Origin of the sequence: Sphingomonas jeddahensis (assembly GCF_001981525.1) — a bacterium.
GTDB lineage: Bacteria > Pseudomonadota > Alphaproteobacteria > Sphingomonadales > Sphingomonadaceae > Sphingomonas > Sphingomonas jeddahensis.
Genome location: NZ_MPSB01000002.1, coordinates 57,672 through 113,547, shown reverse-complemented (window position 1 = coordinate 113,547; position 55,876 = coordinate 57,672). Strand labels below are relative to the sequence as shown.

Genomic DNA, 55,876 nt, shown 5'->3' with positions numbered 1-55,876 from the left:
TGGTCGCGGCCATAGCCGCTCATCGTGCGCGTGCCCTGGCCGCGATTGCCGGTCCATTCCACATCCAGCGTATAGTGGTGCGTTTCCATGCCGCCGTCCTTTGGTGGTTCGGGGTGACGCTCGCCTTTCCAGGAGGCCGCGTCTAGACATCAGGGCGATGATGAAGATGACCCGACGCGCGATCGTGGCTGGCCTCGCTGCCGCTCCCTTGCTTTCGACGCCGGCGCGGGCGGCGTCTGGCGGCAGCATCACGCGCCTCCATCCGGCGCTCGATGCGCTGATCGATCCGACGAGCGCGGTCGAGGTGATTGCCAGTGGCTATCGCTGGACCGAGGGGCCGGTGTGGGTTCGCGATGGCGCCTATCTGCTGTTCTCCGATGTGCCGGCGAACGTGGTGTATAGCTGGACGCGGGGCAATGGTGCGCGGCCATTCCTGTCGCCGTCGGGGCGGGCTGGGCCGATCCCTCCGGGCATTCGTGAGGCTGGCGCGAACGGCCTCGCCCTTGATGCCGATGGTGCCTTGATCGTCGCGGATTCGGGCAGCCGGGCCATTGCGCGGGTCGCTCTAGCCACGAAGCGCAAGACGATCCTTGCCGATCGGTTCGAGGGCAAGCGCTTCAACAGCTGCAACGACGTGGCGATCGGGCCGGGTGGCGCGATCTACTTCACCGATCCGCCTTATGGCCTGACGGATGGCGACCATTCATCGCTGAAGGAGCTGGATTTCAACGGCGTGTTCCGCCTGCTGCCGGGCGGCGCGGTGGAGTTGATCGACCGCAGCCTGTCGCGCCCGAACGGCGTTGCGCTGTCCCCAACGGGTGACCGGCTCTACGTCGCTTGTTCGGACGAGAAGCGCCCTGAGATCCGCGGCTACGATCTTGCGGCGGACGGCAGTGCGACCGGGCTGGGGCGGCAGCTGGTGGATTTCTCCGCCGAGTTCGCGCGCAAGCTGCCGGGCCTTCCCGACGGCCTGGAAGTGGCGCGCACCGGGCATCTGTTCGCGTCGGGTCCAGGCGGTCTCTACATCATCGCGCCTGACGGCACGAAACTGGGGATGATCGCCGTCGGTAAGGCGATCGCCAATTGCGCGTTCGGGGAAGATGGCAAGACCCTGTTCCTCACCGCTAGCAACATGGTAGCCCGCGTGCGGCTCAAGGTTTCCGGCTGGTAAGCGGCTCGATCAGGCATGGGGTAGCCATTCGCTGAGGATGGCATTGACCTTTTCGGGCGCCTCCTGCTGCACCCAGTGCGACACGCCCGGCAGGCGGCGGATCGTCAGATCGCTGACGTAGCGGTCCGTGCCGTCGAGCGTTTCAAGGCCGAGCGCCTTGTCCTCCTCACCCCAGACGATCAGCGTTGGCACATCGACCTTGCCGTCGCCGATACGCATGGTGGAACGGTGGCGGGCGGCGGCGCGGTACCAGTTGATCATCGCGGTGAGCGCGCCGGGCCGCTGCGCGGCCTTGGCGTACACATCAAGCACTTCGTCGGGGAAGCGGCTCTTGTCCACGGCCATGCCGCGGAACGAGTTGCGGATGCCGCGGGCGTCGCGGGCGCCCATCATCGCCTCGGGCAGAAACGGCAATTGGAAGAAGCCCATGTACCAGCTGCGTTTGCGCTGTGGCCCGTGCTTCAACGCTTCGGCGAAGCAGGCGGGGTGGGGGAGGTTCATCACCACCAGCCGCTCGATTTTGCGCTTCTTCCAGATCGCGAACAGCCAGGCGATCGCGCCGCCCCAATCGTGCGCCATGAGGGTTAGCTTCTTCGCGCCGCTCGCGTCGAACAGCGCGGCAGCATCCTCGACGATCTTGTCGGGTGTGTAGTTCGCCGCCCCCTTCGGTCGGGTCGAGGCGCCATAGCCGCGTTGGTTGGGCGCCCATACACGATAGCCCATCTGCGCCAGCAGCGGCATCTGGTAACGCCAGGAGAAATTGAGTTCTGGAAAGCCGTGAAGGCAGAGGACGAGGTGGTCACCGCTGCCGGCTTCGGCAACCTCGAAGATTTTTCCATTCGCCGCCACCTCGCGAATGGTGATGCCGCTGTCGGCAGGCGGGGACCAGCTTGGGGTCATGCAACGGCTCCTTCCGCCGCCGCAGCGGCGTAGCGATAAAGGTTCGGCTGGCCGGTCCAGGCGGTCTGCCCACCATCCGCCACGAACGCGGCGCCGGTGACATAGGATGCGGCGTCGGAGGCGAGAAAGGCGATCACCTCGGCCATTTCCTCGGGCGTACCGGCGCGGCCCATCGGGATCGTGTCGTGCCAGCCAGGCTCGAGGCCCGGGATAGTCTTGGCGCCGGCGGTGAGAGGCGTGGCGATCAGGCCGGGGCAGAGGCAGTTGGCGCGGATGCCCTCGCGGGCATGATCGACCGCAAGGCTGCGCGTGTAGTTGATCACGCCGGCCTTGGCGGCGTTATACGCCGTGAAGCCATAGTCGCCGCCTAGCCCCGAGATCGAAGCGGTGTTGACGATGGCGCTATTGCGCCCGGTCATGTGCGGGATCGCGGCACGGCAAGCATAGAAAACGGCGTTGAGATCGATCGCGATGACGCGCTCCCATGTCTCCGGCTCGAGATCGGGGGTGCGTCCAAAGCAACCGATGCCGGCGTTGTTCACGAGTATGTCGAGGTGGCCGTGCTCCTCGGCAGTGCGGGCGACGAACGCTTCTACGGCAGCACGATCGGCGACGTCGGCCGTAAGCGCTAAGCCACCACATTCCTCGGCGATCGCCTGCGCGGCGTCGCTCACCAGATCGACGACGACCACCTTCGCGCCTTCGCGCGCCATCAGCCGCGCGGTCGCCGCGCCGATGCCGGAGCCGCCGCCGGTGATCAATGCTACCCTGTTCTCAAATCGCATCGCTCTCTCCTTCAGGCACCGGTTGATTCGGCGCTCGCTTCAGGCCATCATAACTTTCGTTATGGCTGCCGGGAAAGAGCAGCCGGGGAGAGGGACATGGCGGTAAGCAAGCGCGCCTGCATCATTGGCGCCGGCTGTTCGGGCTTTACCACGGCCAAACGGCTGAAGGATGAAGGCATTAGCTTCGATTGCTTCGAGATGTCGGACGATATCGGCGGCAATTGGTATTACAAGAATCCGAACGGCAAATCGGCCTGCTACCAGTCGCTGCATATCGACACGTCCAAGTGGCGGCTGGCCTTCGAAGATTATGCGGTGCCGAAGGACTGGCCCGACTTCCCGAGCCATGCGCAATTGTGGCAATATTTCCGCGATTACGTCGATCATTTCGGGTTGCGCGAGCACATCACCTTCAACACCGCGGTGACCAAGGCCAAACGCAAGCCGGGGGGCGGGTGGAGCGTGACGCTCTCGACCGGCGAGACGCGGGACTATGAGATCCTGTTCGTGTGCAACGGCCACCATTGGGATCCGAAGATCCCGGAATACCCCGGCAGCTTCGACAACCCGCATTATCACGTGCACAGCTATCGTGACCCATATGACCCCGTTGATCTGCGCAGCAAGAATGTGGTGGTCGTCGGTATGGGCAATTCGGCGATGGACGTCGCCAGCGAGCTGTCACAGCGGCACTTAGCCCGGAATCTGTGGGTCGCGGCGCGGCGCGGCGTCTGGGTGCTGCCGAAGATGGCGGGCGGCAAGCCGATGGACAAATCGGCGATGCCGACGTGGATGCCGCGCAAGCTGGGGAAGGCACTGGCACGGCGCGCGATCAAGAAGCTGGTGGGGCGGATGGAGGATTACGGCCTGCCCAAGCCCGATCACGAGCCGCTCGACGCGCACCCAAGCGTATCGGGCGAGTTCCTGACCCGCGCGAGCTGCGGCGACATCAAGTTCAAGCCCAACATCAAGGCGCTGGAGGGCACGCGCGTCCGCTTCGAGGATGACAGCGTCGAGCAGGTCGATGCGATCATCTACGCCACGGGGTATAAGATCAGCTTCCCGTTCTTCGACGATCCCGCGCTGCTCCCTGACGCGCAGAACCGCTTCCCCTTGTTCAAGCGGATGGTGATCCCTGGGGTGCACGACCTGTTCTTCATGGGGCTGGCGCAGCCGCTGCCGACGTTGGTGAACTTCGCGGAGCAGCAGTCGAAGCTGGCGGCAGGCTTCCTGACCGGGCGCTATGTGCTGCCGTCGGTGGAGGAAATGCGCAAGATCACCGCTGAGGACGAGGCCACCGAGCTGGGGGATTACTACCAATCGCCTCGGCACACCATCCAGGTCGATTTCGCGCGCTACGTGGCGGATCTGCATAAGGAGATCGCCAAGGGGGAGCGGCGGGCAAAGGCGCAGACCGGGGAGGAGGCGGCATGACGGAGGTGGTGAGGGTGGCGGCATGACCGATACTCTCGTTCGTCCCGGGGCCACCCTGGACGCCGGCGATCGCGTCGCCTTGGTCGACAGCGTTCGTCGCTTGCTCGCCGATCGCTGCACCGAAGCGGACGTGCGGCGGATCATGGATAGCGAGAGCGGCCATGATCCAGACCTGTGGCGTGCGCTGTCGGCGCTTGGCGTCACCAGCCTTGTCTTGCCGGAGGCGGCCGGCGGGGCAGGACTGAGCGCCGTCGAGCTGGAGCTGGTGATGGAGGAAGCCGGGGCGGTATTGTTGCCGGCGCCGCTGATTTCCACTGCGATCGCCTCGGTGCTTGCGCCGCAGCTGGACGGGCTGGCGGATGGATCACGAATTGCTGCAATTGCCTTCACCGGCGCGCAGGACTGGACGGGGCACGGCGACGTGCGGATCGATGGCGATCGGCTGAGCGGCACGGCGCGCTTCGTGCCCGACGCGGCGATTGCCGACACGATCATGGTAGCCGGCGATGACGGGGTGTTCGCGGTTGATCGCGCCGACGTCACTGTAACGCCGTTGCCGGTGTTCGATTGCACGCGGCGCATGGCGGATGTGGCATTCCATGGGCCGGCCACGCGGATCGGCGATGGGGCGCAGGTCGACGCGGCACGCGACATCGGGCTGATCGCGCTGGCGGGTGAGCAAGCGGGCGGGGCGCGGCGGATGCTGGAGATGACCGTCGCTTATGCCACCGAACGGCACCAGTTCGGCCGTGCGATCGGCAGCTTCCAGGCGATCAAGCATATGGCGGCCGATCTGCTGCTGGAAAGCGAATCCGCCATCTCCGCCGCGCGCGATGCGGCTCGGCAGGTGGCAGAGGGCAGCGCGACCAAGGATGCGGCGGTGGCGCTGGCGGCGTTCGCCTGCGGCGACGCCTTCGTGCGCGTGGCGAAGGACGGCATCCAGATGCACGGGGGGATCGCCTTTACGTGGGAACACCCGGCGCACCTGTATTTGCGTCGCGCGCGGTCGGGCGCGCAGCTGTATGGCGACGGCGCGCATTGGCGCGAGCGCTACCTTCGGGCGCTGGAGGCGCAAGCATGACCGACGAACAGCTTCGGGACGAGGTCGAGGCGTGGCTCGCCGCCAATTGGACCGGCCTGCCCGCGCATCACGAAAGCTTCGGGCGCGATCCGCGCAGTGCGTGGCTTGCCAAGGTACGCGATGCGGGCTGGGCGGTGCCGCGCTGGGACGCCGAATGGCATGGGCGCGGGCTGTCCAATGATCAGGCGAAGATCATCGAACGTGCCTTTGCCGCGGCGGGCGCACCCGGCACGGGGCAGGATCGCTCGAACCTATGGGCCAATACCGCGCTCGCGCATGCCACCGACAGCTTCAAGCGAACGATCGTGCCGCAATTGCTCGCCGGCGAAGTGGGCATGTGCCTGCTTTATTCGGAGCCGGGCGCGGGATCGGATCTCGCCGCGGTGCGGACGCGCGCGGAGAAGGTCGAGGGCGGCTGGCGAGTTACCGGGCAGAAGGTGTGGACCTCGGGCGCGGCGGTGGCGGATTACGGCATGCTGATCGCGCGCACCGACTGGGACGTGCCCAAGCACCGCGGCATCAGTTTCTTCTTTCTGCCGATGAAGCAGGCGGGGGTCGAGGTCCGCCCGCTGCGCCAGATCACCGACGAGGCGCATTTCAACGAGGTGTTCATCACTGACGCCTTCGTGCCGGAGGAAAACCTGCTCGGGCCGCTGAACGGCGGTTGGGGCGTGTTGCAGACCGCGCTCGCCTATGAACGATCGGTGATGGGTGACGCCGCACGCGGGCCGCGATCGGGCGCCGGCGGGCCGAAGGGCGACTATTCGCTGCTCGGGCTGGCGCAGGAGGCGGGCCGGCTCGATGATCCGGTGGTCCGTCAGGATGTGGCGCAGGTGATCGCGTGGCGCGTGCTCAACAAGCTCAACACGCAGCGCGCCAAGGCGGAACTTGCGCAGGGCACATCGTCCTCGATCATGTCGCTCGGCAAGCTGGCGATGAGCCGAATCCTACACGAGGAGGCGCGGGTGCGTGGGCTCCTGCTTGGGCCGGAGAGTTTGCTGGAAGGGCCGGAGCATCCGCGTGCGGAGGACGCCAATTTTCTGGCGCTCAACGCCTATTTCACCTCAATCGGCGGGGGGACGGACCAGATCCAGCGCAACATCATCGGTGAGCGGGTGCTCGGCCTGCCGCGCGAGCCGGAGGTGGATCGCACGGTGCCGTTCCGTGAGGTGCGGGCGGGGTAGGAAGCGAAATCGCCCTCTCCCCTCCGGGGAGAGGGTTGGGAGAGGGTTGGGAGAGGGGCAGGTCGGAGGGGGTGGTGAAACTCACTGCCCTCTCCCCGACCCTCCCCGGAGGGGAGAGGGAGTTATGCGTTCTATCTTTATCACCGGGGGCGCGTCGGGCATCGGGCTGGCGGCGGCGCGACGGTTCAAGCGTGAGGGCTGGACGGTCGGCATCGGCGACATCGACGGGATCGGCATGGGGCGCGTGGCCGATGAGCTTGGCGTGTTCACCGCGCCGCTCGACGTGCGCGACCGCGCACAATGGGCGGCGGCGCTGGATGGCTTTGTGGCGAAGGCCGGCAAGCTCGACGTCCTGCTCAACAATGCCGGCATCGCGCGATACGGCATGTTCGAGGAAGTGACCCCGGACGAATCTGATCTTCAGGTCGACATCAACGTGAAAGGCGTGATCAACGGCGCCTATGCCGCCTTGCCCTACCTGAAGGAGAGCAGGGGCCGCCGTCTGGTCAATGTCGCCTCGGTCGCGGGAATCGTGGGTTCGCCGGGTCTCGCCACTTACTCCGCGACCAAACATGCGGTCCGCGGGCTGACGGAGGCGCTGGACGCGGAATGGACCCGCCACGGCATCGACGTGACGTGCGTGATGCCGTTCTTTGTCGAGACCCCGATCCTCGATGCAGGTTCGAAGGGCAGCAACCGCACGATCCGGGACGCGATCGGCAAGTCGCCCGTCTATACGGTGGAGGATGCGGCCGAGATGATCTGGCGCGCGGTGCACGGGCGCGAGCGGGAATATATCGTCGGCAAGGCGGGCCGGCAGGCCAGTTTCGCGCGGCGGTTCATGCCTGGCCGGCTGCGCAAGCGGATGAAGGCGGCGTTTGCGGGGTAACGCCGTTCGGGCTGAGCTTGTCGAAGCCTTGCCCCTCCTCTGAGGGAAAGGCAGCCCTTCGACAAGTTCAGGACGAACGGGTTGCCGGCGCGGGTGTCTTCGGCTTGTAGGCGCACAGGTCGATGACTGAGCAGCGCCAGCATTCGGGCTTGCGCGCCTTGCACACGTATCGGCCGTGCAGGATCAGCCAGTGATGCGCATGGAGGCGGAACGGCTGCGGCACCGCTTTCTCCAGCTTCAGCTCCACCGCCAGCGGCGTCTTGCCCCTCGTAAGGCCGGTGCGGTTGCCGACGCGGAAGATGTGGGTGTCCACCGCAAAGGTCTCCGCACCAAACGCCACGTTCATCACCACGTTCGCCGTCTTGCGGCCGACGCCCGCCAGTTGCTCCAGTGCACCGCGGTCCGCCGGCACCTCGCCGCCATGCTGGTCCACCAGCGCCTGGCTCAAGGCGATGACGTTCTTTGCCTTGGCATTGAAGAGCCCGATCGTCTTGATGTGCTCCTTCAGCCCGTCCTCGCCGAGCGCCAGCATCTGCGCCGGAGTTTCCACCTCCGCGAAGAGCCGGCGGGTCGCCTTGTTGACGCCGGCGTCGGTCGCCTGCGCCGACAGCACCACCGCGACCAGCAGCTGATAGGTGTTGCCCGATTCCAGCTCGGTTTCGGGATGCGGATTGGCTTCGGCTAACCGGCGGAAGAACTCAAACGTATCGGCCTTCTTCAAAGGCCCAGCACCTCCGCCATGCCGTAACGGCCCGCCGGCTTGCCCGCGAGCCACAATGCCGCCTTCACAGCGCCGCGCGCGAAGATCGACCGGTCCTCACCGCGATGGCCGAGCTCGATCCGCTCACCTTCGCCAGCGAACACCACCAAGTGATCGCCCACCACCGTGCCGCCGCGCAGCGAGGAAAAACCGATCGTGCCTTCGGTGCGCGCGCCGACCAGCCCGGCGCGGCCATCGACGCGTTCTTCGTTAAGCGTGGTGCCGCGACCCTTGGCAGCGGCGTCGCCGAGCAGCAGCGCGGTGCCGGACGGTGCATCTACCTTGTGGCGGTGATGCATCTCAACGATCTCAATGTCCCATTCCGGCCCGAGCCGCTGCGCTGCCTCCTGCACCAGGATGTTGAGTAGGGTGACGCCGAGCGACGTGTTGCCGGTCTGCAGCACCGCAATCGATTCCGCGGCGCGATCGATCAGCGCGTGGTGCGTGGGCGAAAGGCCAGTGGTGCCAATCACCATTGGTGTGCCCGCTGCAACGGCTGCAGCGAGGTGCGACTCAAGTGCCGCGGGCGTGGAGAAATCCACTAGCACTTCGGCGTCACGCGCAAGGGGAAACGGATCCTCGCCCGCATCGGCGCCGCCTGCGACGCTTGCACTCTCGTCGCCCGCGATCGTTGCGATGGCGCGGCCCATCCGCCCCGCGCTTCCGTAGATGCCGATCGCGGTCATGCGCGTCCTTCGATGTTCATGCGGTGTCTCGTTATCGTTGGCGACGTGTCGCGTCGAGTAGGCGGGGTGCGTTGCAGTCGCATGGCAAGCGGCAATCGTTTATGCCGCGTTGCATGAACGACGTTCGAACCATTGTGATCCTCACCGGCGCCGGCATTTCGGCGGAAAGTGGGCTGGCCACTTTTCGGGGGCCGGGCGGGCTTTGGGAGGGGCATCGCGTGGAGGACGTGTGCACGCCGGAGGCGCTGGCGCGCGATCCGGCGCTGGTGCACCGCTTCTACGATCTGCGGCGCGCAGCGTTGCGCGAGGTAGCGCCGAACGCGGCGCATCTGGCGCTAGCACGGCTTGATGCGGATTGGGCGGGCGAGCTGCTGATCGTGACGCAGAATGTCGATGATCTGCACGAACGCGCCGGGGCGAGCCGGCTGCTGCACATGCACGGCGAGCTGACCTCTGCTTTGTGCGCGGGATGCGAAGCGCGCGTGCGCTGGCCCGATCCGCTGCCACCGGGAGCTGCATGTGCGTCATGCGGCGCGCCGGCACTGCGGCCGGACATCGTGTTCTTCGGCGAGATGCCGTATGAAATGGAGCGGATCGAGCGCGCGCTGGCGGGCTGCGATCTGTTCGTTTCGATCGGGACGTCGGGGGCGGTCTATCCCGCCGCGGGGTTCGTGCAGCTGGCGAACCATTATGGCGCGCGGACGCTGGAGCTGAACCTGGAGCCCTCGGGCGGGAGCGGGTGGTTCGACGAAAGCCGAATGGGCGCGGCGAGCGTGCTGGTGCCGGCGTGGGTCGAGGAAATTCTTCGATAGGCCGTCATTCCCGCGCGGAGGCGGGAATCCAGAGGCGCAGGTCCTCGATGGAGCCGCAATGGCGACGGTTATGGATCCCTGCCTGCGCGGGGATGACGGTTGCAGGACGAAGCTGCTCAATCCACCCAGTCGAGGCCGATATCGCGGTAGACGCCACGGTCCTCGTCCCAGCCGGGCTTTACCTTGACGTGTAGATACAGGTGCACCGGGCGGTCGAGCAGAACTGCAAGCTCCGCGCGGGCGCGAGCGCCGATTTCCTTGATCCTCGCGCCGCCCTTGCCGAGCACGATTGCGCGCTGCGTCGGGCGTTCGACCAGGATCTGCTGGTGGATCTCGGCTGCGCCGTCCTCGCGATCGGTGAACTTCTCCGTCTCGACCGTGGCGGCATAGGGGAGCTCGGCGTGCAGCTGGAGGTACAGCTGCTCGCGCGTGACTTCGGCCGCGAGCATGCGTTCGCTCGCGTCGGAGACCTGATCCTCGGGAAAGTGCCACGGTCCTTCGGGCATGGCCGCGGCAAGGGTGCGTTTCAGCTCCGGCAGGCCATCGCCCGTCGCGGCGCTGATGAAGAAGGTGTGCGCGAAATTGACCGCGGCGTTGAGCTTCTCGGCGTGGATCAGCAGCTTGGGTTTGTCGGCGAGATCGACCTTGTTCAGCACCAGGAACTTGGGCTCCGGCCGGTCAGCGATGCGTTCGGCAATATCAGTCACCTTGGGACCGAGCCCACCCTTGGCATCGACCACCAAAGCAAGCACGTCGGCGCCCTCCGTCCCGCCCCAGGCCGCGGCGACCATCGCTCGGTCCAGCCGACGACGGGGATCGAAGATGCCCGGCGTATCGACGAGCAGCAACTGCGCGTCATCCTCCATCGCGACGCCGAGCAGGCGCGTGCGGGTGGTCTGCGCCTTGGGGCTGACGATCGCCACCTTCTGCCCAACGAGGGCGTTGACGAGGGTGGACTTGCCGGCGTTCGGGGCGCCGAGCACGGCGACGAGGCCGCAACGGGTCATTGGGATTCCTTTGGTTTGTAGGCGTTATACCGGGAGCACCGGGTTGCGTCGATAGAGGGTACATCCTCCCCGGCACGGGGAGCGGGACCGCCGGCGCAGCCGGTGGTGGAGGGGCGGTGCCACAAAACGTACCGTGCGCGGAGACGCCCCTCCACCAGCCCGCGGCTGGTCCCCCTCCCCGTGCCGGGGAGGATATCAGCCCTTCCGCCGCTTCTTCGGCTTGGGCACGTTCACCAGCGCAAGCAGCGCCTTCGCCGCGGCAGTTTCGGCCTCCTGCTTGCTCCCACCCTCGGCGGTGGCGTCCGCGAGCTTTGCAATCTCCGCTCTCACTTTGAAGCGCGGCGCGTGGCCGGGACCGGAGCGTTCGACCACTTCGTACACCGGCGCCTTGCGCTGGTTCGCGGCGGCCCATTCCTGGAGCGCGGACTTGGGGTGTTGCGGCGCGGCGGCGTCCGCGTGGAGGCGGGCCGCCCAGAGCCGGCGCACCACAGCACGGGCCGGCTCCAGCCCCGCGTCGCGATACAATGCGCCGAGCAGCGCCTCCATCACGTCGCCGAGAATGTTGTCGCTGTCGCTCGCGCCATCGTCGCGGGCCTGTTTGCCCAGGCGGAGGTGCGCGGGCACACCAATGTCGCGCGCCACTTCGGCACAGGTGACCCCAGCGACGAGTGCGTTGAAGCGCTTCGACAACGCGCCTTCCGGCTCCTCGGGGAAGGTTTCAAAGAGCCATTCGGCCATCGACAGGCCGAGCACGCGATCGCCGAGGAATTCCAGCCGCTCGTAATGTGTGTCGCCGCGGCTAGCGTGGGTGAGGGCGCGTTCCCAATCGGCGAGATCGGCTGGCCGATGATCAAACGTCCGCTCGATCCAGGCGGCGAGATCAGTCAAAGCCGCCGCCCAGCCGATCCCAGCGGGCCGCGGTGAACCACGTCCAGGGCAGCAGCCAATTGGCCGAGCCGTCGGTGGACCAGAAGATGATCATCGCCTTGCCCTGCACGCGATCCAACGGGATGAAGCCCATGCCCTGCACCTGGCCGGGCAGTGCTTCCTCCGTCGAGGGGAAGCGGCTGTCGGCGGAATCGTCGCGATTGTCGCCCATCAGGAACACGTTGCCAGCAGGCACCGTGTAAACGCCGGTATCGTCCGCATCGGGAATGTAGCGCTGGTCGAGCACTTCATAGCTGCGCCCGCCGGGCAGCGTTTCGCGGAAGCGCGGAATGCGGCACGTCGCGCCTTCGCCGTTCGTCTGGACGAACTCGGCGTCGCATTCGCGCGTGGTGAAATTGGGCGAGAGCGGCACCGCGAAGTCGGCGATGCGCTGCTTGGGGATTGCCTGGCCATTGAGGATCAACTGCCCCCGGCGCATCTGAATCGTATCGCCCGGCAAGCCGATCACGCGCTTGATGACGTCGTGATGGTCCTCGCCCTTGGAGCGGAACACCACCGTATCGCCGCGCTCCGGCACGCCGCCGAGCAGGCGCCCCGGCACCGGGGGGAAGCCGAACGGCATCGACCAGCGCGAATAGCCATAGTTCCACTTGGAAACGAACAGATAGTCGCCGATCAGCAGCCGCGGCAGCATCGATTCCGATGGGATCGAGAACGGCGCCAGGACGAAGCTGCGGAACAGCCACACAACGAAGGCGAGTTTCAGCAGGAAGCGGATCGTCTCGGACGTTTCCGATCTCGCCTTGGGAGCGGTGCTGGCGGGCTTGGCGGGAGAGGTGTCGGCCATGTCCGGCGCGTTGCCGAAGCCGGGCGGCGCGTCAAGCGGCGGAACGATCTATCTCTCGTCCCGTTCGCCCTGAGCTTGTCGAACGGCTGTCTTTCCGTCTTAACGCGCGAGGGCCAAGTGCAGGGCTTCGACAAGCTCAGCCCGAACGGTGGAGAAGCAGGAATGACGGATTGGTCGACGATTGAGGCGCTGCCGCAGATCAAGCTGGAGCAGCTGTTCGCCGACGATCTCGAGCGGTTGACCAAATTGTCGCTCGACGTCGCGGGTATCCACTTCGACTGGTCGAAGACGCATCTGACCCGCGACGCGATCACGGCGTTCGAGGCGCTAGCCAAAGAGATGGACTTAGCCGGCAAGCGCGAGGCGATGTTCGCAGGGGCGCATGTCAACGTAACCGAGGATCGCCCGGTCGAGCACACGGCGGAGCGCGGCGAGGGCAAGGCGGATAGCGTCGCGCGGGCGGCTGAATTCCATGCGCGGATGCGGATGCTGATCGATGCGATTGAGGCGGAGGCGTTCGGACCGGTGCGCCACGTGCTGCATGTCGGCATTGGCGGATCGGCGCTGGGCCCGAATCTGCTGGTCGATGCGCTGGGGCGCGACAATGAGCGCTACGACGTGGCGATCGTTTCCAACGTCGATGGCATGGCGCTCGATGACGTGTTCGAGCGGTTCGATCCAGCAACGACGTTGTTGGTGGTCGCGTCCAAGACCTTCACCACGACCGAGACGATGATGAATGCGGAAAGCACCATCGCCTGGATGCAGGAAAATGGCGTCGAGGATCCCTATGGCCGCGTCATCGCGCTGACCGCCGCTCCCGACAAGGCGGTGGAATGGGGCGTGGACGAGACGCGGATCCTGCCTTTTTCGGAAGGCGTAGGCGGGCGCTATTCCCTCTGGTCGTCGATCGGCTTTCCCGCCGCCATCAAGCTCGGCTGGGATCAGTTCGCCGAGCTGCTGGAAGGCGCGGCGGAGATGGACCGCCATTTCCGCCTGACCGCGCTGCATGAGAATGCGCCGGCGCTGGCGGCCTTTGCTGACCTCTATTACACGCAGGTGCGCGGCTGCGAGACGCGCGCGCCCTTCGCCTATGACGAGCGGCTGCGGTTGCTGCCGAGCTACCTTCAGCAGCTTGAGATGGAATCAAACGGCAAGGGCGTGACGGTGGACGGCCAGCCGGTCGGCCGCCCGACCGCGCCGATCACCTGGGGTGGCGTTGGCACCGACGCGCAGCATGCGGTCTTTCAGCTGCTCCACCAGGGCACGCATCTGGTGCCGGTCGAATTCCTGGCGGTGATCGAGGCTGGCGACACGCTGGCGGAGGAACATCACCGTCAGCTACTGCTCAACGCCTTTGCGCAAGGGGCCGCGCTGATGAAGGGGCGCGCCAACCCGGACGATCCGGCCCGCGCTTACCCCGGCGATCGGCCGTCCTCGACCATCCTGCTCGACGTGCTGGACGCGCGCACCCTGGGGGCGCTGATCGCCTTTTACGAACATCGCGTGTTTGTGAATGGCGTGCTGCTGGGCATCAACTCGTTTGACCAGTTCGGCGTGGAGCTGGGCAAGGAAATGGCCAAGGCCGCGGCAAAGGGGGGTGGGGACTTCGATCCCTCGACAACCGACCTCATCCGGCGCGCTGGTCTGGAGTGATGGCAGGTCTGGGGACAATGATCGGGATTTCAAACCTTTCGTCGAACACCTCGGGCTCATATCTGCGCTCGACGCCAGTGGAGTGAATTGATGCCCGATTTCGACTACGACCTTTTCACCATTGGCGCCGGTTCGGGCGGAACGCGGGCGTCACGCGTGGCGGCGGCGCATGGCGCACGCGTGGCGGTCTCGGAGGAATATCGCGTCGGCGGCACCTGCGTGATCCGCGGCTGCGTGCCCAAGAAGCTGCTCGTCTATGGCGCGCATTTTGCCGAGGACCTGAAGGACGCGCAGCGCTTCGGGTGGCGCGTGCCGGATGATCTCGAATTCGACTGGAAGTGCCTGCAAGAGAACGTCCTCAGCGAGGTCGATCGGATCAACAAGGCGTACACGACGACGCTAGAGTCGAACGGCGCGGAGATCATCCATCAGCGCGCGACGATCACCGGCGCGAACGAAGTGACGCTCGCCGACGGCACCAAGAAGACGGCGAAGACGATCCTAGTGGCGAGCGGCGCCCGCCCGCACGTGCCCGATTTCCCCGGCTGCGAACATGGCATTACCTCCAACGAGGTGTTTCACCTCGATGCGATCCCCAAGCGCGTGCTGATCGCGGGGGCGGGCTATATCGCCAATGAGTTCGCCGGCATCTTCCATCAACTCGGCGCGCACGTCATCATCATGAACCGCACCAAGGATATCCTGCGCGGTTACGACCTCCAGATCCGCGACCGGTTGTTGCAGATCAGCATGATGAAGGGCCTGGAATTCCGCTTCGACGCTACGTTCGAGAAGATCGAGAAGCGCGAGGACGGCAGCCTCGAGGTCCACATGGCCGGGCACGAAGTGGCGGTGGTGGATTGCGTGATGTACGCCACTGGGCGCGTGCCGAACACTGACGGGCTCGGGCTGGAGAATGCCGGCATCGAGGTCGACAATAAAGGGGCAATTCCGGTCGATCACGATAGTCGCACGACGTGCCCATCGATCTTCGCCGTGGGCGATGTGACCAACCGTATCCAGCTTACCCCTGTCGCGATCCGGGAAGGACAGGCGTTTGCCGACAATCAGTTCGGCAAGGGGGGCGCCAAGGTGGATTACGATTGTGTTCCCGCTGCCTGTTTCAGCCACCCGCCGATTGCCGGCGTGGGCATGACGGAAAGCGAGGCACGGCAGAAACTTGGGTCGATCCGCGTCTATTCGTCCGATTTCCGCCCGATGAAGAACGTGCTCGCCGGGCGCGACGAGCGTTCGCTCTACAAGATGATCTGCGATGCGGAGACCGACCGCGTGGTCGGCATCCACATGATCGGGCCAGATGTGGCGGAGATCATCCAGGCCGCCGCCGTGTGCGTGAAGGCGGGGCTGACCAAGGCACAGTTCGACGCAACAGTGGCGCTGCACCCGACGATGGCGGAGGAACTAGTGCTGATGCGATAGCGCCCAGCCGCATCAGACGCTGGCGCTGCGCTCAACGAAAGACGGCCAGCAAGCTTTCGTATTGGCTCAGCGGCGGGGCACCAATAACGGTTGCCCCTTGGCGCAGAAGGAAAGCGTGGCGAACGATCTCGGCCTGCTGCTCGATCCCGTATCGCTTTAGCGGCCAGCCCGGAACGAAGCTGTAGTGATAGCGGCAGAACGGATGCCGGGCGATCGGCAGGAACACGCCCTGCTGATGTTGCCAGACATGGCAAAGCTCATGCAGGAACAGGCCTTGCAGACCGCCATGTTCGCGGCTGAAATCCTCGCTCCAGTTGGTGTCGTGCGGATGAAAGTGGACGTGGCCGCGCGGCGCCATCACGACGTTGCGGGGCTGGAGCGGCCACCAGCGACGACGCCTTATCTCCACCCGATCGAGATCGATCGCATTGCGGTAGATTGATCGGGCGAGTTCCCGTTCGCCGCTGGTCAGGCCTCTGATCGTCATGGCGACTAGGTAAGTGGTTCAGGCCGCCAATCCAGCATGTCGGCCCTCAGGACGACACGTCCGTCTATGCAGTGACAGGGCGATACATCACCCAATCGCCCTCCTCCGCCTCAATCCGCCAGCGTCCGTTGTCCTCGAAAGCCTCGCGGTGCTTTGGATTGACATAAACGACGATCACCGTTTCGCCGGCGGCGGCGCGCTGTTCCAGGCGGTGCAGCACTTCACGCAGGATCTGCGGCCCGAAGCTGTTGTAGATATAAGCGAATAACGGGCCGGGCGGTGGCACGTAGCTGCCCGCGTCGCCCAACACCATGTCGCATCGTTGCGCGGCACCGCCAGCCGCCAGGAAGCGATCCGCGTTGGCGAGCGCCACCCGATGCAGTTCCGGCGCGAACTCGACCCCGATTGCCCTGGCGAAGCCGAGGGCGGTGGCGATCATCACCACTCGCCCCTTGCCCGATCCGTAGTCGATGAACGTGAAGTCGGCAGGATTGACCCCCGCCAGCCCAAGCGCTTGTTGCAGCGCAACCCCGTTGCTTGCCTGATATCCGAACCCCAGCAACGCGCGATCGCGGGCTACGTTCAGGGCGGAAAGGTTGACGGTGCCGCTCGTATCAGTCCCCCATTGCCGATCGAAGGCCTGATCGGCGCGCCGCTCGCGCGCGGCGGCTGGCCCGACGCGCCGCGCGGCGTGGCGGATGGTCTTGAACGTGAGCCCGACGATCTCGCGCGGACTGCGCCCTTCGAACCGCCGGACCAGCCCGTCAGAGAGGAAGGAGTAAAGCTTGGCCATGCGCCGCTTATGAGCAGCAAAGGTTACGTCCCGCTTAGCGCGTTCTGGCTGGCCTTGGCCGGATTCGACGGGCGCTTTGTATCAGTTCTTTGTGGGTGCGGGATCGCCGGCTGCGATCACCCGGGCATTCTGCTGGATCCGCGTGGCGTCGGCGAAGGTGAAAGTGAAGGTCAGCGTGCCGCCCGGCTTCACCACGGGATTGAGATTGAACAGCATGGCGTGCTTGCCACCGGGGGCGAAGCGTACCTGCTTCAGGGCGGGCACCGGCACTTGCCGGAGGGAATCCATCGCCATGCCGCCGCTGTGCGTCATGCGCGATTCATGCAATTCGGTGCGCGTGGCCACGTCGGTTGACACGCTCACCAGCGTGGCATCCGCCGGCCCGCCGTGGATGGTGAAATATCCCGCCGCCGGCCTGCCTTCCACGGCAGCGAGCCGCACCCAGGCATCGCTGATGTATAGCTGCTTCTCCTGCGCACAGCCCGATAGCACGGTAGCGGTGGCAAGAAGCGAAGCGGCAAAGCGAAACATGAGGCATCCTCCGGCAAGATGACGCGCATGCCGCTACGCCGCCACGTGTCTTGCGGCAAGACACCGGCCACCTATATCCGGCTCCATCAACGCGGTTTCGTTGCCGTAACGGGGCGAAGCCGCTCACGTCTTACGTTCAAGCAGGGGCTAGAAGAGCACTCATGGCTAAAGTTATCGGGATCGATCTGGGCACCACCAACAGCTGCGTTGCTGTGATGGAGGGCGGCAAGCCCAAGGTGATCGAGAATGCGGAAGGCGCGCGCACCACGCCGTCGATCGTCGCCTTCGCCAAGGATGGCGAGCGGCTGGTCGGTCAGCCGGCCAAGCGCCAGGCGGTGACCAACGGCGACAATACGATCTTCGCGGTGAAGCGCCTGATCGGTCGCCGCTTCGACGATCCGATCACCAAGAAAGATACCGAACTGGTCCCGTACCACATCGTGCGCGGCGGCAACGGCGACGCATGGGTGCAGGCCGGTGGCAAGGATTACAGCCCGTCGCAGATCAGCGCCTTCACCCTTCAGAAGATGAAGGAAACCGCGGAATCGTATCTCGGTGAGACTGTCACGCAGGCCGTGATTACGGTGCCGGCCTACTTCAACGACGCGCAGCGCCAGGCGACCAAGGACGCCGGCCAGATCGCCGGCCTCGAAGTGCTGCGCATCATCAACGAGCCGACCGCGGCTGCGCTGGCCTATGGCCTGGAGAAGCAGGACGGCAAGACGATCGCGGTCTATGACCTTGGCGGCGGCACGTTCGACGTTTCGATCCTGGAGATCGGCGACGGCGTGTTCGAGGTGAAGTCGACCAACGGCGACACCTTTCTGGGCGGCGAGGATTTCGACAACAAGCTGGTCGAATATCTCGCCGAGGGCTTCAAGAAGGACGAGGGCATCGACCTCGCCAAGGACAAGCTCGCGCTGCAGCGCCTGAAGGAAGCGGCCGAAAAGGCCAAGATTGAGCTGTCCTCGGCAGCGTCGACCGAGGTGAACCTGCCGTTCATCACCGCCGACCAGAACGGCCCGAAGCACCTCGTCAAGACGATCAGCCGCGCCGATCTGGAGCGCCTGGTCGACAGCCTGATCCAGCGCACGATCGAGCCGATGAAGAAGGCGCTCGCCGATGCCGGCGTGAAGGCCAGCGACATCAGCGAAGTAGTGCTGGTGGGCGGCATGACCCGCATGCCCAAGGTGCGCGAAGCGGTGAAGAACTTCTTCGGCAAGGAGCCCCACACCGGCGTGAATCCCGATGAGGTGGTCGCGATGGGCGCGGCGATCCAGGCCGGCGTGCTTCAGGGCGACGTCAAGGACGTGCTGCTGCTCGACGTGACGCCGCTGTCGCTGGGTATCGAGACGCTGGGTGGCGTGTTCACCCGCATGATCGATCGCAACACCACGATCCCGACCAAGAAGTCGCAGACCTATTCGACTGCCGATGACAATCAGCAGGCGGTGACGATCCGCGTCTTCCAGGGCGAGCGCGAGATGGCGGCGGACAACAAGCTGCTCGGCCAGTTCGATCTCGTGGGCATCCCCCCGGCGCCGCGCGGCGTGCCGCAGATCGAGGTGACGTTCGACATCGACGCCAACGGCATCGTCAACGTCTCGGCCAAGGACAAGGGCACCGGCAAGGAGCAGCAGATCCGCATCCAGGCCTCGGGCGGTCTTTCGGACAGTGACATCGAGAAGATGGTGCAGGAAGCCGAGCAGTTCGCCGAGGAGGATAAGAAGCGTCGTGCCGGCGCCGAGGCGAAGAACAACGCCGAATCGCTGATCCACACCACCGAGCGCCAGCTGGCCGACAATGGCGACAAGGTGGACGAGGCGCTGAAGGGCGAGATCCAGTCCGCGATCGATGCCGCCAAGGCAGCGGTCGAGGGTGGCGATCCCGACCAGATGAACGAGAAGAGCCAGGCACTCGCGCAGGTCGCGATGAAGCTCGGCCAGGCGATCTACGAAAAGCAGCAGCAGTCTGAAGCGTCGCCCGACGCCGACGGTGGTGCTGACGCGCCGAAGCAGGACGACGTGGTCGACGCCGAATTCTCGGAAGTCGACGACAACCAGAAGGCGTAAGGCACGCGCCCTCTCCCCGCTGGCGGGGAGAGGGCAGCCGAACGAAGTTAAGGCGGGAGAGGGGCAGTGCGGGACGGGTCGGTTCTGATTGCTGCCTCTCCCCCAACCCTCTCCCTCGAGAGGAGAGGGCTATGAGGTCCCGATGACCGAAGTCGATTTTTACGAGCTTCTGGAGGTCGAGCGCACCGCGGACGCGGGCACGATCAAGTCCGCATACCGCAAGCTCGCGATGAAATATCACCCGGACAAGAATGCCGGGTGCAAGGATTCAGAGGCGAAGTTCAAGGCGGTCAGTGAGGCTTACGATTGCCTCAAGGACCCGCAGAAGCGTGCCGCTTACGACCGCTTCGGCCATGCCGCCTTCCGCAACGGTGGCGGCGGTGGCGGGCACAGCCAGGACTTCTCCGGCTTTTCCGACATCTTCGAAAGCGTGTTCGGCGAGTTCATGGGCGGCCGTGCGGGTGGCCGCCAGCAGGTGCGCCGCGGCGCCGACCTTCGCTACGACATGGAGATCAGCCTCGAGGAGGCGTTCCACGGCAAGTCTGCGGAGATCACCGTCGACGTTACCGCCGCGTGCGAGAGCTGCGACGGATCGGGCGCGCGGCCCGGCAGCCGGCCGCATGCGTGCAATACGTGCAACGGCCACGGCAAGGTGCGTGCGCAGCAGGGCTTCTTCGTGGTCGAGCGTGCCTGTCCGGTATGCAACGGCTCTGGCCAGGTGATCGACGACCCGTGTCCGGACTGCCGCGGCGATGGCCGCGTCGAACGAACCAAGACGCTCAAGGTCGATATCCCGCCCGGCGTGGACGAGGGCACCCGCGTGCGGATGACGGGCGAGGGTGAGGCGGGCGCGCGCGGCGCACCGGCGGGGGACCTCTACATCTTCCTCCACGTCAAGCGGCACCAGCTGTTCGAGCGTGAAGGCACGACCTTGTTCGCCCGCGCGCCGATCAGTTTCACCACGGCGGCGCTCGGCGGATCGCTGACCATCCCGGGCCTGGACGGTCGCAATCACGAATTGCGCATCCCCGCCGGCATCCAGTCGGGCAAGCAGCTGCGGCAGCGCGGCGCCGGCATGCCGGTATTGCAGGGCAGGGGCTTCGGCGACCTCGTCGTGCAGATCGACGTCGAGACGCCGCGACGCCTCAGCACGCGTCAGCGCGCCTTGTTGGAGGAGTTCCGCGAAACGGAAACCGGCGACGAGTGCCCTGACAGCCAGGGCTTTTTCTCGCGATTGAAGAGCGCATTTGCGGGAGAATAGGTAAGTTTGAGCGTTGTGGGGGCTTAGGAGAAGATCAAATGCGCATCCTGTTCCCCCTCGCGCTCGCCACTGCGCTGCTCGCTGCTCCTGGCGCGGGGCGAGATCGTAATGCCGTTCCCGCCGCGGTGCCAGCCGGGAAGCCGCAGAGCTGCATCCCGATCCGTGGGATCCGCGAAAGCCTGGTCCGCAACGATCGCGTGATTGACTTCCGCATGAATGGCCGCCGCTACTATCGGGTCACCCTGGACCAGCCTTGCCCGCAACTCGGCCTGGAGCGTCGCTTTAGCTACGCCACTTCGCTGAGCCGATTATGCGCGCAGGACATCATCACGGTGCTCCAGTCGGCACCGCTTATGCGCGGTGCGAGTTGCGGCCTCGCGCCGTTCCAGCCGGTCACACTGGCGAAACGTTGAGGGGACTAGCGCTGCGCGTCCGGCGCTGCTAGGCGCTTTCTTCCAGGCACCCGTAGCTCAGCTGGATAGAGCGCTGCCCTCCGAAGGCAGAGGCCACAGGTTCGAATCCTGTCGGGTGCGCCAAAATTGGCCGTTCGAGAAAGCGCTGGGAACCTCGACGCAGACGCACAGCGCACTGAGGCAAGCACACGGTTCTCCCGTTCAATCCAGTCGCGCCACCGTCACCATTCGCACGAGGTCCGACAACGTCTTGGCCTGCATCTTCATCATCACGTTGGCCCGATAGACCTCGACCGTGCGCGCGCTGATGCCAAGATCATAAGCGATCGCCTTGTTCGCCTCGCCCTTGGCCAGCCCCCCCATGACCTCCCGCTCGCGCCCGCTCAGGCTGGCGATGCGATCGGCAATCATCTGCCGCTCCGCGTGCGCCGCTTCGCTGCCCGCCTGCCGCGCGAGCGCCTTGCGAATCGCGGCGAGCATGACCTCGTCGTCAAAGGGCTTTTCGATGAAGTCCGCTACGCCTGCGTGCATTGCCTGGATCGCAAGCGGGACATCGGCATGGCCAGTGATTACGATCACCGGCACCTCGGCCCCGCGCCGGTGCATCTCCTCGACAAGCTCGATACCGCTTCGTCCCGGCATGCGCACATCGGTGACGACGCATGCGCCGGCAAGCGGGGGCGACGCCGCAAGGAAGGCGTCGGCGGATACAAAGGAGCGGACGCGGATACCCGCGCAGTCCAGCAGGAACTCCAGCGAATGCCGCGCGGCGCCGTCGTCGTCGATCACATAGACAATCGGTTCACTCGCCATCGTAGAGTTCCTCCTGTCCCATCTGCTGCAGCGTGAAGCCGAACAATGCGCCGCCGCTGTCATTGGCGCCCGCCCAGATATGCCCGCCATGCGCCTCGATGATCGTCCGAGAGATCGACAGGCCGACGCCCATGCCTGTGCGCTTGGTGGTGATGAACGGCTGGAAGAGCCGCTCGGCGACTTCCGGCTCGATCCCCGGGCCGGTGTCCGCTACCGTAACCTGCGCCATGTTGTTGACGGCCGGCGTGATCGCGATCCTGAGTTCGCGACGCTCTCCGTCCATCCCGGTCATGGCATCGACGGCGTTGCGCACCAAGTTGAGCACGACTTGCTGGACCTGCACCTTGTCGGCGAGCACGAGATCGACGTCGGGGCTGAATTCGAATTGCACCCGGATGCCGTGCTCCTTCGCGCCGACCAGCGCCAGCGCGCTCGCCTCTTCCACCAGCTTAGGAAGGCTCTCGACCGACCGCTCCGTCTCGCCGCGCGCCACGAACTCGCGCAGGCGACGGATGATGTCGCCAGCGCGTAGCGCCTGTTCACCAGCCCGCTCGACGGCATCCGCGATGCGGTCCAGCGGAGTATCCGCGCGCGCGAGCAACATGCGGCTGCCCTTGAGGTAATTGGTGATCGCAGACAGCGGCTGGTTCAGTTCGTGCGCCAGTGCCGACGCCATCTCACCCAGCGCAGTGAGCCGCGACACATGGATCAGTTCGTTCTGCAATTCTTGCAGGCGCGCCTCGGCCTGCTGGCGTTCAGTGAGGTCGCGGATGAAACCCGTGAAATGACGCAGGCCGCCCACGTTCATCTCGCCGACCGCAAGCTCCAGCGGAAAGGTGGAACCGTCTCTTCGCTGGCCGACCACCACTCTTCCCTTGCCGATGATCCTTTTCTCGCCGGTGCGATAATAGCGCTGAAGATAGTCGTCATGGGCGCTGCGATACGGATCGGGCATCAGCATACTAACGTTGTGGCCGCGGATCTCATCCGTGTCCCAGCCGAACATGCGTTCGGCGGCGGGGCTGAAATCGCGGACCAGGCCCCGATCGTCGATCACCACGATCGCATCGGGCACCGTGTCCAGCAGCGAGCGCAGATGTGCCTCGCGACGTGCGAGTCCCTCGGTGACGCTTTCCGCCTCTGCACGTGCGCGCTGGAACCATTCGCCACCCAGCGCCACCGCGCATCCGATCACCACGAACGCTCCGGCGGCGATCAGGCTCGGCGCGGCGACCGGGCCGATCATGCGATCACACCACAGCCCCGCCGCTGCGCCGGCCAGACTGGCCGCCACCCCGGCGCGCAGGCCGGAAAGTGCGCTCGCGACGACGACGCCCGGAACGAAGAAGATGTACGTCGCCCGTTGTCCCAGCTCCGCGGCGAAGGCAATTCGCACGCCTGCGCCGAGCGCGATGGCAAGCAAGGCCAGCGCCAGGGTGGCGAGCAGCGGCGGCGACGGCAGCATCGTGTGCCGCGAGAGGTATCGCTTTGGACTCACGCTTCCGTCATGCCCTGTGCCACGCCGCCAACCCACCTCCGGTAAATCCCTTAGGGTAGGCACGGTAGGGACAACATCGAAATTTCAGGACCGGGCTGAGCGGCATAGACGCGGTGCAACGTCAAACGCTTGGTTTATCGGAGAACTGCCATGACCCCACCGTTCATCGACCTCGGTGTCCACCACCAGCCCAAGGGCGTCTCCGACCGGATCGCCTACGGGTTCACGAAGATGCTGCGCTGGACCGCCGACACCTTCTTCGCCGAGCGCTACGGCCACCGCGCCGTTGTCCTCGAGACCGTTGCGGCGGTGCCCGGGATGGTTGGCGCGACGATCAACCATCTCGCCTGCCTGCGCCGCATGTGCGACGACAAGGGCTGGATCAAAACGCTCATGGACGAGGCCGAGAATGAGCGCATGCATCTGATGACCTTCATCGAGATCGCCAAGCCCACCTGGTTCGAGCGCGCGGTGATCATCGGCGTGCAATGGGTGTTCTACCTGTTCTTCTTTGCCCTCTATCTCGTCAGCTCCAAGACCGCGCACCGGGTCGTCGGCTATTTCGAGGAAGAGGCGGTGATCAGCTACACTCACTATCTGGCTGAGATCGATGAGGGCCGCAGCGAGAACGTCCCGGCACCACAGATCGCCAAGAGCTATTGGAACCTGCCTGAAGACGCGATGCTGCGCGACGTGGTATTGGTGGTCCGCGCCGACGAAGCACATCACCGGGACGTGAACCACGGCTTCGCCAATGAGCTGGGCGGCCTGCCAAGCGGTGAAGTCGCCGCCTGCCCACCGCACGTCGCACTGGAGCCTATCTGGAAGAAGGCAGCCTGAACTCTCTTCGGGCGCGGAGAGCCAGCCGCGCCCCATTTTCTCAATGGAGCCCTTCCAATGCGCAGCATCTCAGCCGAAGTCATGGCTATCGTCAAAGCCACGGCCCCCGCCCTCGAGAAACATGGTTTGGCCATCACCACCGCCATGTATGACAGGCTGTTCCAGAACCCCGAAATCGAGGCAATGTTCGATCGCGCCGCGCAGGACAGCGGCGAGCAGCCGAAGCGGCTGGCGGGCGCCATCCTCGCTTACGCCAAGAATATCGACAAGCTCCAGAACCTGGGCTCAGCGGTTGATCGTATGGTGACGCGGCACGTGCAAACGGGAGTGAAGCAGGAGCACTATCCCCATGTCGCGGCGGCGCTGCTACCAGCAATCCGCGACGTACTGGGTGAGGAGGTCGCGACCGACGCTGTGCTCGCCGCATGGGGCGAAGCCTATTGGATGCTGGCCGACATCCTGATCGCCGCCGAAGCGCAAGCCTATCAGAGCGCAAAAGCGGCCTGATATCATGAAAAGCAACCAAATCACCGAAGCCGATATAATCAAGCTGGTTCCCGCCTTTTACGCCCGAGTTCGGCAGGACGCGGTGCTCGGGCCGATCTTCGACGGCGCGGTCGAGGATTGGCCGCATCATCTGGAGAAGCTACAGGCATTCTGGTCGTCCGTGATGCTGACCAGCGGTCGCTACAAAGGGCAGCCGATGGTGGCACATGTGCGGCACGAACGGCACATGACATCCGAGAACTTCGGCCGCTGGCTCGATCTGTGGAAGCAGACTAGCGAAGAAATCCTTTCGCCGGAATTGGCGGCGTCCGTCCAGGATAAGGCGGCTCGAATTGCGGAGAGCCTCCAGTTGGGCGTTCAATTCTACCGCGAGAGGCACACCGCATGATCGGGCGGCTCCCCGCCGATGTCCGCCCTTGTCGAACCGGCAATAGCGAACCGCGTAGAGCCGTTTGGCGCCGTCCTGTTCCACGTCGAAACCCACCGGCGGAAGGCCGGAGAGCGGACCGCTCGGCCGAACGGATCGAGCCCGCGCCACTGATCCAGCCGCACATCGCTTTTCGTGTCAGGTGCGCCAGCTTCGATGTGAATATACTCGGCGGCGGCCGTATGGGCGCGGCGGACGCTTTCTTTCCCGTAACCCGCCAATAGGTGCTGGTCTTCGAGAGAATGGCCGGAAGATGGGCGGACTGCTCGCTCTGCACTACGTGCACAGCGTTCTCGGGACAGCCCCGAACCGGAACTTGGCGCGGCGGCATGTCGCTGCGTAATCATGGGCTATGCCCATCGTGTGATTGGTTGGTCGCTCGGCCGCTTCGTGTTGTCGAACTGGTTTAAAGCATCTGTTCGCCACCCTGGGGGATTGTCGAGCGATGTTGAGAACCTGTGCCTAACGCTCGAAGCACGTTCGACAATGCGCTTGGCTAGCGTGCCAGGGCGATTGGCAGCGACAAAGGCAGGAACATGAAACTTCTCGTAGGCACTTAAGCAAAAAAATAGCGGCCCGAAGGCCGCTATTCCTTGTCATCCTGAGCGAGAACTCAGTTGCTGTCGGCGTCGTCATCCGAATCAGCGATGATCACGATGCCGGCGATAACCGCCGCAGCGGCCAGAACGGCAACGATCACGCCGCCGCCAGCAGCCTTGTCGGCCTTGGCGGTCGAAGTGCTAGCGCGAGCAGCCTTGGCAACCGACAGGCTCGAAGCCGAAGTCGGAGCGGCAACGGCGGGAGCCGCAGCCAGCGAAGCAGCGGCAACAGCCGCGAGGTAACCACGAACCTTCATTACGAACTCCCTTTTTTGTTCGTCACGCCCATCTGGCAGAGATTGCAGTCCAGCGCAACTCGGATAACAACCCTGGCGGGCAAAAGAGCGGGGTAGTCTGGCTTCGATGCAACACTCTACCGCGTTTTGCACTCAACTGGCGGGCAAGCTTCTATTATCATCAACAGTGTCGATGATCCAGCGCTCTCCCCCTTCCATGCCAAGTGCAGTCAATCTGCCGGTCCGATAAGCACCGGTATCTATTCCGATTCGGTTAACACGTTCATCGACCCGTTCGGAAATGGTGTGGCCATGAACGACAAACTTGCCGTGATTCGCCGTATGATCAAGGAACGGGTCACGGATCCACCGCAGATCGCGTGATTTTTGTTGCTCTAGGGGTAGCCCGGGGCGGATGCCGGCATGAACGAACAAATAGTCGCCTTCCACGATGTAATCTTGGAGTGAACGCAGAAAGGTGATCGGCTGTTCGGGTATGTCCCGTACCATCATCTCCGCCAGTTCGCCGATGGTAGCGCGTTCGATCTCGTCGGCATCCATGCCATAGCTCAGCAAGGTTTCATGACCGCCGGCGCGCAGCAGCAACCGGAGAAGATCGGTGTCGCCGTCATAGGAACCTAGAAAAATCTCTTCGTGGTTGCCGCAGAGGCATCGGACGTCGGGGCGATTTTTACAAAGATCGCGCACACGATCGACCACGCCCGCCGAATCGGGGCCGCGGTCGACCAGGTCGCCGAGGAAGATAAAACCGGTTTGGGCGGCGCCGCGCGCGGCGTCGTCGGCCGCTATTTGATCGAGCAGCTGATCCAACAGATCCAGGCGGCCGTGGATATCACCGATCGCGTAGATCCGCCGACCCAGCGGGAGCTGGGCCTGGATCGGTTGTGGGCGGCGGCGCGGAAGGAGGCGCGAAAGCATGAACAATATATCGCAGACGGAGACGCCGCGCTGTACCCAAACCTGCTCGCACCTGCAACAAGCGTGACCCGATCAGACCGCCATGCGCAACGGGCGGGGCGTGCGGAGGGCGGGCTGATCGGGCCAGATGCCGCGGGTGTCGAGCACATGCTTGTCGGCGCGCTCCTCCAGCGGGATCGAGCGGAACACGTCATGATCGACCAGGACGATCATCACCGGGCAGCGTTCGATAGCCGTATCCACGTCGATCAGCGTTGCCCCACTTGAGGCGAGGCGATCGGGGAGAATTGCCGCATAAGGCTCGACGATACGGATGCGGTTGCCGAAGCGATCCGCCAGCGCGGCCGCGACCTTGAGCGCGGGGCTTTCGCGAAAGTCGTCGATGTTCGCCTTGAAGGCGAGGCCGAGACACGCAACCGGCACCCCTGGGTTTGCCTCGATCAACGCCGTTGCGCGCGCGACGACACGATCGGTCTTGCCGTCATTCACTTCCCGCGCAGTGCGGATAAGCGGCGTATTGTCGGGATCGGCCGCCACCAGGAACCATGGATCGACCGCAATGCAATGGCCGCCGACGCCTGGGCCGGGCTGAAGAATGTTGACGCGCGGATGGCGATTAGCCAGCCGAATTACTTCCCATACGTCGACACCCATCGTCTCGGCCACGAGGCTGAGCTCGTTGGCGAAAGCGATGTTGACGTCGCGGAAGGCGTTCTCCGTCAGCTTTGTCATTTCGGCCGCGCGTGCGTTGGTGGTGACGCATGCCCCACGCACGAAGCGGCGGTAAAAGGTCAGTGCCTTGCGGGCGCAACGCGGCGTGATGCCGCCGATCACGCGATCGTTATCGATCAGCTCAACGAGAATGCGGCCGGGGAGCACGCGTTCAGGGCAGTAAGCGACGGCATAATCGCTGCCGTCGCCGAGACCCGGAGCACGCAGGTCCGGGCGAAGCCGGGCAAGCAAGTCGCGAACCTGCTCGGTGGTGCCGACCGGCGAGGTCGATTCGAGGATCACCGTATCGCCAGCCTTCAGCACGGCAGCGATGCTGGTCGCGGCCTTGAGCACATAGCCGATGTTCGGCGAGCGATCGTCCGCAAACGGAGTGGGGACCGCGATCACGAATACGTCTGCGGGCTCGATCTGGGTGGAGGCGCGCAGATGGCCGCGCGCCACCACGCCCGAGACGAGGCCGTCGAGATCGACTTCCTCGATATGCACCCGGCCGGAGTTCACCGTCTCGACCACCGCCGCATCGACATCGATGCCGAGAACCGTTGCGCCGGTGCGAGCAATCACCGCGGCGGTGGGCAGGCCGATATAACCAAGGCCGAGAACAACAACCTTCAGCTCATGATCCGATACCATCGGCTATGATCCCCGCGATCCGTTCGCTTGCATGACCGTCGCCGAACGGATTGTGGGCGCGGGCCATGGCTGCATAAGCGGCCTTGTCGTCGAGAAGGGTGAAGACTTCGGAAACGATGCGATCCTCGTCCGTGCCGATCAGCCTGGCGGTGCCGGCAGCGACACCTTCGGGGCGTTCCGTGGTGTCGCGCATCACCAGCACGGGCTTGCCGAGCGCCGGCGCTTCTTCCTGCACACCGCCGGAATCGGTGAGCGCGAGATCGCAAAGCCCGAGCGCACGGATAAAATGCGGGTAATCGAGCGGCTCGATACGCGCGACGTTGCGCCGGTGACCGAGGATTTCATCCATTACCGACACGACGTTGGGATTTGGATGCATCGGGAACAGCACGGCGACGTCGTCGCGCGCGCTGATGCGCGCAATGGCACGGGCGATCGCGGCCATGCCATCGCCGAAATTCTCCCGGCGGTGGGTGGTGACCAGCACGATGCGCTTGCCGGCGAATTGATCGGCAATGGCGTCCAGCCCCGCCGCCAGCGCCGGCTCGGCAGCGATCCGATCGCGCGTCCAATGAAGTGCGTCGATCACGGTGTTGCCGGTGACGTGCACGCCGGCGTGCACGTTCTCGCGCTTCAGCGCATCGGCAGCAGTCTGGGTGGGGGCGAAATGAAGGTCCGCAATCGGCGCAACGATGCGGCGATTCACTTCCTCCGGCCAGGGGTGGTAGATATCGCCGGATCGCAGTCCTGCCTCGACATGGGCAACCGGGATCTTGCGATAGTAAGCCGCCAACGCGCCGCTCATCGCGGTGGCGGTATCGCCTTGCACGATCACGCGATCGGGTCGTTCGCGGTCGAGCACGTCGCCAATCCCGGTCAACAGCCGCGCGGTGAGCCGATCGAGCGTCTGCCCGGGCTCCATCAGATCGAGGTCGATGTCGGGTGCGAGCCCCGCGATGGCGAGTACCTGATCGAGCAAGCCGCGATGCTGCGCCGTGACGCAGGTGCGGACCTCCAGATCGGCCTTTGTCTCCAATGCGCGCACCACGGGGAACAGCTTGATCGCTTCGGGTCGGGTGCCGAAAATGAGCAACGTCTTCATGATCCGCCCGATAGCAAGAGGCGATTAAAGCCGAACTAAACGCTTTTGCGGGAAATCACGCTTTGCCGCAGCAGGGCGCATCGGTAAGCCCGCTGTGAATACGGGAGAAATCATCGATGTCGTCGTTCAAGCCGTTGCGCAAAGCCGTGTTTCCCGTCGCGGGGCTCGGCACGCGCTTCCTTCCGGCGACCAAGGCGATGCCGAAGGAAATGCTGACGGTGGTCGACAAGCCGCTGATCCAATATGCCGTGGAAGAGGCGTTGGAAGCAGGGATCGAACAGATCATCTTCGTCACTGGCCGCGGCAAGAGCGCGCTGGAAGACCATTTCGACATTTCCTATGAGCTGGAAACGACGATGCAGGCGCGCGGCAAGAGCCTCGCCGCGATCGAGGGCATCCGGCAGAAGCCGGGTTCCCCGGTGTACGTTCGCCAGCAGGAGCCGCTTGGCCTTGGCCATGCGGTGTGGTGCGCGCGCGAGATCGTCGGCGACGAGCCGTTCGCGGTGCTGCTGCCCGACGAGTTGATGTGGGGCACGCCGGGTTTCCTGGCGCAGATGGTGGAAGCCTATCACAAGGTGGGCGGCAATCTGATCGGCGCGCTAGAAGTCGCGCCGGAGGAAACCGACAAATACGGGATTATCACGCCGGGCGAGGTCGATGGGCCGCTGACGGAGGTGCTGGAAGTGATCGAAAAGCCCGCGAAAGGCACCGCCAAGTCCAACCTGATGACCCCGGGCCGTTACATCCTGCAGCCGGAAGTAATGAAGATTCTCGATAATCCGGTGACTGGCGCTGGCGGTGAGATCCAGCTGACCGACGCCATGGCGCAGCTGATCGGCAAGCAGCCGTTCCACGGCTATACCTTCAACGGGCAGCGTTTCGATTGCGGTGGCAAGGCCGGCTATATTCAGGCCAACCTCGCGCTGGCGCTGGAACGCGAGGACCTGGGGCCGCCGGTGCGCGCCTTTGCGAAGCGCCTATTGGGCTGAGGCAGCGCGGCAGCCGGGGCAGGCGGGATCCTTGGCGACGCGGATCGTGCGGAAGCGAAGATCGAGCAGGTCGACGAGGGTCAGCCGACCTGCGGAATCCTCGCCGAACGGCGTGACCGCACGGATCGCCTCAAGCGCTGCCATGCTGCCCAGAATGCCGGTGACGGGGCCGAGAATGCCCTGTTCCGCGCAGGTCCCCTCGTCGCGATCGGGCGCGGCGCCGACAAGGCATCGATAGCAGGGCTTGTCCGATTCCCACCCGCGATACGTGGCAAGCTGGCCTTCGAACTGGCCCACCGCCGCCGATACGAGCGGAAGGCGCAGCGCCAAAGCGGCGTCCGCGACGATCAGCCGGGTCGCGAAATTATCGCAACCATCAAGCACTACGTCAGCGCCGGCGAGCAGCGTTGCTGCGTTGGCGACGGTGATCCGATCATCAAGGGCGACCACGTCCACATGCGGATTGCGGCGGCGCACGGCTTCCGCGGCGCGCTGCGCCTTGGATCCACCAACATCGGCCGTGTCGAACAGGATCTGGCGCTGAAGATTGGACGTGTCGACGCGATCGTCGTCGATGATGACAAGCCGGCCGACGCCGGCACCCGCAAGATATGCCGCGGCCGGCGACCCGATCCCGCCGGCGCCGATCATGGCGACAGTCGCGCGCTTGATCCGCCGCTGCCCGGCCCCGCCGATCTCCTTCAGGATGATCTGCCGGGCGTAGCGGGCGCGTTCCTCTTCACTCAGCGTTACTGCCATCGAAAAACGAGCTGTGTCCGAAACCAGCGATCCTCGCCCGAGGGGGCAACGTTGCTTCGTGCCATGCGCAGCATCACGCCCGAGGCATATTGCTCCACCGTCGGGCATCCGATCGCCTGCGGCCGAATGCGGCGCAACTGCCCGTTGGCGGCCACAAGCACCGCCAGCTCGACCCGCAAGTGGTTGGCGGTGGCGGCGCAGCGGCCCGATCGCACTTCATCGCGAACATAGGAGGAAAGCGCTTCGGTTCTTAGGGGGCGCCGCCGCAACTTAAGGTCAGGCAGCGCCGACCAATCCTCCGGCAGTGCCGGCATGAGTACGGCCGCATGGGACCCTGCCGCTGGCGCCGTGACCGGTTGATGCATGGCCGCATTCGGCACCGGCGAGATCGCCTGTACCGCCAGTGCCAGCATCAAGGTCAGCCCGTTCACCGCCCCGTTGACCCGAATCCACCAATGCCGCGGGCAGTATCGTCCAGTTGCGCGCACTCGTCCAGCATCGCCCGCAACACCGGGGCGGGCACCAATTGCGCGATGCGCTCGCCACGCCGCACCTCGAACGGCACGTCGCCGAGATTGGCCAGGATCACCTTCACCTCGCCGCGATAATCGCTGTCGATGGTCCCTGGCGTGTTCAAGCACGTGATGCCGTGTTTCAGGGCGAGGCCGGATCGCGGGCGAACCTGCACCTCGTGACCTTCAGGGATCGCCATCGCGAAACCGGTCGCCACCGCATGGCGCCCGCCGGGGGCGAGCGTTACGTCCTCGGCAGCGACGACATCCATGCCGGCGGCGCCAGCGGTCGCATAAGCGGGCAGCGGCAGGCCCTCGCCATGCGGCAGGCGAAGGATACGGATGGCAATCACGGCATGTTCTCCAGCGCCGAGGCGATGCGCGCGGCGAGCCGGGCGGCCACATCGTTCTTTGGCATATGATCCCAGGTCTCGACCTTGTCTGCCGAGACCAGATGGACGGTATTCGCATCGCCGCCCATCACGTCACCCGACACATCGTTGGCGACGATCCAGTCCGCGCCCTTGCGCGCGAGCTTGTCCGTGGCATGCGCGATGACGTTCTCGGTTTCGGCGGCGAAGCCGATGACCAGGCACGGGCGCCGCTTGCCGTGACCGAGCGTGGCGAGGATGTCGGGGTTTTCGACAAGGGGCAGGGCGGGGATGCCGCCTGCTGCCTTCTTCAATTTCTGTTCGGCGGTTCCCTCGACGCGCCAGTCCGCCACGGCGGCGACCATCACCGCGGCGTCGGCGGGCAGCGCCGCATCGACCGCGGCTGCCATCTCGCGCGCGGTCTCCACATCGACGCGGGTGACACCCGGCGGGGTCACCAATGTCACAGGGCCGGCGATCAGCGAGACGCGGGCGCCCAGCGCGGCGAGCGCGCCGGCAATGGCGAAGCCCTGTTTGCCGGAGGAGCGGTTGGCGATGTAGCGCACCGGGTCGATCGGCTCGTGCGTCGGGCCGGCGGTGACGAGGATGTGTTTGCCGCCTAGCGTCCCCCTCCCGCTTGCGGGAGGGGTTAGGGGTGGGGCTGTTGGCTGGACGATGGTGCCCGTGGATGGGCCCACCCCCGACCCCTCCCGCAAGCGGGAGGGGAGAAGGCTCTCGATCCTGGCCACGATCGCTACTGGCTCCGGTAGGCGGCCGGGGCCGTATTCGCCGCACGCCATGGCGCCCTCGTCCGGCTCCATCACCGTCACGCCGTCGGCGCGCAGCTGCGCGACGTTGCGCTGCGTTGCGGGGTGGAGCCACATGCGCACGTTCATCGCCGGGGCGGCCAGCACCGGCTTGTCGGTGGCGAGCAGGAGGGTGGTGGCGAGATCATTGGCGAGGCCGGCGGCCATGCGCGCCATCAGATCCGCGGTGGCGGGGGCGACCACGACCAGATCGGCTTGTCGACTGAGCTGGATATGCCCCATCTCGGCTTCATCCTTGAGATCCCACAAGGTGGTGTGGACCTCTTCCTCCGACAGGGCGGCCAGCGTCATGGCGGTGACGAAATGGCTGCCGCCCTCCGTCAACACGCAGCGGACGCCGTGGCCGGCCTTGCGCAGCTGGCGTACGATCTCGCACGCCTTGTAGGCGGCGATGCCGCCGCCGACGATGAGGAGGATGCGGCTCATGATGCGGTTCTTGTCACGGTGATGCGGCGCCTGTCGAGCGCGGCGCGGGTGAGATCGCGGATCGCGTCGGGCACGAATGCGAGGCCGACGAGCAGCAGGGGCGCGACGAGCAGGCCCCAGTAAAAGGTATCGGCGCGCCCGAACACGCCGATCAGCACGGCATAAGCGCACAAGGTAGCGAATGCGCGAAGCGCAAACCCGCCGCGGCATGCCGCCCAGCCGAACAGCGCCAGCGCCGTCAGCAGGGCCGCGAGCGCAGACGGCAGCAGGGTGAGCGCGGTGGCGAGCGTCATTGCCTTTACGAACAGGCCGAAGCCGAGCATCCCGGCCCAGCCGGGCGAGGCGGCATCGAACGGGCGAACCACGCCCGCTACGGCCGAGGCGTGAAGGGCGACCGCGACCGCCAGCACCAGTGTCGCGCCGAACCAGCCCGCCGCCTCCCGCCGTGATCCGTCAAACAGCGCGAGGACGAACATCACGCCGACGTACAATGCGGCGGTTTCGCGGATCAGCATCGCCATCAGCCCAAGCGCGACCGACTCGATCCAGCGCCCGGGGCGCCTCGCTGCGAGGCTGAAGGCGATCAGTAATCCGGCCCAAATCTCGTGAAAGAGCGCAAGATGCGACTGCGTGAAGGCGATCAATCCGCCGAGCAGCAGCAGCATCGCGATCATGTGCGGGATCGGCCGGGCAAATAGCGGCCGCAGGCGAACCAGCCAGGCGATCACGACGCCCGCGGCGAGCGCGTAGAGCAAGCCGGTGATCACCACGGGCGGCAGGATCGCCTGCACCATGGCGAGAGTCGGCAGGCGAAAGGTAACGAACGGCTGTAGCGGATAGTCACCGGATCGCAGCGCATCCGCCGCGACGAGATAGTAATTGCCGCCGTGCCGGATGCCATCGACGATGCTGCCGTAGAGGATGAGGTCGGTCTGCTCGCCCGGGTCGCTCGGCGACACGCCCAGCGCGTGCACGGCATCGGGAACGCCCAACGCCAGCAAGGACGTGAGCAGCAGGGCCGCAAGCGCCGCCAGCGCCACGACCGCACTCTGGCGCGGCCAACCGGCGAAGCGGGACGGTTGCGCCAGGAGAAGCGGCGCCGCCGACCTCACGAAGCCATGATCGCCATTGTTGCGGCTACACTGGCCGCGGCGCTCGCCAGCGCAACGGCGACATAGCGCCAGCCGCCGCCGATCCGCACCACTTCGATCTCGCGCAGCGGCGGGGCGGGAGGCGCGCCGCCTGGTGGCGGGAAGCGAGCCTCGATGCGGCGGACCAGCTCCGGCAGGCGATACAAGGTCTTCACGTCCGCGACGATCCGGTCGGCGATAGCCGCTTCGGGGCCGAGTTCCGTGCGGATCCATTCCTCGACGAACGGGCCGGCGGTGTCCCACAGGTTGATGTCGGGATCGAGCGCGGTAGCGACGCCCTCCACCATCACCATGGTCTTTTGCAGCAGCAGCAGGTGCGGCTGAGTCACCATGTCGAAATCGCGGGTGATCGAGAACAGCCCGTCGAGCATCATCCCGATCGACATTTCCTTCACCGGCAAGCCGCGCATCGGCTCACCAACGGCGCGCAGCGCGGTGGCGAATTCGGCGACATTGTGGTGCGGCGGGACGTAGCCAGCCTCGAAATGGATCTCGGCGACCCGGCGGTAATTGCCGGTGATCAGGCCGTAAAGGATCTCCGCCAGCCAAATGCGCGCGCGTCGATCGATACGGCCCATGATGCCGAAATCGATCGCCGCGATGCGATTGCCCGGCAAAGCGAAGAGGTTGCCCTGGTGGAGATCGGCGTGGAAAAAGCCCTCCGCGATCGCCTGGCGCAGGAAGGCGTGGATCAGCGTTTCGGCGAGTTGCGGCAGATCATAGCCGGCGTCGCGCAGCGCGGCGTGGTTCGACAGTTTGATGCCGTCGATCCATTCAAGCGTCAGCACCTTGCCCGAGGTGCGCGCCCAATCGATCGCGGGAACGTGGAAATTCGGCTCGGACGCCATGCCTTCCGCGAGTTCGCTGGCCGAGGCGGCCTCACGGCGGAAGTCGAGCTCGCGCGCAGTCCAGCGTTTGAAGGTCGCAATGACGAGGCGCGGTTGCAGGCGAGCAATCTCGCCGCCCATCGGTTCGACCTGGGCTGCCGCCCATTCGTAGGTGTCGATGGCGCGGGCGAAATCCTCCTCCACGCCGGGGCGCTGTACCTTTACCGCGACGGTGCGGCCGTCGATCGTCACGGCCCGGTGGACCTGGGCGATCGATGCGGCGCCCACCGGCGTTTCATCGATGCTGGCGAATAGCGTCTCGATCGGACGGCCCAGGCTCGCCTCGATCTGCGGGCGGACGACGTCGAACGGAAGCGCAGGCAGCGCATCCTGCAAGCGGAACAGGTCCAGCGCGGCTTCGTCGCCGACGATGTCGGGGCGGGTAGCGAGCGTCTGGCCGAACTTCACCGCCGCCGGGCCGATCGCCTCGAACGCATCGGCGTAGCGCGGCTGTGCCGGCACGCGCGCGCCGACGCGGGCGAGCCGCAACAGGCGACGCAGCTTGGCCGGCGTGTTCGGATCGCGCTCCAGCCCCTGCAATGCGCCGTGCCGGGCCAGCGTGCGACCCCATTTCAGGAGCCGCCACGTGTGAACGACGGGATGGGTCATTCTTCTCCCCTCCCGCTTGCGGGAGGGGTCGGGGGTGGGGCTATCGACAGGGCGTCGCGGCTGCGATGGGTCACGCCTTCGAGGTTGCCCATCACGTCGGCGTTGGAGAAGCGGAGGATCGTCAGGCCGCGTTCGCGCAGGAACGCATCGCGCTTGGCATCGTGGGTAACTTGCGTTGCGCGCGTGTCGCCGTCGAGTTCGATCGCCAGCATCGCGCTTCGGCTTAGGAAATCGCAGATGTACGGTCCGACAGGCATCTGCCGGCTGAACTTCGCGCCCAGCTTCGAGGCGGAGAGTTCCTGCCACAACCGGCGTTCTGCCGGTGTTGACTCGCGTCGGAGCTGTTGCGCGCGGGTCGTGGGGCGCCGGATCCCCTCGACCGTGCCCACCCCCGACCCCTCCCGCAAGCGGGAGGGGAGTGCGGCGTCGTTCATATCTTCCAGCCGCTGTGGATGGCGACGAGGCCGCCGAGGAGCGGTTCCACCTTGGTCTGGACGAAGCCGGCGTCGCGGATCATTGCCTCGAAGGCGGGCATGTCCGGGAAGCGGCGGATCGATTCGATCAGGTAGCGGTAGCTGTCCGCGTCCTGTGCCAGGAGCTGGCCGAGCTTCGGCACCATCTTGTGCGAATAAGCGTCGTACACTTCCTTGAACCCCGGCCAGGTGGTGGTCGAGAATTCGAGACAGAAAAAGCGGCCGCCGCGGCGCAGCACGCGATGTGCTTCGCGTAGCGCGGCAGGAATGTCCGTCACGTTCCGGATGCCGAACGCGATGGTATAGGCGTCGAAGAAGCGATCCGGGAATGTCAGCACCTCGGCATTCGCTTCGGTCCACACCAGCCCGTCGAGCCCGCGCTCCTGCGCCCGCTTCATGCCGACTTCGAGCATGGCGGGGTTGATGTCGGCCACCGTCACCGATGCGCCCGATTCCTGGAGGCGGAACGCGATGTCGCCGGTGCCGCCGGCCATGTCGAGAATCTGCTCGCCGGCGCGCGGCTTTACACGGCGCACGAAGCGATCCTTCCACAAACGGTGCATGCCGCCTGACATGGCATCGTTCATCAGATCGTAGCGGCTGGCGACATTGGTGAAGACGCCGCCGACGCGCGCGGTCTTCTCAGTCGCGGGAATGTCTTCGTAGCCGAAGGAGACGGTTTCGCTCATGCCGGTGGCTCTAGCGATGCGGGGGGCAGGGGGCTAGGTTGTATCGCCATTCCGCCCATACCGGCCTGCAAATGGCGCTCCCGCGCGCTTCCGGTGCTCACGTACTGAAGTACGCTGCGCGCCGGGTCGCGCAAAACCACCATTTTCGGCTCGGTCTGAACGAAATGGCGACACAACCTAGAGGGGGCGCATGCCCGAGCTACCCGAAGTCGAGACCACCGTTCGCGGCCTGCGCCCCGTCCTGGAAGGCGCGCGGATCGCTGCGATCGAGCCGCGGCGTGGGGATTTGCGGCGGCCGTTTCCGGCGGACCTGCGCCAGGCGATGACGGGGGCGACGATCACCAGCCTGGGGCGGCGCGCCAAACATGGCCTGCTCCATACCGATCGAGAGCAGACGATGATCTTTCACCTCGGCATGTCGGGGCGATGGCGAGTCGATCCTGGCGAGTTGCTGGCGCACGATCATCTTGTCATCGAGACGACCGCCGGGCGGCGGGTGACGCTCAATGATCCGCGGCGCTTCGGGTCGGTCGACCTATGGCGGACGGACGAGCTGGACGCCTTTCCGGCTTTTGCCGGGCTTGGGCCGGAGCCGCTTGGCCCGGATCTGACCGCTGGGTGGCTCAAGCAGGCGCTGACCGGCCGGCGGGCGTCGATCAAGATCATGCTGCTCGATCAGCGGATCGTCGCGGGGCTCGGCAATATCTACGTGTGCGAAGCGCTCTACATGGCGCGGATCTCGCCCAAGCGTGCAGGCGGCCGTATCGCGTTGGCGCGGCTGGAACGGTTGGTGGAGGCGATTCGGGCGGTGCTGCTGTCTGCGATCGAGGCTGGCGGATCGTCGTTGCGGGACTATGCCCGGCCCGACGGCGAGCTCGGCTATTTCTCCAAGCAATTCGCGGTTTACGGACGCGAAGGACAGCCGTGCAGCTGTGGTGGCACCGTGCAGCGCTATGCAGAAGGCGGGCGCTCCACCTTCTGGTGCCCGACCTGCCAGCGTGGTTGACCGACTCGCCCAATGACGTTAAGGGCCGCGTCTTCCAGGGCGATGGGTGTTCCCGCCGCCCTTTTTTCATCGACCGATATTCGAGGACTATAAATGGCGAACACGCCGCAAGCGAAGAAGCGCATCCGCCGCAACGAGCGCCGGGCCGAGATCAATGGTGCGCGCGTGAGCCGCATCCGTACCTTCGTGAAGAAGGTCGAGGCAGCGCTCGCAGCGGGTGACAAGACGGCGGCAACGGCAGCCCTCGCAGCGGTGCAGCCGGAGCTGGCACGCGGCGTGGCGCGTGGCGTGCTCCACCGCAACACCGCCAGCCGCAAGTTCTCGCGCCTCACCAAGCGCCTGTCGGCGCTGGCCTGATCCGGCGCAGCCTGCCCGATCGGGTGGGCTGATGGGATAGACAAAGGGCCGGGTGGCTTTGGTGCCGCCCGGCCCTTTGTCGTGTCTGCTTTTGTCAGGCACCCGGTTGGTGTCCGCTCGTCCCGATCGTCGTCGAGGGACATGCCGCGGCTGCTGCGTTCCGGGCCTGTCCCTCGACTTCGCTCGGGACGAACGGCGTGTCGGGCGGTCGCGTTACAAGAACGCGCGGCCGCCCGTTACCGGGATCGTCGCGCCGGTGATGTAGCTCGCCTCGTCGCTGGCAAGCAGCACATAGGCACCCGCCAGTTCGGCGGGCTGGCCAGCACGGCCCAGCGGCGTGTCCGCGCCGAAGTTCTTCACCTTCTCCACCGGCATGGTCGACGGGATCAGCGGCGTCCAGATCGGGCCAGGTGCCACTGCGTTGACGCGGATCTTGCGCTCGGCGAGCATCTTTCCCAAGCCGGCGGTGAAATTGTAGATCGCGCCCTTGGTGGTGGCATAGGCCAGCAGTTGCTCGCTGGGATCCTCGGCGTTGATCGAGGTGGTGTTGATGATCGACCCACCTGCCTGCATGTGCGGCAGCGCGGCCTTCACCAGATAGAACATCGCGTGGATGTTGGTGGCAAAGGTGACCTGCCATTCCTCGTCGCTGATGTCCTCGACCTTGTCGAAGGTCGCCTGATGCGCCGCATTGTTGACGAGCACGTCGATGCGGCCGAACTCGGAGGCGGTCTGGTCGACGATCTTGCGGGCGTGGTTGGGATCGCTGATGTCACCGGGCAGCAGGATGGCGCGGCGGCCGGCGGCTTCGACCAGCCGCTTCGTCTCCTCGGCATCCTCATGTTCGTCGAGGTAGCTGATCGCCACGTCGGCGCCTTCGCGGGCGAAGGCGATCGCCACCGCCCGGCCGATGCCGCTGTCGCCGCCGGTGATCAGCGTGCGGCGGTCGAGCAGCCGCCCGTGTCCGACATAGCTGTTCTCGCCATGATCGGGCCGCGGATCCATCGCCTCGGTCGCGCCGGGCATCGGCTGCTGCTGTTCGGGATAGGGCGGCTCGGGACGGTTGGTCATGGCATTCCTCGTGTGTGTTGGGGATGCCATCCTCAAGTCATTGGCGCGCTTGTCGTTCCGTCCCTTGATCCAGGTCAGCGGCCGTTTTTCTCGGCTTTGCTTGCGGCGAGATGCCACCTGTCGATCGGGCGAGCGCTCTCAAAGAGCGAAGATCTTGCCCGGGTTGAACAGGTTCTTCGGATCGAGCGCGCGCTTGAGCGTGCGCATCACGTCCACTGCATCGCCGAGTTCGGCGACGAGCCAGTCCTGCTTGCCAAGGCCGATGCCGTGCTCCCCGGTGCAGGTGCCGTCCATCGCCAGTGCGCGCTCGACGAGGCGCGCGTTGACCGCGGCGACTTCGGCGAACTCGTGGGGGGCGTCGGGATCGATCGAGAAGATGACGTGGAAATTGCCGTCGCCGACATGGCCGAGGATCGTCGCGGGAACGTTGGATGTGGCGAGATCGGCCTGGGTCTCGAGGATGCAATCGGGCAGGCGGCTGATCGGCACGCAAACGTCAGTCGACCAGCCGACCGCGCCCGTGCGCAGGTTCACAGCGGCATAATAGGCCTCGTGCCGCGCCTTCCACAGCCGCGCGCGTTCCTCGGGCAGGTTCGACCAGGCGAAATCGCCGCCACCATTGTTGCTCGCCAGCGCCTCGACGGTTGCGATCTGCTCCGCCACGCCAGCGGGCGTGCCGTGGAACTCGAAGAACAATGTGGTGGTCTCCGGCAGGTCCATCTTCGACCAGCGGTTGACGGCGCGGATCTGCATCGCGTCGAGGATCTCGACGCGGGCAAGCGGCACACCGAGCTGGATCGACTGGACCACCGTGTCCACCGCGCCCTGCAGGCTGTCAAAGCCGCAAACGGCGGAGGAAATCTGCTCAGGGATCGGGTGCAGCCGCAGCGTCACTTCGGTGATGATGCCCAGCGTGCCCTCCGCGCCGACGAACAGCCTGGTGAGATCGTATCCAGCGGCGGACTTCCGCGCGCGGCGGCTGGTGCGGATCACCTTGGCGTCTGGCGTGACGACGGTGAGCGAGAGCACCGCCTCGCGCATCGTGCCGTAGCGGACGGCATTGGTGCCGCTGGCCCGGGTCGAGGCCATGCCGCCGATCGTCGCATTAGCACCGGGGTCGATGGGGAAGAACAGCCCCTGGTCGCGGAGGTGGAGGTTGAGCTCCTCCCGGCGGCGGCCGGCTTGCACGGTGCAGTCGAAATCCTCGGCATTGACCGAGAGGATCGCATTCATCTCCGACAGATCGACGCTGACCCCGCCGCGGACGGGCAGCGCATTGCCCTCGATCGACGTGCCGGCGCCGAAGGGCACGATTGGCACATCATGCGCGGTGCACAGGGCCACGAGATCGACGACGTCGGTGGTCGAGCGAGCGTAGACCACCGCGTCGGGCAGCGCGGTGGGGAAATGCGCTTCGGATTTGCCATGCTGTTCGCGCATCGCGTCGGTCAGGTGCAACGCGGCACCGAAGCGCGCTTCCAGTTCGGCGAGCACATCAGGCGCGAGCGGCGCGCGCGAGAGAGGAGGGGCGTGGAGCATGATAGGTGACGTTCCTTGTCCGCATACCGGGGCGGCGACGACCGTTGGAGCGAGACTCTGTTACCTTGCGCCGTTCGCTCCTTGCAACGTCGAGAACGTGCGGTTCGCAAGCGGGACGATGGCGGCGGTGCTTGCCGCGTGAGAGTTTTTCGTGAAACCGGCGGCGACGAGCACCCCCGCGCCGGTTGGTAGATCAGCGCGCGCACCGTCGCGCGGACTAGGGCGAAGCACCACCGGCACGAAGCAAGGGATCAGCCCGCCTCGATTATGCTCCGAATACGGGTTGTCAGCGCGTCGATTGCGAATGGCTTTGTCATCATCGACATGCCAGGATCGAGGAAGCCGTTCGCTATGGTGGCATTCTCGGCATAGCCGGTCATGAACAGGATTTTCAGATCGGGACGTCGTTCGCGTGCAGCATCGGCGAGCTGCCGCCCGTTCAGGCCGGGCAAGCCGATGTCGGTGATGAGCAAGTCGATGCGGCGCTTCGATTGCAGGATCTTGAGGCCTGACGGGCCATCCACCGCCTCCAGCGCCCGGTATCCAAGCTCCTCAAGAACATCGACGACGAGGGAACGAACCGCTGTCTCGTCCTCCACGACCAGGACCACTTCGCCGCGCTCGGCTCGAAGCTCATCCGCTAGCTCGACGTTGTGGCCTTCATCTTCCTCGCCCTCGCCATAGTGCCGAGGAAGGTAGAGCTTGAACGTGGTGCCCTTACCGACTTCCGAGTAGATCTTGGCATAGCCCTCAGACTGGCGCGCAAAGCCGTAGATCATCGATAGACCAAGGCCCGTGCCCTGACCGATCGGCTTGGTGGTGAAGAACGGTTCGAATGCCTTGCTGATCGTGTCGGCGGTCATGCCGACGCCGGTATCCGTTACGCAGATGCAGACGTACTGGCCGGGCTTCACCTCGCGTTGCCGCGCTGCATAGGCGTCGTCGAGATGCGCGTTGCAGGTCTCGATGGTCAGCGTGCCGCCCTCGGGCATGGCGTCGCGCGCATTGATCGCAAGATTGAGGATCGCGCTCTCAAGCTGGTGCGGATCGCACAGCGTATGCCACAACCCTCCCGCGGCGACGATCTCGAGCCGCACCGCCTCGCCAATCGTGCGGCGGAGCAACTCCTCCATGCCAGTGACCAGACGGTTCGCGCTCACGGGCTTCGGATCGAGCGGCTGGCGACGCGAGAAGGCGAGCAGGCGATGCGTGAGCGCCGCTGCCCGGTTTGCCGACGTGATCGCCGTCGTCGTGTAGCGCTCCATCTTGCTGAGATCGCCCTTGGCGATCTGGCGCTGCATCATGTCGAGGGACCCGATCACGCCGGTGAGCAGGTTGTTGAAGTCATGCGCGATGCCGCCGGTGAGCTGGCCGACCGCCTCCATCTTCTGGGCTTGCCGGAGCTGTTCCTGCGCTGCCTCAAGCTCGGCTTGGCGCGCCTTCTCCTCAGTGACATCCCGAGTAACGGAGTAGAGCTTGCCACCTTCGGGCACGGCCACCCAGGACAGCCATCGCCATTCGCCGCTCTTGGAACGGTAGCGGTTCTCGAACTGCATCACCGGACTGCCGGCACGCACCCGCTCGAACGCCTCAGTGCTGGTGTTCAGATCCCCGGGGTGGGAGAAGTCCGTGTACCGGCGGCCTTCGATCTCATCGATGCGCCAGCCCAGCGCAACGGCCCAAGCCGGATTCACGGCGACGAAGGTTGCCGATTCCAGGTCGATGACGGACAGCAGATCGAGACTGAGCTGCCAGATGAGGCCGCGCTCCCGGGAGCGTTCGACGACTTCGCGCTCCAGGTCAGCGTTGAGTGCGCGCAGCTGGTCTTCCGCCTTCTTGCGCTCCGTGATGTCGAGCGATGACCCGACAAGCCCAACTACGGTGCCTTGCGAGTCCCGGAAGGGAGCCTTGGTCGATAGCCAGATCGCCCGGCGCCCATCGGGGAAAGTGACTTCCTCCTCCAGCGCTTCGGTGCGGTTCTCCGCCATGACGCGCGCGTCATTGGCCATCACCGCCTCGCCCTCGGCGGGATCGTCGAGGAACTCGCGATCAGTACGGCCGATAATCTCGGTCAGCGGCTTGCCGACCAGCTCCACTGTGCCGCGATTAGCGGCGAGCATCTGTCCTTCGCGGTTCTTGGCGTAAACCACGCCGGGAACCGCCTCCATTACCGCTTCCAGCAGCGTCTTTGCGCGGCGCAGCTCATCCTCGGCTTCGCGCCGGTCATCGATGTCGATGACGGAGCCGACATAGCCGAGATATTTGCCATCGGCGCCGAAGCGGGGGCTCGCCGCGTCGATCGCCCAGCGATAGGTGCCGTCCGCCCGACGCAGCCGGTACTCCATCCGGAACGGCTTGTGCGCGGCATTCGCCGCGATGAACGTCTGCTCGGCAATTGGCCTGTCGTCGGGGTGGGTCGCGGCCAGCCATCCATCGCCGAGCGCCTCTTCCTCGCGCTGGCCGGTGAACTCGTACCAGACACGGTTGAGGTAGGTGCAATAGCCGTTCGGGTCCGTAACCCACATCATGACCGGGGTGTAGTCTGCCATGTTGCGGAAGCGGGCTTCGCTGTCGACCAGCTCGGCCCGGGTTCGCGCGAGTTCGTCGGCCTGCCGGCGCTGGCTCGTCTCGTTACGCGCGATTTTCAGGAAACCGCCATGCTGGCCTTCCCCCGTCACGACCGGATGCGTCGACCCGTTCATGAACACGCGCGTGCCATCGGCACGAAGGTGCCAGCGCACGTCCGGCGCGGAGCCGTTCGCAAGAGCCTCCTCTGCCTCCTTGGCGGGGATACCCGCTGCTCGGTCTTCGGGCGTGAAGATGTCATCGATCGGACGACCGATCGCCTCCTGCTCGGTCCACTCGAACGCGGCCTGCGCGCCTGCCGACCAGCTGGTGATCCGGCGCTCGGTATCCATCGTCATGATGGCATAATCCCGGGCGCTGTCGAGGATCAGCCGGAGACGATGTTCGTTTGTGGCAGCGGTTTCGAACTGACGGCCACGCTCCTCCAGGGCGCGTCGCAGTTCCAGTTGCGCCATGACCTGCCGCGCCAGCACGCACAGCGCCTCCTGCTGCACCTGCGTGAGCTGCCGAGGGCGGTGATCCAGCACGCACAGCGTGCCGATCGGCAATCCCTCTTCTGTCTTGAGCAGAGCGCCGGCGTAGAAGCGCAGGTGTGGCTCATTCACGACCAGCGGATTGCAGTTGAAGCGCGGGTCCTGCGTGGCGTCGGGGACAAGCAGGAAATCCCGCTCCAGGATCGCCTTGGCGCAAAATGAGGTTTCGAGCGACGTCTCGCGAACGCCCAGACCGACCTCGGCCTTGAAGAACTGCCGACCCTCGCCGATCAGGTTCACCACTGCGATCGGCACGTCACAGAGCTTGGCCGCGAGGGCCGCCACCTCGTCGAAGGCTGCTTCGCGCGGTGTGTCCAACACGTCATAGCGCGCCAGCGCAGCCAGGCGCTGCCGTTCCAAGTCGTTCATCTCATTCACTTGTCGTGGCGGTCCGCAGGACGCGGGCAAGACCCTCGGCAGTATAGGGTTTCTGAAGAAGCTCAAAGCCGTGCGTGCCCTCTGCGGCGAGCACCTGGCTGTACCCACTGGTCAGTACCACCGGCAGTTCAGGAAAGCGACTTCGCAGCGTCTCGGCAAGTTCGACGCCGGAAATGCCCGGCATCACGACATCGGTGAAGACGATATCGAACTTGTCAGGTTCGGCCTCGACCAGGGCCAGTGCCTCCTGCGCACTCGGCACCCACATGTTGCCGTAGCCAAGATCGCCGATAAGCTGCGCTGCGAATTCGCCGACAAGCTGATTGTCCTCGACCAGCAGCACGCATCCACCGCCTGACGGAGGCGCAGCAGCCGCGGGGGGAGTGAGATCGGCATCGCCGTGCACGTGTCGGTCCTCGGCCCGCGGCAGATAGAGCGTGAAGGTGGCTCCGCTGCCCGGCGCGCTGTCGATCACGATCTCGCCGCCCGATTGCTTGGCAAAGCCGAAGACCTGACTGAGCCCCAGGCCCGTTCCTCTGCCGACGTCCTTGGTCGTGAAAAAAGGTTCAAAGATTCTCGGCAGATCCTCCTGACTAATGCCCGTGCCCGTATCGGAGATGGCAACCGAGATGAATTTCCCCTCGGCCCCCGCATGCCCCCTGGTTGCCGGAATACCGCTGCGCTCCTCCACCAGGATCGTCAGCTTGCCCTCGCCGTGCATCGCGTCACGCGCATTGACTGCCATGTTGAGGACGGCGGTGTCGAACTGGGTGGGATCGGCGTTCACGACGCAGGGTTCGCAGCGGATGTCGAATTCGATCTCGACCCGCGATCCGGCAACCGTCCGTAGCACATCGCCCCCAAGGTGCAGACGTTCGACCACGTCGAAGTCCTTCGCCTGGAGCGGCTGTCGCCTGGCGAAGGCGAGGAGCTGGTTGGTCAACTTGGCTGCGCGCTCTGCTGTTTCCTTGATCGACGCCAGGTAGCGCTGCCGCTTCTCTTCCGCGAGCTCGGGACGGCCGAGCAGGTCGATGCTGCCGAGGATCACCGTCAGCAGATTGTTGAAGTCGTGGGCCACCCCGCCCGTGAGCTGACCGATGGCTTCCATCTTCTGGCTCTGGCGCAGCGCCTCCTCGATCCGCTCGCGCTCGGCTACTTCCGACATCAGGGTGCGCCGCGACTCCTCAAGCGCCGCGACCTTGTCCGTGACGGCATGCTCGAGCGAGCGGTTGAGATCCTCAAGCAGGGCCTTGGCCTGCGCCTCGTTCTCGACGTCGATGCATGTTCCGATCCAGCGCAGCACACGGCCCTGATCGTCAGCTTCGGGAACGCCGCGGCAGGCGAAGCAACGATACTCGCCGTCATGACCTGCGACCATGAAAGTCTGTTCGAACGGCTTGCCCGTCCGCACCGCTTCCGTCCAGGCTTCGTGCGTGCGGGCCCGGTGCCTGGGGTGGATCGTTTCCAGCCACCTGTCACCGAGAAGCTCCGGATCATCCCTTCCCGTGTAGGATTTGAAGCGGGCGTTGGTTCGCACATAGTGTCCGTCAGTGTCGGCTTCGAACACAAACCCGGGCAGCGCGTCGGTCAGCATTGTGAGCCGACGTTCCGTCTCGCGTTCCTTGGTCCGATCGCGCACGATCTTCAGGAAGCCTGTGCCGGCCTTCAGCGGCATCATCAGGCCGGAGCCCCAGAACCGGGTGCTGTCGCTTCTTAGATGTAAACGCTCGTCAATGGCCCGGCCGTCAGTAAGCGCGCGCTCCATCTCGTGCTCGGGGGACCCCGCAGTCTGATCCTCCTCGGTGAAAATCATCCGGCCGTGCTGCCCGATCGCCTCATCGGGCGACCAGCCCAGGATCACCTCCGCGCCGGGGTTCCAGCTGGTGATGAAGCCGCGCTCGTCAAAGGTGATGATCGCGAAGTCGATGGAGCTTTCGACGATCTGCTGCGCCAAGTTCGCATCGATCATCCTTGGCGCAACTCCGCAGGAGAGAGCCGACGTTCAGAACGATGCGCGATCAGAGACCGTAGCCCGGCCCGAATGACTTCGCTCGCGGTGCAGTAATGCCCGGAGGCCACCTGATCGGAGACGAAGCGATCCAGTTCTTGGCTGAGCGAGACGGTACGAATTTGCCGATGCGGCATCCGGCCTCCGAGTGAACGTAAGACAGTGCAATACATTTCACGTGTCACCCTGTTCCCGAGGTGCTGCAACCGCGTGACTGGAACGGATCGTCTCATGGGCCACGGCAAGCGAAAACGTTTTCGGCCCGTGCGAGGCGAGGCAACGAACAGGGCTGCTTGGGAAATCGACGGAGGACGACGGGTCAGCACGGCACCACTGACGTGTTCGCTGGTTGTCTGTCCCACCACGCAGAAGGAAGCCGCATGGCTGTAACCCGGGACGCACTCATTGAGCGGCAACGCATTCTGGCCGACTTCGGTGAGTTCGCGCTGCGAAGCGACGATCTCCAAGAGGTGCTGACCGAAGGGTGCCGGTTGGTCAGTCGGGCACTCGGCGCTGACCTATCCAAGGTGCTCGAACTGGAACCAGGCGGCGAAACCGCTGTGATGCGCGCCGGGGTGGGTTGGAAAGCGGGAACGGTTGGGCGCCAGTTCAGCCTGCGCGATCAATCCTCCGAGACATTCGCGCTGCGGCTGGGAAAGCCAGTCATCACTCAGGACATTAATCAGGAAGACAGGTTCGAATTTCCCGAGTTCCTCAAGGAACATGGTGTGGTTGCTATCGTCAACGCGCCCATCTTCCTGCCCGGCGGCAAGGCCTATGGCTTGCTCCAGGTGGATGCAAAGGAGCCACGCGGTTTTGACCACGAGGATATCGAGTTCCTGCGTACCTATTGCGCCGTCCTGGGCCCGGTGATCGACCGGCTTCGTATCGTCAACGACCTGAAGCAGAGCGACGAGCGGTTCCGGCTTGTGGTCGAGAATGCGCACGGCTTCGGCATCATCCTGTCCGACCCCGACGACATCATCACCGACTGGTTCCCCGGCGCTGTGGAAGTGTTCGGATGGAGCGAGGAAGAAGCCGTCGGCCGGCCAGTGGCAAGCATCTTCACGCCCGGCGACCAGGAAAGTGGCATTCCTCAACGGGAGGTGAAGCGCGCGAGGGAGATGGGCAAGGCGCCCAATATCCGCTGGCATGTCACCAAGAGCGGTCGCCGCGTGTTCGTCGATGGGCAGACGATCGTTCTCCGAAACCCCGACGATACGGTCAGGGGTTATCTGAAGATCGGGCAGGACCTTACCGAGCGGAAGCTCCATGAAGAACGCCAGACAGTTCTGCTGGCGGAACTGCAGCACCGGGTCCGCAATGTGCTTGCGATGATCGCCTCCATCGTCAAGCGTGCCGACGTCGATCTTGGCACGCGCGAGTTTCGCGACCGGTTAAGTGGGCGGATCGCATCCATGGCGCGGACGCAGGCGTTGCTGACCCGCGCGGCAGGCGCGGGCGTGGATGTTGCAGGCATCGTGGGGGATGAACTTGCCGCGCAGGATGCGGCCCCCGCGAGGATCCACGTGGCAGGCCCGCAAATCACCCTTTCCGCCAAGGCTGCCGAGGTGGTGACACTCGCCGTGCATGAGCTTGCCACGAACGCCAGCAAATATGGGGCGATCGCCCAGCCCGACGGGCACATCGACGTACGCTGGCAGCTTCAGGTCCGGGACGAGCAGGATTGGCTGGAGCTTGAATGGCGCGAAACCAATGTCGAGATCGCGAGTGATGCGGTGCCGCGGAGCGGCTTTGGAACCGAACTGATCACGCGGCGTGTGCCCTATGAACTGGGAGGGGAGGGGGAATTGGTACTGGAGGAGGATGGGCTGCGCTGCCGGATTGCCTTCCCGCTGAAGCCTGGCGATAGCATCCTGCAGACCAACTCCCCCCCGCTCCCCAAGACGGCGAGGGACGAACTTTGAGCGCGCAATTGCCCCTTCACGGCTGCATGGTGCTGATCGCCGAAGACGATTTCTATCTTGCCGAAGACATGGCAGACACTTTGCGCGAGGCGGGCGCTGAGATCATCGGCCCAGCCGGTGTCGCGGAATCCGCGCTTGCGCTGATGGGCGATCGCCGGCCCGATCTGGCGGTGCTTGATATCAATCTGGGGAGCGAGACCAGCTTTGAGATCGGACGTCGACTCCTTGGCGACGGCGTGCCGGTCCTGTTTGCGACGGGCTATGACGCGTCGATCATTCCATCCGACCTTTCCGCCGCCGCGTATCTCTCCAAGCCGGTGAGCATGAGCAACCTCGTCGCCTCCATGACCCGGCTCCGCGATCAACGAAACAGAGCCTAGCGCCGCGGCGAGCGAAAGCGGGCGATCCACCGATGGCCAGTTCGGTGGTCGGCCCTGCTCACGCCGAGCGGCCTACGACGGCCGAAACGTTGGTCGTCACGAGCCGAAATTCACGTAGACCGGATTGGTCAACAGAACCCGCTTGCTGCCTTCGCGGACTTCGAAGCGGATCCAGTGTCGGCCGCCATCGCTCGTCCAGGAAAGCGGCGCCCGCCCTTCGGGTATTGTGTCCAGCGACAGTGCGGCAGATGGTTGGCCATCAAGCAGCCCGACAAGCGTCGCCCCCTTGCTGCCGGCGGCTTCGATCGTCATCTGCAACGTTTGGCCGGCCGAGAGCGTGAAGTTATCGCCCAACGTACCTTCCATGCTTGCTGTGCGCGCGGTCAGATCGAAGCTGCGCCCCGGCTTTCCGGTTAAATCGATCCAGACATGCCCCGCCTTGATCGATTCGAGGATCGCGCGCTCCGACAAAGCGTCCGCCCGCACCACGGTGGTGGGAAAGCCGACGCCGAGACGGCCGAGCTGCGTGTCGTGATTGTCGCTGCCGCCAATCGCGGTAATGCGCCGGCCCTTAGCGATCTCCTTTTCCCAGATCACAACATCTTCCATCGGGTCGGCGCCGGCGAGCTGCTTCCACAGATTGCCCGCGTTCATCACCTCAAAGGCATCAACCATGCCGCGCGTACCCGCCGGCGCGATCCAGCCGCAACCGCGGCAGCGATGGTCGTTCGGGGCACCGGGATGGTTGATCGAGACCAGAGCGCCCGCCTTGTGCGACGCGTCGATCATCGTCGTCATGTCAGGCATGGTCTTCTCGCCGAGCCGGTGATCGACATAGTCAGTGGCGCCGAAGATGTTGGCATGGCCTTGCTCGGTGGTCATCTCGCGGCCCGGGATCAGCAGCACGTTGTCGTAGAACGGCTGCAACTCGCGCATCGCATTATAGTGGCCGACGTTGTTGTGATCGGTGATGGCGATGAAATCGAGGCGGGCGTTCTCCGCCGCTTCAACCGTGCGATAGATGGGGCAGGGGACCGATCGTCCGCGCCGGCTGTCGCAGAAGCCGTCGCTGTCGCCGGTGTGGAGGTGGAGGTCGCCCCGGTACCAGCCGCGCTCAGCCTTGAGTGGCTCGGGCGAGAAGGTGGAAACGGCGGGTACGTCGCCGGGACGCCAGAACCAGACCTTGGCAGTGTAGGTGCTGGTGGCGCCTTCGTCGATGTACGACACGCCGAGGTCTAGCGACCAGCGGCGACCGCCGATCGGACCGGCGGTGAAGGACGGCGTGGCGCTGGTCTCGTCCAGCACCACCGCATGCTTGTTGCTGCCGCTCCAGCCGCGGAACCGCTCGCCGTCAAACAGGCCGAGGTTGATGACGGTCTTGCCGTCGGGGCGGGTATAGGTGAGCTCGATCGCGATCCGCGTCACGCCCTTCGGCACGGTGAACGGCACGGCGACGTTGCGCTGGTAATTGGAGCGATCGACGGTGCCGGTCAGGACCAGATCGGGTGCTTCCTTGCCCTTGGCGAGCGGCACCTTGTCCCACGCCGGAAGCGGCTGGGCGAGCAGGATCTGGGCGGGGAGGGCGGTGGGCAGCACGAGAGCTGCGGCGAGAAGCGCGCGGCGGAGGGAAGCGAGCATCGGCGTGGTCCTGAGGCTTCGTCACCCCGGCCCTGAGCCGGGGTCCCGCTGCCTTCTTCGACGTTGGAGGAAGAAGGCAGCGGGACCCTCGGCTCAAGTTCGGGGTGCGGGTGGAGAGTAAGGTTAGAAGCGGAACGTCACCGCGCCGCGCACGCTTCGGCCGAAGATCGAGCGGGCGATGTACACGGCGTCGCCCACTTCCTCGTTCTGGATCGATCCGGCGCGCGGATTGCCTTCGGTCAGTCCAATCGTGTCGGTCAGATTGTTGACGTAGAGGTTGAGGCTCAGCAACGGGGTGACATCGAGCCGCGCGTTGAGATCGACGGTGGTATAGGCTGGCAGATCGATCTGGTTCGCCACGTCCGACCAGCGCTGGCCGTAGTGCGAGATGTCCGCTTCGAGGCGGAAACGATCGTCGAACAGGTTGATGGCCGGCGTGATGCGGAACTGGTGCTCGGGCACGCGGACCAGGCGGTTCTTCGAGTAATCGAACACCCGCCCGTTGGCATCGCGATAGACAAAGTCGGTGAAACGCGCGCGCTGGTAGGTGTAGTTCGCATGAATATCGAACCACGGCACCGGCCGGATCGTGCCTTCGACCTCCGCACCCCAGGTCTCGGTATCGCCGAACACGGTGTTGAGCACGAACTGCCCCGCATTGTTCTGGCGATAGTCGCTGATCTGATAGCTTTGGTAGATTGTGCGGAAGCCGGTGACGAACAGGTTGAAGTTGCGGCGATCGAATTTCAGGCCGACTTCCTGAAAGTTCATCTGCTGCGTGACGGGCTTCTGGCTCGGGTTGCCGAAGAAGCTCGACACGCCCGGCAGGCGATAGGTGGAGGTGTAGCGGGCAAAGGCGCCGAAGCTCGGCTGGAACTGATAATTAACACCAACCGACCAGGCGAGATCATCGTTCGAGCCGGTCCACGGCGTGAACACGCCATTGCCAGCCGCCACCGCATCGTCGGCAACGGTCGGGCTCTGGTTCAGGTTCTGCGTACGGCTGCCTTCGCTGAGCCCGTTGACGCTGACCTGCTCCCAGCGCAGCCCGCCGTCGAGGCGCAGCTTGTCGGTGATTTTCCATTCGTCCGAGGCATAAAGCGCGATGGTGCGCGACGTGCCCGAAGAATAGCCAAACTCGGTGCCGTAGCTCAGCACGCCCCCCTCGGTCAGCACGGTACCCGGCGCGCCGCCCGCGCCGGGAAGCACCACGTCGAGCAACGAGGCGTTGTTCTTCACATCAGTGAGGATCGACGCGGAGGTCGCGTTATAATCCTCGTCGACATAGGCGTAATACAGGCCGAGCGCGAAATCGTGCTGGCCGCCGGCCTGGAAGGTCTTCTGAAGGCGCGTGTCGCTGATCACTTCGCTTTCGGGCACGGTGAACGAGCGCGCGAGGTTGAGCAGCACGAGGCCGTTGCTGTTCTGCGTCGGTGAGAAAGCGCCACCACCGTTCGTATAGGTGAGGCTGAGCGGCGTGCCCGCCGGCAAGCCGAACGTGCCACGCAGCGACGTGAGCACGTCGGCATTGGTGAAGATCGAGCGCGGCGTGATGCTGTTGCGCTTCTGGTAGCTGTCACGATAGCGCAGGCTCTGCAACAGGCTGAAATCCTCGCCCAGCTCGAACCGGCCCTGCATCGTTACCTGTGTGATCTGCGCCTTGTTGGCGACGCCGGCGTCGAAATCATAAAGGCCGGTTGGGGTGCGAAATTTGAAGTAGCGCGTTTCCGGGCCAGCGATCGTGTCCTTGAGCGCATCGAAGCCCGGCACACCGACGGGATCGCCATCCTCGTTGTTGACGAAGGGCGTCACCATCGCATTCTCGACCCGCTCGTCGAGATGCTTGACGCTCATCATGAAGGAGCCGCCGTCCCATTCGGTCGACAAGGCGGCGCGGATCTGGCCGCCCTCGCCGAGGCGATAGCCGGTTTGACGCTGCCCGTCCGAGATACGATAGAAGCCGCCGACGAAGAAATTCCAGCCGGTGTTGGCGATCGGGCCGCCGATCCAGCCATCGACACGGTGCGAGTTGAAGTCCGCACCTTCGTAGCGGACGAGACCTTCCAGCGTGTCACCGCCGCGGCGAGTGATGAAATTCACCACAGCGCCTGGTGCGTTGGAGTAGAAGAGCGAGGACGGGCCGCCGCGTACCACTTCGACGCGCTCCAGCGACTGATCGATGCGCAGCGACTGATCGCCGTTGAGCCAGCCGAGGCCCGGATCGTGCTGGATCGTGACCCCATCCTCGAGCAAGGCGACCTGCGAATAGCCGTCCGTCGGGATGCCGCGCACGCGGATGTTGCCGCTGGTCTCGCCCGACGAGCTTTCGACCCAGAAGCCGGGGACGTTCTTCAGCGCCTCGCCAACTCCAATGGGCGCCTTCATCTTCAGCATTTCGGATGAGATGGTCGAGATTGCGTAGCTCGCCTCGACCTTGGCCTGGTTCTCGTTACCGGCCCGCGCCGTGACGATGATCTCGCTGCCGCTGTCCGGATCGCTGGCCTGCGCGCCGCCGGTGCCGCGGGCCGGCTCGTTCGCCGGGATCGCGGCGCCGTCCTGGACGTGATTGCTGGTCTGTGCCCAAGCCGGCGCTGCGACGACAAGCGCGATCGTTGCCGACGCGCCCAGCAGGGTGCGCCGGAGAGGATTGACGTACATTGGAACTCGACCCCTTTGTGTTTCTACGGGGCGGTCATATGATAGCGATCGCTATCAGTTTTATGACGATTTGGTTCCGTTTTGATGGCAGAGAGGACGGGGCGGATTGCTCACGCACAGAAAACCGGTGCAAGCCCGCGCGCAGCGGACCTATGATGCCCTGCTCGACGCCGCTGGCATGTTGCTGGGAGAGGTCGGGATCGAGCGAATATCAACCAACCTGATCTGCGAGCGCGCCGGCACGACCCCGCCAGCGCTCTACCGCTATTTCGATGACAAATACGCCGTGATCGGTGCCTTGGCGGAGCGGCTGATGCAGCGCCAGAACCTCGCCATGCAGGCGTGGATCGCTCGCTATGCCGATGCGGGGCTTGAGGTGCTGGCCGATCGCACGATCGACTTGCTGCGGGAAATGCACGCGATCACAAGCAGCGAGCCTGGTGCGCTGTGGATCATGCGATCACTCCACGCGGTGCCAAACCTCACGCCGATCCGGTTGTTCTCGCACAATCTCGTCACCGATCTGCTGACGGATCTGTACCACATTTATCTACCCCACGTGGATCGCGCGGTACTGCGACGCCGAACGCGCCTTTCGGTCGAATTCGCTTATTCCCTGGACGAAATGCTCAAGGAAGAAGCAGTTGACGTGGAAAGGACTTTCGAGGACGCGCACTTCGTCTTCAAAGCAATGTTCGCCTACCCCGATTATCAACTATCGAGTGAAGCATGACATGCCGTGCTTTGGTCATTCAATATGCCCGGGCGCTTAACACGCCTCCGCGAAGGGCTGCCGGGACGTTAGAAGTGCTCGTTCATTCGGCGAAGGACGCGCTCCGCCAGGAGACGATCAGGCTGCGCGGTCTGGCCCCCGGGTATTCAGCCCCGGAAGGAAGACGTGGGCTTGACGGCAGATAACGCGCCCGCTGGGTGATTACCTGTACTTCGCCATCGACGCTCGCTTGCCGGCTGAGAACGATCAGGGAAGCGTCGGCGAAAGCGCAGAACTCTCTGCGCTGCGCTTACGAGAATGGCGGATTTCCGCCGCTGGTGACCCCTACGGGAGGGGTCCATCGGTCCGCTCTGCGCGATATTTCAATGACTTAACAGCACACGCCGATTGTGCTTTGGACCAGTCTTGTATCACCAAAACCCGGGCACGAGCAACATTGTATCGAGCCGTCGCATCCGCTCAAGCGACTCCGTCTTCGCCGCTAAGGTCATCAAACTGCGCGATGAGATCCGCATGACGGATTCGCTCCAAGGTATCGTCGAAGCTCTCGTTCGGATCTCCTGGCTGAATGTGCTCACGGATCTCCTCGTAGTGCTTACGAGCGGCAACCCGTGATACGGACCGGGTTAGATGCAACCGCACGGCAAGGCTTTCAGGGCTATCGCAACCTTCCCGGACAATTCCGCCGAGCGCCGCTAAGACTGCGGGAACCGGGGTTTCGTCCCCTGCGGCCCGGAGCCTTGCTGCGAGCAAGCGCCCTGGCAAGCCCGCAAGAAAGGCGAGATCTGGCACCAGCCGCAACGCGAAGTGACGCGCATTCTTACACTGTCTAAGATTGGCCACCGGCCCTAAAAACTCTCTTTCGAGTTCGCAAAGCGGCTTGCCCGCCAGCCATATTGGCCACAGCCTGCGCAACCACTGCAACGCGTAGCTGCCGCGTGCCGACGCATTAGAAAGGCTCTTGTATTGCGTGCCGAACATCTCCTCGAGGCTCTCAGGCCTGATCAACTCGAGGAGCTGACTAGGATGAGCATCTAGCCAATCGAGCAGGGCAAGGACGACGTCGACGGCCGATCCTGAGAAAGCTCCCGCGTCGAGCCGCTCAACGATCTGCTTGAGCAGCGCGACAGGGATGCCCGTGGCTCCCGCCACTTGCTCAATCCAGCGATCGGGTTCGGGAAGATCCAATGCCTCGCGGGCAGCGAGAGCGGAGGCAACGCGAGTGGTCAGCCAATTCGCGTCGCCGGCGAGCAACGCACGATAGGCGCCGAAGCTGCGGTTGAGGAGGGCTGCCGCTGGATCTTCTTCTGCGCCGGCAACAGCGAGCGGCAGCTTACTTAACAGATAAGCCGACGCGCCGCCTTGAGTAACGCCGTCGTGAATTCGATCGAGAACCAGCTTCACTGGGTCGTCAATGACGAGACATTGATCGGCCTGCTCGAAAATCGCCTGCAGATCCATCCAGTGCCCACTGATCTGGCTGTTTAGATTATCGAAATCGATGACCTTACTCGGGACGAGAAGCACAACACCCTGCGCGCCCTCGCCAGCTCGTCCCGCGCGCCCAGCGGCGTTCAGTAGCTCATGCGCCTCCAGTTTTTGCATCTTGTCGGCATCTGGATCAAAGCGGCTGTCGCCCGAGATGATCACAAACTCCGAAGGGAGGTTCATTCCCTGCGCGAGCGTTGAAGTTGCGAAGAGGACCTTGATCCCGTCGGGGCGGCGGAAGAGGCTTTCGTGAAGTTCTCGCTCCTCTCGCAGCAGCAACGCGTGGTGGCTCGCACTACCCGCCCGGAGCGTGCCGTCGTCGGCTAGCTGCATGTAGCAGTAGGCGGGGCTGCCCAATTCTTCTTCGGCGAGCTGCCGCCATTTCACCTCGTCCTCGGTGAGCGTGACCTGGTTCGCGGGCACGCGTCCTGGATAAGCTCTAACGCAACTCTCGCAG

At 64.9% G+C, this 55,876-nt stretch carries 53 protein-coding genes and 1 tRNA gene (2 of these 54 only partly in view); 21 read left to right on the top strand and 33 right to left on the bottom strand.

The window, feature by feature from the left end; genetic code table 11:
- Nucleotides 1–89 carry the start of an OsmC family protein gene (locus SPHI_RS02565; RefSeq protein ID WP_076743342.1) on the bottom strand. Its footprint begins 382 nt before the window's first position, so 89 of the gene's 471 nt are visible here — the first part of the coding sequence; its start codon is at nucleotides 87–89; the stop codon falls past the left edge of the window.
- Nucleotides 90–166: 77 nt separating this feature from the next.
- Here SPHI_RS02565 and SPHI_RS02560 point away from each other — a divergent pair, with 77 nt between their 5' ends.
- Entirely contained in the window at nucleotides 167–1,171 is a 1,005-nt protein-coding gene (locus SPHI_RS02560) for an SMP-30/gluconolactonase/LRE family protein (RefSeq protein ID WP_332888899.1), read from the top strand.
- Between the two features lie 9 nt (nucleotides 1,172–1,180).
- On the opposite strand, the gene SPHI_RS02555 is transcribed toward SPHI_RS02560, so the two are convergent.
- Both SPHI_RS02555 and SPHI_RS02550 read right to left on the bottom strand, forming a co-directional pair.
- Nucleotides 1,181–2,071: an alpha/beta fold hydrolase gene (locus tag SPHI_RS02555; protein WP_076743340.1), complete on the bottom strand. Its 891-nt coding sequence runs from the start codon at nucleotides 2,069–2,071 to the stop codon at nucleotides 1,181–1,183.
- Nucleotides 2,068–2,856 carry an SDR family NAD(P)-dependent oxidoreductase gene (locus SPHI_RS02550; RefSeq protein WP_076743339.1) on the bottom strand — a complete coding sequence of 263 codons (789 nt, stop codon included), beginning with the start codon at nucleotides 2,854–2,856 and terminating at the stop codon, nucleotides 2,068–2,070. Before SPHI_RS02550 ends, SPHI_RS02555 begins: the two co-directional genes overlap by 4 nt.
- 96 nt (nucleotides 2,857–2,952) lie before the next feature.
- On the opposite strand from SPHI_RS02550, the gene SPHI_RS02545 reads away from it, so the two are divergent.
- From SPHI_RS02545 to SPHI_RS02530, 4 genes are all read left to right on the top strand, one after another.
- On the top strand, nucleotides 2,953–4,290 hold the full coding sequence (locus SPHI_RS02545; protein WP_076743338.1) for a flavin-containing monooxygenase: 1,338 nt from the start codon (nucleotides 2,953–2,955) through the stop codon (nucleotides 4,288–4,290).
- A gap of 22 nt (nucleotides 4,291–4,312) precedes the next feature.
- Nucleotides 4,313–5,371 (top strand): acyl-CoA dehydrogenase family protein, encoded by a 1,059-nt coding sequence (locus SPHI_RS02540; RefSeq protein ID WP_076743337.1) that lies wholly within the window; start codon nucleotides 4,313–4,315, stop codon nucleotides 5,369–5,371.
- The gene (locus SPHI_RS02535; RefSeq protein WP_076743336.1) at nucleotides 5,368–6,555 is read left to right on the top strand and encodes an acyl-CoA dehydrogenase family protein; all 1,188 of its coding nucleotides are present in this window, start codon (nucleotides 5,368–5,370) and stop codon (nucleotides 6,553–6,555) included. Before SPHI_RS02540 ends, SPHI_RS02535 begins: the two co-directional genes overlap by 4 nt.
- A gap of 124 nt (nucleotides 6,556–6,679) precedes the next feature.
- Entirely contained in the window at nucleotides 6,680–7,444 is a 765-nt protein-coding gene (locus tag SPHI_RS02530) for an SDR family oxidoreductase (RefSeq protein WP_076743335.1), read from the top strand.
- Nucleotides 7,445–7,511: 67 nt separating this feature from the next.
- Here the strand turns inward: SPHI_RS02530 and nth are convergent, their stop codons facing one another.
- Nucleotides 7,512–8,165 (bottom strand): endonuclease III, encoded by a 654-nt coding sequence (gene nth, locus SPHI_RS02525; RefSeq protein ID WP_076743334.1) that lies wholly within the window; start codon nucleotides 8,163–8,165, stop codon nucleotides 7,512–7,514.
- Nucleotides 8,162–8,890 (bottom strand): 4-hydroxy-tetrahydrodipicolinate reductase, encoded by a 729-nt coding sequence (gene dapB / locus SPHI_RS02520; protein WP_076743333.1) that lies wholly within the window; start codon nucleotides 8,888–8,890, stop codon nucleotides 8,162–8,164. Before dapB ends, nth begins: the two co-directional genes overlap by 4 nt.
- A 113-nt stretch (nucleotides 8,891–9,003) precedes the next feature.
- On the opposite strand from dapB, the gene SPHI_RS02515 reads away from it, so the two are divergent.
- Nucleotides 9,004–9,702: an NAD-dependent deacylase gene (locus SPHI_RS02515; RefSeq protein WP_076743332.1), complete on the top strand. Its 699-nt coding sequence runs from the start codon at nucleotides 9,004–9,006 to the stop codon at nucleotides 9,700–9,702.
- A 116-nt stretch (nucleotides 9,703–9,818) separates the two neighbouring features.
- Here SPHI_RS02515 and era read toward each other — a convergent pair whose 3' ends face one another.
- From era to lepB, 3 genes are all read right to left on the bottom strand, one after another.
- Nucleotides 9,819–10,709, bottom strand: coding sequence for a GTPase Era (era, locus tag SPHI_RS02510; RefSeq protein WP_076743331.1), 891 nt, complete (start codon nucleotides 10,707–10,709; stop codon nucleotides 9,819–9,821).
- Nucleotides 10,710–10,904: 195 nt separating this feature from the next.
- Entirely contained in the window at nucleotides 10,905–11,597 is a 693-nt protein-coding gene (gene rnc, locus SPHI_RS02505) for a ribonuclease III (protein WP_076743330.1), read from the bottom strand.
- Entirely contained in the window at nucleotides 11,590–12,444 is an 855-nt protein-coding gene (gene lepB / locus SPHI_RS02500) for a signal peptidase I (RefSeq protein WP_076743329.1), read from the bottom strand. Before lepB ends, rnc begins: the two co-directional genes overlap by 8 nt.
- Nucleotides 12,445–12,606: 162 nt before the next feature.
- On the opposite strand from lepB, the gene pgi reads away from it, so the two are divergent.
- Nucleotides 12,607–14,100 (top strand): glucose-6-phosphate isomerase, encoded by a 1,494-nt coding sequence (gene pgi, locus SPHI_RS02495; RefSeq protein ID WP_076743328.1) that lies wholly within the window; start codon nucleotides 12,607–12,609, stop codon nucleotides 14,098–14,100.
- A 90-nt stretch (nucleotides 14,101–14,190) separates the two neighbouring features.
- Nucleotides 14,191–15,540 carry a glutathione-disulfide reductase gene (gene gorA, locus SPHI_RS02490; RefSeq protein WP_076743327.1) on the top strand — a complete coding sequence of 450 codons (1,350 nt, stop codon included), beginning with the start codon at nucleotides 14,191–14,193 and terminating at the stop codon, nucleotides 15,538–15,540.
- 31 nt (nucleotides 15,541–15,571) lie between these two features.
- On the opposite strand, the gene SPHI_RS02485 is transcribed toward gorA, so the two are convergent.
- The 3 genes from SPHI_RS02485 to SPHI_RS02475 all read right to left on the bottom strand — a co-directional run bounded on the left by SPHI_RS02485 (nucleotide 15,572) and on the right by SPHI_RS02475 (nucleotide 17,351).
- Nucleotides 15,572–16,027, bottom strand: a complete 456-nt coding sequence (locus tag SPHI_RS02485) for a vgr related protein (protein WP_076743326.1) — start codon at nucleotides 16,025–16,027, stop codon at nucleotides 15,572–15,574.
- A gap of 64 nt (nucleotides 16,028–16,091) precedes the next feature.
- Entirely contained in the window at nucleotides 16,092–16,820 is a 729-nt protein-coding gene (locus tag SPHI_RS02480; protein ID WP_076743325.1) for a hypothetical protein, read from the bottom strand.
- A gap of 81 nt (nucleotides 16,821–16,901) precedes the next feature.
- Complete coding sequence (locus SPHI_RS02475; protein ID WP_076743324.1) at nucleotides 16,902–17,351, bottom strand: copper chaperone PCu(A)C; 450 nt, start codon at nucleotides 17,349–17,351, stop codon at nucleotides 16,902–16,904.
- 161 nt (nucleotides 17,352–17,512) lie between these two features.
- Here SPHI_RS02475 and dnaK point away from each other — a divergent pair, with 161 nt between their 5' ends.
- From dnaK to SPHI_RS02455, 4 genes are all read left to right on the top strand, one after another.
- Nucleotides 17,513–19,423: a molecular chaperone DnaK gene (gene dnaK, locus SPHI_RS02470; protein WP_076743323.1), complete on the top strand. Its 1,911-nt coding sequence runs from the start codon at nucleotides 17,513–17,515 to the stop codon at nucleotides 19,421–19,423.
- Nucleotides 19,424–19,565: 142 nt separating this feature from the next.
- Nucleotides 19,566–20,684, top strand: coding sequence for a molecular chaperone DnaJ (gene dnaJ / locus SPHI_RS02465; RefSeq protein WP_076743322.1), 1,119 nt, complete (start codon nucleotides 19,566–19,568; stop codon nucleotides 20,682–20,684).
- Between the two features lie 38 nt (nucleotides 20,685–20,722).
- Complete coding sequence (locus SPHI_RS02460; protein WP_076743321.1) at nucleotides 20,723–21,097, top strand: hypothetical protein; 375 nt, start codon at nucleotides 20,723–20,725, stop codon at nucleotides 21,095–21,097.
- A gap of 46 nt (nucleotides 21,098–21,143) precedes the next feature.
- Nucleotides 21,144–21,220: transfer RNA gene (locus tag SPHI_RS02455), tRNA-Arg, on the top strand.
- Between the two features lie 78 nt (nucleotides 21,221–21,298).
- Here SPHI_RS02455 and fixJ read toward each other — a convergent pair.
- Together fixJ and SPHI_RS02445 are read right to left on the bottom strand one after the other, a co-directional pair.
- Nucleotides 21,299–21,910, bottom strand: a complete 612-nt coding sequence (gene fixJ, locus SPHI_RS02450; RefSeq protein WP_076743320.1) for a response regulator FixJ — start codon at nucleotides 21,908–21,910, stop codon at nucleotides 21,299–21,301.
- Nucleotides 21,900–23,375, bottom strand: a complete 1,476-nt coding sequence (locus tag SPHI_RS02445) for a sensor histidine kinase (RefSeq protein ID WP_076743319.1) — start codon at nucleotides 23,373–23,375, stop codon at nucleotides 21,900–21,902. Before SPHI_RS02445 ends, fixJ begins: the two co-directional genes overlap by 11 nt.
- 183 nt (nucleotides 23,376–23,558) lie before the next feature.
- Here SPHI_RS02445 and SPHI_RS02440 point away from each other — a divergent pair, with 183 nt between their 5' ends.
- From SPHI_RS02440 to SPHI_RS02430, 3 genes are read left to right on the top strand one after another with little or no spacing between them, the layout of a single operon-like run.
- Nucleotides 23,559–24,248 (top strand): alternative oxidase, encoded by a 690-nt coding sequence (locus SPHI_RS02440; RefSeq protein ID WP_076743318.1) that lies wholly within the window; start codon nucleotides 23,559–23,561, stop codon nucleotides 24,246–24,248.
- Nucleotides 24,249–24,305: 57 nt separating this feature from the next.
- On the top strand, nucleotides 24,306–24,755 hold the full coding sequence (locus SPHI_RS02435; protein WP_076743317.1) for a globin domain-containing protein: 450 nt from the start codon (nucleotides 24,306–24,308) through the stop codon (nucleotides 24,753–24,755).
- Nucleotides 24,756–24,759: 4 nt separating this feature from the next.
- A complete protein-coding gene (locus SPHI_RS02430) occupies nucleotides 24,760–25,143 on the top strand; it encodes a group III truncated hemoglobin (RefSeq protein WP_076743316.1) in 384 nt (127 codons plus the stop codon).
- A 652-nt stretch (nucleotides 25,144–25,795) separates the two neighbouring features.
- Here the strand turns inward: SPHI_RS02430 and SPHI_RS02425 are convergent.
- The 4 genes from SPHI_RS02425 to wecB form a co-directional block, all read right to left on the bottom strand.
- Complete coding sequence (locus SPHI_RS02425; protein WP_076743315.1) at nucleotides 25,796–26,038, bottom strand: hypothetical protein; 243 nt, start codon at nucleotides 26,036–26,038, stop codon at nucleotides 25,796–25,798.
- Between the two features lie 132 nt (nucleotides 26,039–26,170).
- A complete protein-coding gene (locus SPHI_RS02420) occupies nucleotides 26,171–26,956 on the bottom strand; it encodes a metallophosphoesterase family protein (RefSeq protein WP_076743314.1) in 786 nt (261 codons plus the stop codon).
- Nucleotides 26,957–27,028: 72 nt separating this feature from the next.
- On the bottom strand, nucleotides 27,029–28,321 hold the full coding sequence (gene wecC / locus SPHI_RS02415; protein ID WP_076743313.1) for a UDP-N-acetyl-D-mannosamine dehydrogenase: 1,293 nt from the start codon (nucleotides 28,319–28,321) through the stop codon (nucleotides 27,029–27,031).
- Nucleotides 28,305–29,423, bottom strand: a complete 1,119-nt coding sequence (wecB, locus tag SPHI_RS02410; protein WP_076743312.1) for a non-hydrolyzing UDP-N-acetylglucosamine 2-epimerase — start codon at nucleotides 29,421–29,423, stop codon at nucleotides 28,305–28,307. The genes wecC and wecB overlap by 17 nt, the downstream gene beginning before the upstream one ends.
- 116 nt (nucleotides 29,424–29,539) lie before the next feature.
- Between wecB and galU the strand changes: the two genes are divergently transcribed.
- Complete coding sequence (galU, locus tag SPHI_RS02405; protein ID WP_076743311.1) at nucleotides 29,540–30,412, top strand: UTP--glucose-1-phosphate uridylyltransferase GalU; 873 nt, start codon at nucleotides 29,540–29,542, stop codon at nucleotides 30,410–30,412.
- Here the strand turns inward: galU and SPHI_RS02400 are convergent.
- Genes SPHI_RS02400 through SPHI_RS02365 form a run of 8 tightly spaced genes read right to left on the bottom strand, consistent with a single transcriptional unit; the run spans nucleotide 30,401 to nucleotide 37,116 of the window.
- On the bottom strand, nucleotides 30,401–31,171 hold the full coding sequence (locus SPHI_RS02400) for a HesA/MoeB/ThiF family protein (RefSeq protein ID WP_076743310.1): 771 nt from the start codon (nucleotides 31,169–31,171) through the stop codon (nucleotides 30,401–30,403). The two genes, galU and SPHI_RS02400, sit on opposite strands and share 12 nt — an antisense overlap.
- Nucleotides 31,162–31,584, bottom strand: coding sequence for a hypothetical protein (locus SPHI_RS02395; protein ID WP_158049596.1), 423 nt, complete (start codon nucleotides 31,582–31,584; stop codon nucleotides 31,162–31,164). Before SPHI_RS02395 ends, SPHI_RS02400 begins: the two co-directional genes overlap by 10 nt.
- A gap of 14 nt (nucleotides 31,585–31,598) precedes the next feature.
- Nucleotides 31,599–32,036, bottom strand: coding sequence for a dUTP diphosphatase (gene dut / locus SPHI_RS02390; protein ID WP_076743309.1), 438 nt, complete (start codon nucleotides 32,034–32,036; stop codon nucleotides 31,599–31,601).
- Complete coding sequence (locus SPHI_RS02385) at nucleotides 32,033–33,307, bottom strand: bifunctional phosphopantothenoylcysteine decarboxylase/phosphopantothenate synthase (protein ID WP_076743308.1); 1,275 nt, start codon at nucleotides 33,305–33,307, stop codon at nucleotides 32,033–32,035. The genes dut and SPHI_RS02385 overlap by 4 nt, the downstream gene beginning before the upstream one ends.
- Nucleotides 33,304–34,419 carry a glycosyltransferase family protein gene (locus SPHI_RS02380; protein WP_076743307.1) on the bottom strand — a complete coding sequence of 372 codons (1,116 nt, stop codon included), beginning with the start codon at nucleotides 34,417–34,419 and terminating at the stop codon, nucleotides 33,304–33,306. Before SPHI_RS02380 ends, SPHI_RS02385 begins: the two co-directional genes overlap by 4 nt.
- Nucleotides 34,416–35,954: a 2-polyprenylphenol 6-hydroxylase gene (ubiB, locus tag SPHI_RS02375; RefSeq protein WP_076743306.1), complete on the bottom strand. Its 1,539-nt coding sequence runs from the start codon at nucleotides 35,952–35,954 to the stop codon at nucleotides 34,416–34,418. The genes SPHI_RS02380 and ubiB overlap by 4 nt, the downstream gene beginning before the upstream one ends.
- A complete protein-coding gene (locus SPHI_RS02370; protein WP_083719653.1) occupies nucleotides 35,951–36,388 on the bottom strand; it encodes an endonuclease domain-containing protein in 438 nt (145 codons plus the stop codon). Before SPHI_RS02370 ends, ubiB begins: the two co-directional genes overlap by 4 nt.
- Nucleotides 36,385–37,116 carry a class I SAM-dependent methyltransferase gene (locus SPHI_RS02365; RefSeq protein ID WP_076743305.1) on the bottom strand — a complete coding sequence of 244 codons (732 nt, stop codon included), beginning with the start codon at nucleotides 37,114–37,116 and terminating at the stop codon, nucleotides 36,385–36,387. The genes SPHI_RS02370 and SPHI_RS02365 overlap by 4 nt, the downstream gene beginning before the upstream one ends.
- Nucleotides 37,117–37,306: 190 nt before the next feature.
- On the opposite strand from SPHI_RS02365, the gene mutM reads away from it, so the two are divergent.
- Together mutM and rpsT are read left to right on the top strand one after the other, a co-directional pair.
- Entirely contained in the window at nucleotides 37,307–38,122 is an 816-nt protein-coding gene (gene mutM, locus SPHI_RS02360) for a bifunctional DNA-formamidopyrimidine glycosylase/DNA-(apurinic or apyrimidinic site) lyase (RefSeq protein WP_076743304.1), read from the top strand.
- A gap of 93 nt (nucleotides 38,123–38,215) precedes the next feature.
- On the top strand, nucleotides 38,216–38,479 hold the full coding sequence (gene rpsT, locus SPHI_RS02355) for a 30S ribosomal protein S20 (RefSeq protein WP_076743303.1): 264 nt from the start codon (nucleotides 38,216–38,218) through the stop codon (nucleotides 38,477–38,479).
- Nucleotides 38,480–38,692: 213 nt separating this feature from the next.
- Here the strand turns inward: rpsT and SPHI_RS02350 are convergent, their stop codons facing one another.
- The 5 genes from SPHI_RS02350 to SPHI_RS15465 form a co-directional block, all read right to left on the bottom strand.
- Nucleotides 38,693–39,550, bottom strand: coding sequence for an SDR family oxidoreductase (locus SPHI_RS02350; protein ID WP_076743302.1), 858 nt, complete (start codon nucleotides 39,548–39,550; stop codon nucleotides 38,693–38,695).
- 138 nt (nucleotides 39,551–39,688) lie between these two features.
- The gene (locus tag SPHI_RS02345) at nucleotides 39,689–41,089 is read right to left on the bottom strand and encodes an FAD-binding oxidoreductase (RefSeq protein ID WP_076743301.1); all 1,401 of its coding nucleotides are present in this window, start codon (nucleotides 41,087–41,089) and stop codon (nucleotides 39,689–39,691) included.
- 251 nt (nucleotides 41,090–41,340) lie between these two features.
- Complete coding sequence (locus tag SPHI_RS02340) at nucleotides 41,341–44,577, bottom strand: PAS domain S-box protein (RefSeq protein WP_076743300.1); 3,237 nt, start codon at nucleotides 44,575–44,577, stop codon at nucleotides 41,341–41,343.
- 1 nt (nucleotide 44,578) lies between these two features.
- Nucleotides 44,579–46,555, bottom strand: a complete 1,977-nt coding sequence (locus SPHI_RS02335) for a hybrid sensor histidine kinase/response regulator (protein WP_076743299.1) — start codon at nucleotides 46,553–46,555, stop codon at nucleotides 44,579–44,581.
- A complete protein-coding gene (locus SPHI_RS15465) occupies nucleotides 46,552–46,731 on the bottom strand; it encodes a type II toxin-antitoxin system ParD family antitoxin (RefSeq protein WP_076743298.1) in 180 nt (59 codons plus the stop codon). Before SPHI_RS15465 ends, SPHI_RS02335 begins: the two co-directional genes overlap by 4 nt.
- A gap of 60 nt (nucleotides 46,732–46,791) precedes the next feature.
- On the opposite strand from SPHI_RS15465, the gene SPHI_RS02325 reads away from it, so the two are divergent.
- Together SPHI_RS02325 and SPHI_RS02320 are read left to right on the top strand one after the other, a co-directional pair.
- Nucleotides 46,792–48,522 (top strand): sensor histidine kinase, encoded by a 1,731-nt coding sequence (locus SPHI_RS02325; protein WP_144036141.1) that lies wholly within the window; start codon nucleotides 46,792–46,794, stop codon nucleotides 48,520–48,522.
- A gap of 26 nt (nucleotides 48,523–48,548) precedes the next feature.
- A complete protein-coding gene (locus tag SPHI_RS02320; RefSeq protein WP_076743296.1) occupies nucleotides 48,549–48,902 on the top strand; it encodes a response regulator in 354 nt (117 codons plus the stop codon).
- A 96-nt stretch (nucleotides 48,903–48,998) separates the two neighbouring features.
- Here SPHI_RS02320 and SPHI_RS02315 read toward each other — a convergent pair whose 3' ends face one another.
- Entirely contained in the window at nucleotides 48,999–50,540 is a 1,542-nt protein-coding gene (locus tag SPHI_RS02315) for a CehA/McbA family metallohydrolase (protein ID WP_083719647.1), read from the bottom strand.
- 123 nt (nucleotides 50,541–50,663) lie between these two features.
- The gene (locus SPHI_RS02310) at nucleotides 50,664–53,198 is read right to left on the bottom strand and encodes a TonB-dependent receptor (RefSeq protein WP_076743295.1); all 2,535 of its coding nucleotides are present in this window, start codon (nucleotides 53,196–53,198) and stop codon (nucleotides 50,664–50,666) included.
- 127 nt (nucleotides 53,199–53,325) lie between these two features.
- On the opposite strand from SPHI_RS02310, the gene SPHI_RS02305 reads away from it, so the two are divergent.
- Nucleotides 53,326–53,931, top strand: a complete 606-nt coding sequence (locus SPHI_RS02305; RefSeq protein WP_233130619.1) for a TetR/AcrR family transcriptional regulator — start codon at nucleotides 53,326–53,328, stop codon at nucleotides 53,929–53,931.
- Nucleotides 53,932–54,390: 459 nt separating this feature from the next.
- On the opposite strand, the gene SPHI_RS02300 is transcribed toward SPHI_RS02305, so the two are convergent.
- Nucleotides 54,391–55,876, bottom strand: the 3' end of a protein-coding gene (locus SPHI_RS02300) for a DEAD/DEAH box helicase (RefSeq protein WP_076743293.1). It continues 1,826 nt past the right edge of the window; 1,486 of the gene's 3,312 nt are visible here — the last part of the coding sequence; its start codon lies off the right edge, out of view — the gene reads right to left on this strand; it ends in the stop codon at nucleotides 54,391–54,393.

Coding starts and splice junctions, on each gene's coding strand:
- ubiB (WP_076743306.1), bottom strand. CDS start 35,954: ATGACCCATCCCGTCGTTCACACGTGGCGGCTCCTGAAATGGGGTCGC.
- SPHI_RS02370 (WP_083719653.1), bottom strand. CDS start 36,388: ATGAACGACGCCGCACTCCCCTCCCGCTTGCGGGAGGGGTCGGGGGTG.
- SPHI_RS02545 (WP_076743338.1), top strand. CDS start 2,953: ATGGCGGTAAGCAAGCGCGCCTGCATCATTGGCGCCGGCTGTTCGGGC.
- SPHI_RS02445 (WP_076743319.1), bottom strand. CDS start 23,375: ATGCTGCCGTCGCCGCCGCTGCTCGCCACCCTGGCGCTGGCCTTGCTT.
- era (WP_076743331.1), bottom strand. CDS start 10,709: ATGACCCGTTGCGGCCTCGTCGCCGTGCTCGGCGCCCCGAACGCCGGC.
- SPHI_RS02535 (WP_076743336.1), top strand. CDS start 5,368: ATGACCGACGAACAGCTTCGGGACGAGGTCGAGGCGTGGCTCGCCGCC.
- SPHI_RS15465 (WP_076743298.1), bottom strand. CDS start 46,731: ATGCCGCATCGGCAAATTCGTACCGTCTCGCTCAGCCAAGAACTGGAT.
- SPHI_RS02365 (WP_076743305.1), bottom strand. CDS start 37,116: ATGAGCGAAACCGTCTCCTTCGGCTACGAAGACATTCCCGCGACTGAG.
- lepB (WP_076743329.1), bottom strand. CDS start 12,444: ATGGCCGACACCTCTCCCGCCAAGCCCGCCAGCACCGCTCCCAAGGCG.
- SPHI_RS02310 (WP_076743295.1), bottom strand. CDS start 53,198: ATGTACGTCAATCCTCTCCGGCGCACCCTGCTGGGCGCGTCGGCAACG.
- SPHI_RS02540 (WP_076743337.1), top strand. CDS start 4,313: ATGACCGATACTCTCGTTCGTCCCGGGGCCACCCTGGACGCCGGCGAT.
- SPHI_RS02315 (WP_083719647.1), bottom strand. CDS start 50,540: ATGCTCGCTTCCCTCCGCCGCGCGCTTCTCGCCGCAGCTCTCGTGCTG.
- SPHI_RS02435 (WP_076743317.1), top strand. CDS start 24,306: ATGCGCAGCATCTCAGCCGAAGTCATGGCTATCGTCAAAGCCACGGCC.
- SPHI_RS02430 (WP_076743316.1), top strand. CDS start 24,760: ATGAAAAGCAACCAAATCACCGAAGCCGATATAATCAAGCTGGTTCCC.
- SPHI_RS02555 (WP_076743340.1), bottom strand. CDS start 2,071: ATGACCCCAAGCTGGTCCCCGCCTGCCGACAGCGGCATCACCATTCGC.
- pgi (WP_076743328.1), top strand. CDS start 12,607: ATGACGGATTGGTCGACGATTGAGGCGCTGCCGCAGATCAAGCTGGAG.
- rpsT (WP_076743303.1), top strand. CDS start 38,216: ATGGCGAACACGCCGCAAGCGAAGAAGCGCATCCGCCGCAACGAGCGC.
- SPHI_RS02350 (WP_076743302.1), bottom strand. CDS start 39,550: ATGACCAACCGTCCCGAGCCGCCCTATCCCGAACAGCAGCAGCCGATG.
- SPHI_RS02480 (WP_076743325.1), bottom strand. CDS start 16,820: ATGGCCAAGCTTTACTCCTTCCTCTCTGACGGGCTGGTCCGGCGGTTC.
- gorA (WP_076743327.1), top strand. CDS start 14,191: ATGCCCGATTTCGACTACGACCTTTTCACCATTGGCGCCGGTTCGGGC.
- SPHI_RS02550 (WP_076743339.1), bottom strand. CDS start 2,856: ATGCGATTTGAGAACAGGGTAGCATTGATCACCGGCGGCGGCTCCGGC.
- SPHI_RS02460 (WP_076743321.1), top strand. CDS start 20,723: ATGCGCATCCTGTTCCCCCTCGCGCTCGCCACTGCGCTGCTCGCTGCT.
- mutM (WP_076743304.1), top strand. CDS start 37,307: ATGCCCGAGCTACCCGAAGTCGAGACCACCGTTCGCGGCCTGCGCCCC.
- galU (WP_076743311.1), top strand. CDS start 29,540: ATGTCGTCGTTCAAGCCGTTGCGCAAAGCCGTGTTTCCCGTCGCGGGG.
- SPHI_RS02420 (WP_076743314.1), bottom strand. CDS start 26,956: ATGCTTTCGCGCCTCCTTCCGCGCCGCCGCCCACAACCGATCCAGGCC.
- SPHI_RS02395 (WP_158049596.1), bottom strand. CDS start 31,584: ATGCTGGCACTGGCGGTACAGGCGATCTCGCCGGTGCCGAATGCGGCC.
- wecB (WP_076743312.1), bottom strand. CDS start 29,423: ATGAAGACGTTGCTCATTTTCGGCACCCGACCCGAAGCGATCAAGCTG.
- SPHI_RS02335 (WP_076743299.1), bottom strand. CDS start 46,555: ATGATCGATGCGAACTTGGCGCAGCAGATCGTCGAAAGCTCCATCGAC.
- dapB (WP_076743333.1), bottom strand. CDS start 8,890: ATGACCGCGATCGGCATCTACGGAAGCGCGGGGCGGATGGGCCGCGCC.
- SPHI_RS02425 (WP_076743315.1), bottom strand. CDS start 26,038: ATGAAGGTTCGTGGTTACCTCGCGGCTGTTGCCGCTGCTTCGCTGGCT.
- SPHI_RS02485 (WP_076743326.1), bottom strand. CDS start 16,027: ATGACGATCAGAGGCCTGACCAGCGGCGAACGGGAACTCGCCCGATCA.
- SPHI_RS02345 (WP_076743301.1), bottom strand. CDS start 41,089: ATGCTCCACGCCCCTCCTCTCTCGCGCGCGCCGCTCGCGCCTGATGTG.
- SPHI_RS02320 (WP_076743296.1), top strand. CDS start 48,549: ATGGTGCTGATCGCCGAAGACGATTTCTATCTTGCCGAAGACATGGCA.
- SPHI_RS02560 (WP_332888899.1), top strand. CDS start 167: ATGACCCGACGCGCGATCGTGGCTGGCCTCGCTGCCGCTCCCTTGCTT.
- SPHI_RS02440 (WP_076743318.1), top strand. CDS start 23,559: ATGACCCCACCGTTCATCGACCTCGGTGTCCACCACCAGCCCAAGGGC.
- SPHI_RS02515 (WP_076743332.1), top strand. CDS start 9,004: ATGAACGACGTTCGAACCATTGTGATCCTCACCGGCGCCGGCATTTCG.
- dnaK (WP_076743323.1), top strand. CDS start 17,513: ATGGCTAAAGTTATCGGGATCGATCTGGGCACCACCAACAGCTGCGTT.
- SPHI_RS02530 (WP_076743335.1), top strand. CDS start 6,680: ATGCGTTCTATCTTTATCACCGGGGGCGCGTCGGGCATCGGGCTGGCG.
- SPHI_RS02385 (WP_076743308.1), bottom strand. CDS start 33,307: ATGAGCCGCATCCTCCTCATCGTCGGCGGCGGCATCGCCGCCTACAAG.
- SPHI_RS02475 (WP_076743324.1), bottom strand. CDS start 17,351: ATGTTTCGCTTTGCCGCTTCGCTTCTTGCCACCGCTACCGTGCTATCG.
- fixJ (WP_076743320.1), bottom strand. CDS start 21,910: ATGGCGAGTGAACCGATTGTCTATGTGATCGACGACGACGGCGCCGCG.
- wecC (WP_076743313.1), bottom strand. CDS start 28,321: ATGGTATCGGATCATGAGCTGAAGGTTGTTGTTCTCGGCCTTGGTTAT.
- SPHI_RS02340 (WP_076743300.1), bottom strand. CDS start 44,577: ATGAACGACTTGGAACGGCAGCGCCTGGCTGCGCTGGCGCGCTATGAC.
- dnaJ (WP_076743322.1), top strand. CDS start 19,566: ATGACCGAAGTCGATTTTTACGAGCTTCTGGAGGTCGAGCGCACCGCG.
- SPHI_RS02400 (WP_076743310.1), bottom strand. CDS start 31,171: ATGGCAGTAACGCTGAGTGAAGAGGAACGCGCCCGCTACGCCCGGCAG.